46 protein-coding genes and 1 pseudogene (2 of these 47 cut by a window edge) are annotated in these 57671 nt (G+C 66.3%); 17 read left to right on the forward strand and 30 right to left on the reverse strand.

What is annotated here, in order from left to right:
• A protein-coding gene (locus EDF69_RS08885; protein WP_239555395.1) for a TonB-dependent receptor crosses the window boundary here: on the forward strand, positions 1–2541 show its 3' portion. The gene continues 678 nt to the left of window position 1, outside the view; 2541 of the gene's 3219 nt are visible here — the last part of the coding sequence; its start codon lies off the left edge, out of view; its stop codon occupies positions 2539–2541.
• Between the two features lie 127 nt (positions 2542–2668).
• Here EDF69_RS08885 and EDF69_RS08890 read toward each other — a convergent pair whose 3' ends face one another.
• From EDF69_RS08890 to EDF69_RS08905, 4 genes are all read right to left on the reverse strand, one after another.
• A complete protein-coding gene (locus tag EDF69_RS08890) occupies positions 2669–3775 on the reverse strand; it encodes a Gfo/Idh/MocA family protein (protein ID WP_132883596.1) in 1107 nt (368 codons plus the stop codon).
• A 217-nt stretch (positions 3776–3992) separates the two neighbouring features.
• The gene (gene xylA / locus EDF69_RS08895; protein ID WP_132883595.1) at positions 3993–5303 is read right to left on the reverse strand and encodes a xylose isomerase; all 1311 of its coding nucleotides are present in this window, start codon (positions 5301–5303) and stop codon (positions 3993–3995) included.
• Positions 5300–6742, reverse strand: a complete 1443-nt coding sequence (xylB, locus tag EDF69_RS08900; protein ID WP_132883594.1) for a xylulokinase — start codon at positions 6740–6742, stop codon at positions 5300–5302. Before xylB ends, xylA begins: the two co-directional genes overlap by 4 nt.
• Positions 6743–6749: 7 nt before the next feature.
• A complete protein-coding gene (locus EDF69_RS08905) occupies positions 6750–7856 on the reverse strand; it encodes a glycoside hydrolase family 43 protein (protein WP_132883593.1) in 1107 nt (368 codons plus the stop codon).
• 188 nt (positions 7857–8044) lie between these two features.
• On the opposite strand from EDF69_RS08905, the gene EDF69_RS08910 reads away from it, so the two are divergent.
• Together EDF69_RS08910 and EDF69_RS08915 are read left to right on the forward strand one after the other, a co-directional pair.
• On the forward strand, positions 8045–9130 hold the full coding sequence (locus tag EDF69_RS08910; RefSeq protein WP_132883592.1) for a LacI family DNA-binding transcriptional regulator: 1086 nt from the start codon (positions 8045–8047) through the stop codon (positions 9128–9130).
• A gap of 132 nt (positions 9131–9262) precedes the next feature.
• On the forward strand, positions 9263–10699 hold the full coding sequence (locus tag EDF69_RS08915) for a sugar porter family MFS transporter (protein WP_125961915.1): 1437 nt from the start codon (positions 9263–9265) through the stop codon (positions 10697–10699).
• An 86-nt stretch (positions 10700–10785) separates the two neighbouring features.
• On the opposite strand, the gene EDF69_RS08920 is transcribed toward EDF69_RS08915, so the two are convergent.
• The 4 genes from EDF69_RS08920 to EDF69_RS08935 form a co-directional block, all read right to left on the reverse strand.
• Positions 10786–12432, reverse strand: a complete 1647-nt coding sequence (locus EDF69_RS08920; RefSeq protein ID WP_132883591.1) for a glycoside hydrolase family 43 protein — start codon at positions 12430–12432, stop codon at positions 10786–10788.
• 40 nt (positions 12433–12472) lie between these two features.
• On the reverse strand, positions 12473–15028 hold the full coding sequence (locus tag EDF69_RS08925; protein WP_132883590.1) for a glycoside hydrolase family 9 protein: 2556 nt from the start codon (positions 15026–15028) through the stop codon (positions 12473–12475).
• 174 nt (positions 15029–15202) lie between these two features.
• Positions 15203–16045 (reverse strand): FadR/GntR family transcriptional regulator, encoded by an 843-nt coding sequence (locus EDF69_RS08930; protein ID WP_239555399.1) that lies wholly within the window; start codon positions 16043–16045, stop codon positions 15203–15205.
• 213 nt (positions 16046–16258) lie between these two features.
• The gene (locus EDF69_RS08935; protein WP_132883589.1) at positions 16259–17296 is read right to left on the reverse strand and encodes a LacI family DNA-binding transcriptional regulator; all 1038 of its coding nucleotides are present in this window, start codon (positions 17294–17296) and stop codon (positions 16259–16261) included.
• A 188-nt stretch (positions 17297–17484) separates the two neighbouring features.
• On the opposite strand from EDF69_RS08935, the gene EDF69_RS08940 reads away from it, so the two are divergent.
• Together EDF69_RS08940 and EDF69_RS08945 are read left to right on the forward strand one after the other, a co-directional pair.
• Positions 17485–18726, forward strand: coding sequence for an MFS transporter (locus tag EDF69_RS08940; protein WP_339538101.1), 1242 nt, complete (start codon positions 17485–17487; stop codon positions 18724–18726).
• A complete protein-coding gene (locus tag EDF69_RS08945; protein WP_132883588.1) occupies positions 18723–20381 on the forward strand; it encodes a glycoside hydrolase family 43 protein in 1659 nt (552 codons plus the stop codon). Before EDF69_RS08940 ends, EDF69_RS08945 begins: the two co-directional genes overlap by 4 nt.
• 58 nt (positions 20382–20439) lie before the next feature.
• On the opposite strand, the gene EDF69_RS08950 is transcribed toward EDF69_RS08945, so the two are convergent.
• From EDF69_RS08950 to EDF69_RS08965, 4 genes are all read right to left on the reverse strand, one after another.
• A complete protein-coding gene (locus EDF69_RS08950) occupies positions 20440–21063 on the reverse strand; it encodes a retropepsin-like aspartic protease family protein (RefSeq protein WP_132883587.1) in 624 nt (207 codons plus the stop codon).
• A 71-nt stretch (positions 21064–21134) separates the two neighbouring features.
• Positions 21135–22391, reverse strand: a complete 1257-nt coding sequence (locus EDF69_RS08955) for a M24 family metallopeptidase (RefSeq protein ID WP_132883586.1) — start codon at positions 22389–22391, stop codon at positions 21135–21137.
• Between the two features lie 62 nt (positions 22392–22453).
• Positions 22454–23422 carry an SDR family oxidoreductase gene (locus EDF69_RS08960; RefSeq protein WP_132883585.1) on the reverse strand — a complete coding sequence of 323 codons (969 nt, stop codon included), beginning with the start codon at positions 23420–23422 and terminating at the stop codon, positions 22454–22456.
• Positions 23419–23835 (reverse strand): cupin domain-containing protein, encoded by a 417-nt coding sequence (locus tag EDF69_RS08965; protein WP_129341289.1) that lies wholly within the window; start codon positions 23833–23835, stop codon positions 23419–23421. Before EDF69_RS08965 ends, EDF69_RS08960 begins: the two co-directional genes overlap by 4 nt.
• Before the next feature lie 125 nt (positions 23836–23960).
• Between EDF69_RS08965 and EDF69_RS08970 the strand changes: the two genes are divergently transcribed.
• The 3 genes from EDF69_RS08970 (at position 23961) to EDF69_RS08980 (ending at position 27865) form a co-directional block, all read left to right on the forward strand.
• Positions 23961–25610, forward strand: coding sequence for an MFS transporter (locus tag EDF69_RS08970; RefSeq protein ID WP_132883584.1), 1650 nt, complete (start codon positions 23961–23963; stop codon positions 25608–25610).
• 124 nt (positions 25611–25734) lie between these two features.
• Positions 25735–27018 (forward strand): catalase family protein, encoded by a 1284-nt coding sequence (locus tag EDF69_RS08975; protein ID WP_204991347.1) that lies wholly within the window; start codon positions 25735–25737, stop codon positions 27016–27018.
• Between the two features lie 4 nt (positions 27019–27022).
• The gene (locus EDF69_RS08980; RefSeq protein WP_132883583.1) at positions 27023–27865 is read left to right on the forward strand and encodes an MBL fold metallo-hydrolase; all 843 of its coding nucleotides are present in this window, start codon (positions 27023–27025) and stop codon (positions 27863–27865) included.
• 39 nt (positions 27866–27904) lie between these two features.
• Here the strand turns inward: EDF69_RS08980 and EDF69_RS08985 are convergent, their stop codons facing one another.
• From EDF69_RS08985 to EDF69_RS19630, 4 genes and pseudogenes are all read right to left on the reverse strand, one after another.
• The gene (locus EDF69_RS08985; protein ID WP_132883582.1) at positions 27905–28888 is read right to left on the reverse strand and encodes an aldo/keto reductase; all 984 of its coding nucleotides are present in this window, start codon (positions 28886–28888) and stop codon (positions 27905–27907) included.
• Positions 28889–29129: 241 nt separating this feature from the next.
• Positions 29130–30557 carry a DUF1254 domain-containing protein gene (locus EDF69_RS08990; protein WP_132883581.1) on the reverse strand — a complete coding sequence of 476 codons (1428 nt, stop codon included), beginning with the start codon at positions 30555–30557 and terminating at the stop codon, positions 29130–29132.
• Positions 30554–31333, reverse strand: a complete 780-nt coding sequence (locus EDF69_RS19885; RefSeq protein ID WP_339538753.1) for a DUF1214 domain-containing protein — start codon at positions 31331–31333, stop codon at positions 30554–30556. Before EDF69_RS19885 ends, EDF69_RS08990 begins: the two co-directional genes overlap by 4 nt.
• 54 nt (positions 31334–31387) lie before the next feature.
• Positions 31388–31912, reverse strand: a pseudogene (locus EDF69_RS19630) (DUF1254 domain-containing protein); the annotation flags it as partial.
• A gap of 1048 nt (positions 31913–32960) precedes the next feature.
• On the opposite strand from EDF69_RS19630, the gene EDF69_RS09005 reads away from it, so the two are divergent.
• The 6 genes from EDF69_RS09005 (at position 32961) to EDF69_RS09030 (ending at position 39087) form a co-directional block, all read left to right on the forward strand.
• The gene (locus EDF69_RS09005) at positions 32961–34562 is read left to right on the forward strand and encodes an SIR2 family protein (protein WP_204991350.1); all 1602 of its coding nucleotides are present in this window, start codon (positions 32961–32963) and stop codon (positions 34560–34562) included.
• On the forward strand, positions 34559–35977 hold the full coding sequence (locus EDF69_RS09010; protein ID WP_132883579.1) for an argonaute/piwi family protein: 1419 nt from the start codon (positions 34559–34561) through the stop codon (positions 35975–35977). Before EDF69_RS09005 ends, EDF69_RS09010 begins: the two co-directional genes overlap by 4 nt.
• Before the next feature lie 242 nt (positions 35978–36219).
• Entirely contained in the window at positions 36220–36762 is a 543-nt protein-coding gene (locus EDF69_RS09015) for a helix-turn-helix domain-containing protein (RefSeq protein WP_132883619.1), read from the forward strand.
• Positions 36763–37374, forward strand: coding sequence for a DUF3800 domain-containing protein (locus tag EDF69_RS09020; RefSeq protein WP_132883578.1), 612 nt, complete (start codon positions 36763–36765; stop codon positions 37372–37374).
• A gap of 417 nt (positions 37375–37791) precedes the next feature.
• Positions 37792–37974 carry a hypothetical protein gene (locus EDF69_RS09025; protein ID WP_132883577.1) on the forward strand — a complete coding sequence of 61 codons (183 nt, stop codon included), beginning with the start codon at positions 37792–37794 and terminating at the stop codon, positions 37972–37974.
• A gap of 36 nt (positions 37975–38010) precedes the next feature.
• Positions 38011–39087, forward strand: a complete 1077-nt coding sequence (locus EDF69_RS09030) for a hypothetical protein (protein WP_132883576.1) — start codon at positions 38011–38013, stop codon at positions 39085–39087.
• A gap of 161 nt (positions 39088–39248) precedes the next feature.
• On the opposite strand, the gene EDF69_RS09035 is transcribed toward EDF69_RS09030, so the two are convergent.
• From EDF69_RS09035 to EDF69_RS09060, 6 genes are read right to left on the reverse strand one after another with little or no spacing between them, the layout of a single operon-like run.
• Entirely contained in the window at positions 39249–39866 is a 618-nt protein-coding gene (locus EDF69_RS09035; protein WP_132883575.1) for a hypothetical protein, read from the reverse strand.
• A 30-nt stretch (positions 39867–39896) separates the two neighbouring features.
• Positions 39897–40424, reverse strand: coding sequence for a hypothetical protein (locus EDF69_RS09040; RefSeq protein ID WP_132883574.1), 528 nt, complete (start codon positions 40422–40424; stop codon positions 39897–39899).
• A 57-nt stretch (positions 40425–40481) separates the two neighbouring features.
• Complete coding sequence (locus tag EDF69_RS09045; RefSeq protein ID WP_132883573.1) at positions 40482–40985, reverse strand: hypothetical protein; 504 nt, start codon at positions 40983–40985, stop codon at positions 40482–40484.
• 11 nt (positions 40986–40996) lie between these two features.
• Positions 40997–41392, reverse strand: coding sequence for a hypothetical protein (locus tag EDF69_RS09050; protein ID WP_132883572.1), 396 nt, complete (start codon positions 41390–41392; stop codon positions 40997–40999).
• Positions 41389–42015, reverse strand: coding sequence for a hypothetical protein (locus EDF69_RS09055; RefSeq protein ID WP_132883571.1), 627 nt, complete (start codon positions 42013–42015; stop codon positions 41389–41391). Before EDF69_RS09055 ends, EDF69_RS09050 begins: the two co-directional genes overlap by 4 nt.
• Entirely contained in the window at positions 42015–42527 is a 513-nt protein-coding gene (locus tag EDF69_RS09060; RefSeq protein ID WP_132883570.1) for a hypothetical protein, read from the reverse strand. Before EDF69_RS09060 ends, EDF69_RS09055 begins: the two co-directional genes overlap by 1 nt.
• A gap of 526 nt (positions 42528–43053) precedes the next feature.
• On the opposite strand from EDF69_RS09060, the gene EDF69_RS09065 reads away from it, so the two are divergent.
• On the forward strand, positions 43054–43917 hold the full coding sequence (locus EDF69_RS09065; protein WP_132883569.1) for a hypothetical protein: 864 nt from the start codon (positions 43054–43056) through the stop codon (positions 43915–43917).
• Between the two features lie 426 nt (positions 43918–44343).
• Here the strand turns inward: EDF69_RS09065 and EDF69_RS09070 are convergent, their stop codons facing one another.
• The 3 genes from EDF69_RS09070 to EDF69_RS09080 form a co-directional block, all read right to left on the reverse strand.
• The gene (locus EDF69_RS09070) at positions 44344–45144 is read right to left on the reverse strand and encodes a hypothetical protein (protein ID WP_132883568.1); all 801 of its coding nucleotides are present in this window, start codon (positions 45142–45144) and stop codon (positions 44344–44346) included.
• 70 nt (positions 45145–45214) lie between these two features.
• Positions 45215–45550 carry a hypothetical protein gene (locus tag EDF69_RS09075; RefSeq protein WP_132883567.1) on the reverse strand — a complete coding sequence of 112 codons (336 nt, stop codon included), beginning with the start codon at positions 45548–45550 and terminating at the stop codon, positions 45215–45217.
• Positions 45550–48954, reverse strand: coding sequence for a TM0106 family RecB-like putative nuclease (locus tag EDF69_RS09080; protein WP_132883566.1), 3405 nt, complete (start codon positions 48952–48954; stop codon positions 45550–45552). Before EDF69_RS09080 ends, EDF69_RS09075 begins: the two co-directional genes overlap by 1 nt.
• Positions 48955–49054: 100 nt before the next feature.
• Between EDF69_RS09080 and EDF69_RS09085 the strand changes: the two genes are divergently transcribed.
• Positions 49055–50050 carry a helix-turn-helix transcriptional regulator gene (locus EDF69_RS09085; RefSeq protein WP_132883565.1) on the forward strand — a complete coding sequence of 332 codons (996 nt, stop codon included), beginning with the start codon at positions 49055–49057 and terminating at the stop codon, positions 50048–50050.
• A 43-nt stretch (positions 50051–50093) separates the two neighbouring features.
• Here the strand turns inward: EDF69_RS09085 and EDF69_RS09090 are convergent, their stop codons facing one another.
• From EDF69_RS09090 to EDF69_RS09110, 5 genes are all read right to left on the reverse strand, one after another.
• Entirely contained in the window at positions 50094–50357 is a 264-nt protein-coding gene (locus tag EDF69_RS09090) for a DUF3892 domain-containing protein (protein ID WP_132883564.1), read from the reverse strand.
• A 2-nt stretch (positions 50358–50359) separates the two neighbouring features.
• Positions 50360–50575, reverse strand: coding sequence for a hypothetical protein (locus EDF69_RS09095; protein WP_132883563.1), 216 nt, complete (start codon positions 50573–50575; stop codon positions 50360–50362).
• Between the two features lie 379 nt (positions 50576–50954).
• Positions 50955–53156, reverse strand: coding sequence for a DEAD/DEAH box helicase (locus EDF69_RS09100; protein WP_132883562.1), 2202 nt, complete (start codon positions 53154–53156; stop codon positions 50955–50957).
• The gene (locus tag EDF69_RS09105; RefSeq protein ID WP_425336616.1) at positions 53137–54384 is read right to left on the reverse strand and encodes an ATP-binding protein; all 1248 of its coding nucleotides are present in this window, start codon (positions 54382–54384) and stop codon (positions 53137–53139) included. The genes EDF69_RS09100 and EDF69_RS09105 overlap by 20 nt, the downstream gene beginning before the upstream one ends.
• Positions 54385–54416: 32 nt before the next feature.
• The gene (locus EDF69_RS09110) at positions 54417–56891 is read right to left on the reverse strand and encodes a tellurite resistance TerB family protein (RefSeq protein WP_165890027.1); all 2475 of its coding nucleotides are present in this window, start codon (positions 56889–56891) and stop codon (positions 54417–54419) included.
• Positions 56892–57093: 202 nt separating this feature from the next.
• Here EDF69_RS09110 and zorA point away from each other — a divergent pair, with 202 nt between their 5' ends.
• A protein-coding gene (gene zorA, locus EDF69_RS09115) for an anti-phage ZorAB system protein ZorA (RefSeq protein ID WP_132883559.1) crosses the window boundary here: on the forward strand, positions 57094–57671 show its start. Its footprint extends 1396 nt past the window's final position; the window shows 578 of its 1974 coding nt (coding positions 1–578); it begins with the start codon at positions 57094–57096; its stop codon lies beyond the right edge, outside the window.

Genomic DNA, 57671 nt, shown 5'->3' on the forward strand with positions numbered 1-57671 from the left:
CAGGGTTCGAAGGTGAGCTCGGCCGACAAGTGGGGCTATCGTGGGCACGTCCTGGCGAGCGCCACGTTCGGCGACTTCGGCATCCTTGTCGGCGGCGCGGCGGTCAAGAACCGCTTCCGGGTCGACGGCTTCGAGACGATCGGCTGGACCAACCCGAACCTGACCGCCGCGCAGAGCAGCAGCCCGACCCGCAACAACACCGGCGGCGGCAACTGGACCATCCCCGGCACCGTCCCCGTCAACGCCGGCAACGGCCTGACCCCCGGCACGGTGATCGACCAGGCGTTTCTCCTCGCCAACAACCCGGGCGCCACGATCGAGCAACTCGACAACGGCCTGCTGCCGCGTCTTGGCCGCCCGCGTACCGAGATCGGGGAACGCACTCGCTACAATGGCCTGGTGTCCGTGGAATGGCGGCCGAGCGATGCGCTGCACTTCTATGTCGATGGCATGTACGCCAAGCGGGACACCGACTTCCAGCGTTCGGCAATGAACTGGGCGGTCCGCAACGGCGCCGCCATCCCGCTGAATACCACCTACGACAAGAGCGATTGCTCCGACGGCTGCACCGTCACTGGCGGCACCTTCGCGAACTCGCAGTTCTTCCTGGAGTACCGCCCGTACAAGGATCGCCAAGACTATTGGGGCGTCAATCCCGGCATGGAATTCGTGATCAACGATTTCATCAAGGGTGACCTGCAGGCGAACTACACGAAGAGCACCTTCCGTCGCGAAAGCCCGACGGTGCTCGTCATCACGCAGCCCAGCAGCGGCGTGACCGTGAACTACACCAACGACGGTGGCATTCCGGACATTTCGACCAACATCGACCTGAACGATCCGACCAACTTCGGCTGGGCTGGTGGCGGTCGCCTGAACCTGAACGGCGAAGAACGCGAGACCGAGACCAAGGGCGTCCGCGGCAGCCTGTTGTTCGGCGATGAGAGCCGGTTCAGCGTCCGGGTCGGTGCCGCCTATGACGACACCAGCCGGCGGATCACGCCGTTCGACAACACCAATCCGTGGCAAGCCGCGGTCTGCGGCAACAATCCCAACGTCGTTCTTCCTGGACCGAACCGGCAGCCGGTCTGCGATGGCGCGAACCTGCCCGGTACGGTGGCTCCTCCGGGCTACCCGACCTATCCGGGCTACGGCACCGGCTTCTCGGCCGGAGCGCCGCCGCTCAGCTATGGCGGTTCGCTCGTCCCGACTGCGGCAGTGCCGGGCTTCCTCATGCCCACCGGTGCCGGCTTCGTCACGGTGGACTGGAACAAGTTCAAGAATGCCACGGGCTATGAGGAGTTGCTTGCAGGCGCGACCGAAACCGGCTCGGGCAGCAGCGGCGCCAATGGCGGCCTGATCCGCGAAAAGGTGACCGGCACGTTCGTCGAGATGAACGGCGTGTTCGATGTGCGCGACGGCGACACGCTGCGCCTGAACGGCGGCCTCCGCTACGTCCGCACCGACCAGCGGGTCGGCGGCCGGACCACCATTCCGAACCCGCTGAACGTTCGCGGCGGCGTCACCTGCCCGGGAACGAGCCCGACGTTCGAACTCGACGGCTCCTGCTATCCGACGATCGTGAACTTTGCACGGACGCAGCGCCTCTATTCGAATTTCCTCCCGTCGGCCAGCATCGCCTACAGCTTCGGCGACAAGGCGGTGGCGCGTGCGTCGATCTCGCGGACGATGACGCGTCCGGATCCCAACCAGCTGCTGCCGGGCGCAAGCTTCACCTCGCCGTCGGCGGACGTGGGTACGCTCGGAAACAACGAGCTGGATCCGTACATCTCCGACAACATCGATCTCGGCTTCGAATATTACACGGGCGGCGAGGGCGTGATCGCGTTTGCGGCATTCCGCAAGTCGATCACCGGCTTCACGGTCAACGGCCTCACCACCGTGCCGTTCTCGACGCTGGCACCGTTCGGGATCACCTTCGCCTCACTCACGGCCGCGCAGCAGCAGGCCCTGATCGATCGCGCCGGCCCGGCAGGTATCCGGCCCGAAGAGGTTCCGATCCAGATCCAGCAGCAGGTGAACGCGGACGGCAAGCTCAAGGTCAACGGGCTCGAGTTCCAGGTCACCCAGCCGCTCGACTTCGTCACGCGCCTGGTTGGCGTCGAAGGCTTCGGCGTGCAGGGCAACCTGACGCTGATCGATCAGCGCGGTGAGGGGACCGTGCCGCCGGTCGCCCTAGGCGTGTCGCCGACCACCTACACGCTGACCGGCTATTATGAAGGGAACGGCCTGTCGGCGCGCCTGACGTATACCTACAACGAAGGCTCGGTGAACTCGGGCTTGAACCAGAACGGCATCCCGGAGGCCGCGATCATCGGTCGCAACTACGGTCAGCTCGATTTCTCGGGCAACATCGATCTCGGCAAGATCCTGGGCAACGATTATCTGCCAACGATCGTGGTCAACGTGATCAACATCAACAAGGAAGCGCAGAGCTCGTACTTCCAGTTCCCGAATGCGACGTTCAACGAATATAACCCGGGCCGCACCGTCCTGGTGGGTGTGCGCGGACGTTTCTAAACGCCGGTACCAGACTTAAAATGCACAACGCCGCCCCTCGAGGCGGCGTTGTCGTTTCCGGGGTTCCCGCTCCGGCGGACGCGCCGGTGGTCCGCCGATCTTCTATTCGCGCGCTGCCCTCCGCAGGTCAGCCGCGCCGGTCGAGGCGGATGGTCCGTCCTTCGCGGGCGGAGCGATAAATGGCCTCGACGATGCGCATGTCGCGCAGGCCTTCTTCGCCCGAGACGATCGGCTCACGGCCGGTGCGGACGCACTGGGCCAGATGGTCGAGCTGGCCGGCGAACTGCGTCTTGCCCGGACCCGGCGGCGGCGTCACCTCGCGCTCGCGTCCATCCTTGCCCAACCACATGCGCTGGCCGTCGTAGCGGGTCGCCGGCTCCAGCTCGATCCGGCCCTTGTCGCCCATCAGCAGGATGTGGTTCTGGTTGGCGCTGTACATGGACTGGCAGCTGCCGATCGCGCCCGAGGGGAACTCAAGCGTCCAGTCGAGGATGTCCTCGACCTCGGTGAACCGCGGGTCCTTGCGGTCGGTCGACTCCCGCGCGGTCACCGCCACGGGTTCCTCGCCGGTCATGTAGCGCGCGGCCTGCAGGCTGTAGATCCCCATGTCCATCAGCGAGCCGCCGCCCGCCATCGCCTTTTTCAGCCGCCACGCCGATGGATCGCCTTGGACGAAGCCGTGTTCGGACCGGACGTAGCGGATCTTTCCTGCTTCACCGGCGCGCGCCAGCCGCATGGCCTCCAGGTTGAACGGTTCGAAGTGGGAGCGATAGCCGATCATCAGCTTGCGGTTGGCGGCCTTGCAGGCCGCGATCATCGCCTCGCACTCTGCGACGGAGACGGCCATCGGCTTCTCGCACATCACGTGCTTGCCCGCCTGGGCGGCGCGGATCGTATATTCGGCGTGCATCGAATTAGGCAGGCAGACATACACGACGTCGACGTCCGGATTGTCGCGGATCTTGTCGAAGTTGGCGTAGGAGTAGATGGAGCGCGGGGACAGGCCGTGTTCGGCGGCCACCTTCTTTGCCTTGGCGGCGTCGCCGCTCACCACCGCTGCCAGGCGGCTGTGCTCGCAATTGGCGAATTGCGGGATGATGACGTTCAGGCCGTAGTAGCCGAGCCCTACGATCGCATAGCCCAAGGGGCGGTTCGGGCGCTCGGCCGCGAAGGCGCGGGGACTGAGGGCGAGTGTGGCGGCCGATAGGATGAGATCACGTCGTGCAACTTCCATAGCAGGCTCCCTGGCGTTCGGGTCGATCGATCGGGAAGGCGCACGCACAAGCGCAAAGCTAGGCGACTATCGGATGTTGCGGTGTGGCGCGTCCTCGGATGGGGCTTCGGGGCGAAGCTAGCAGCATCGGCGCCGCGGGGAAGGGGCATGCGCCCCAACCCGCGGTGGCCGATTGGCTCATCCGGGCGAGCGCACGCTCGCCCGGAGAAAGGCCTTGTCAGATGAAGCGGTTGATGAGGTTCTCGATCCGCTCCTGGCGGCCCGAGCGCGGCTGCGGGTCGATCGACTGATCGACCGCCAGGTCCGCGATTCCGGCCAGATCGAGGTCGGCGATCTTCTCGCCGAACGGGCCAGTCCAGCCGGCGTAGCGTTCCGCCTTGATCGCATCCAGGCGACCGTCCTCGATCAGGGCTGCGGCATTCAACAGGCCCTTGGCCACCACGTCGATCCCGCCGATGTGCCCATAGAAGAGATCGGCCGCGTCCATCGACTGGCGGCGGACCTTGGCGTCGAAGTTGAAGCCGCCGGTGGTGAAGCCCCCGGCGCGCAGGATCTCCAGCATCGCGAGCGTCATTTCCTCGACGGAGTTCGGGAATTGATCCGTGTCCCAGCCGTTCTGCGGGTCACCGCGGTTGGCGTCGATCGAGCCGAAGATCCCGAGCGCCCCCGCGGTCGCGATCTCGTGCTCGAAGGTGTGGCCGGACAGCGTGGCGTGGTTCGCCTCGATGTTGACGCGGACCTCGTTCTCCAGGCCATAGCGCTTCAGGAAGCCGTACACGGTCGCTGTGTCGAAGTCGTACTGGTGCTTGGTCGGCTCGTGCGGCTTCGGCTCGATCAGGATCGTGCCGGTGAAGCCGATCTTGTGCTTGTGCTCGACCACCAGGTTCAGGAAGCGGCCAAGGTTGTCGAGTTCCCGCTTCAGGTCGGTGTTGAGCAGCGTCTCATAGCCCTCGCGGCCGCCCCACAGCACATAGTTGGTGCCGCCGAGGCGATGGGTCGCCTCCAGCGCGTCGCGGACCTGCATCGCGCCGAACGCGAACACTTCCGGATCCGGGTTGGTCGCGCCCCCGGCGGCATATCGCGGGTGGCTGAACAGGTTGGCGGTGCCCCACAGCAGCTTGCGGCCGGAGGACGCCTGCAGCTTTTCCAGGTGATCGACGGCTTCGGCGAAATAGCGACGGTGCTCGGCGACGTTGGCGGCGTCCGCCATCACGTCGACGTCGTGGAAGCAGTAGAAGGGCACGTCCAGCTTCTGGAAGAAGTCGAACGCCACTTCGCGCTTCTGCGCCGCTGCGTTGCTGTCGTTGGCACCACGATGCCAGGGGCGGTTGAAGGTGCCGCCACCGAACACGTCGCTGCCGGGCCAGCAGAAGGTATGCCAGAAGCATGCGGCGAAGCGCAGATGCTCCTCCATCGTCTTGCCGAGCACGACGCGATTCTTGTCGTAGAAGCGATAGGCGAGTTCGTTCTCGCTATCGGGACCCTCGTAGCGGATCTGGGGAATGTCGGCGAAGAACTCGGCCATCACAGGTTCCTTATGCGGGGATAGGCGTCGCGGAAGGTGGCGCGCTTGGGGGCCAGGCGCTCGACGAGCGCTGGATCGGGTTCGATGACGTGGGCGACGGGCGGTGCCTGGCACACGTCTGCGGCGGTGCCGCCATCGACGGCAAGCTGGGCGAGACGGGCGGCACCCAAGGCGGGCCCGACTTCGCCGCCCTGCAGGTAGACAAGCGTCACGTCCATCGCCGCCGCAAGCGTCTCGCCCCAGTAGCGGGAACGGGCGCCACCCCCGATCACCGACAGGCGATCGATGGTGGTTCCGGCTTCGCGCAGGACGCGCACGCCGTCGGCTAGTGCGAAGCCGACGCCTTCCAGCACCGCCTGCGCTAGCCGTTCCGGGCTGGTGTCATGGTCGAGCCGCAGGAACGCACCGCGCACCTGCGCATCATTGTGCGGCGTCCGCTCACCGGAGAGGTAGGGGAGGAAGATCTCCGGCCCGGACGCCGGCCCGGCGCGTTCGGCGCGGGCAAACAGGTCGGCGGCACCGGCGGCGCCGGTCAGGCGAGCCACCCAATCGATGCAGGCCGCAGCCGACAGGTGGACCGCCATCTGGTGCCACATGGCCGGCAGGCAGTGGCAGAAGGCGTGGACTGCGCCGGCGACATTCGGCCGAAACTGGTCCGTCGCCACGAAGATGACGCCCGAAGTGCCGAGCGAGAGCAGGGCGTCCCCGTCGCGCACCGCGCCGACACCCGCAGCACCGGCGGCATTGTCGCCGCCGCCACCGGCGACCGGCACCTCGGTCATGCCCCACAGCGCCGCAATGTCGGGCAGCAGCCGGCCGGCAATGTCGCTACCCTCCACCAGCTGCGGCATCTGCGCCTCGGTGAGGCCCGTGGCCGCGAGCAGCGTGTCGCTCCAGCGCCGGCCGGCCACGTCGAGCCACAGGGTGCCCGCCGAATCCGACATGTCGGAAACCTTCTCACCGGTCATCTTCAGCCGGACATAGTCCTTGGGCAGCAGCACGGTGGCGATGCGGTCGAAGACCGCGGGCTCGTGGTGGCGGAGCCACTGGAGCTTGGGTGCCGTGAACCCCGGCATCGCAAGGTTGCCGGCGATCGCGTGCAGCTCCGGGACCGTTGCCTCGAGCTCCGCGCATTCCGCAAAGGAGCGGCCATCGTTCCAGAGGATCGCCGGCCGCAGCGGCGTGTCGTCCGCGCCCAAGACCGTCGCGCCGTGCATCTGGCCGGCGAGCCCGATGCCCCGCACGGCCCGCCGCACCGCCGGATCGATCGCCTGCACCGCCGCCGTGGTGGCATGCCACCAGGCGTCCGGATCCTGCTCCGACCAGAGCAGCTGGGGCCGTTGCACGCTGAGCGCGGCGGTACCCTGGCCAACGACTGCGCCGTGTTCGTCCAGCACCACCGCCTTGACGCCGGAGGTGCCGATATCGATGCCGAGGAACATGGGCCGATCAGTCCTTGAACGGATCGATCAGCTGGATCGTGCCGTCCGTGTTGAAGGTCAGTTCGGTCACCTTGGCCGAGCGCAGGTGGTTCTTATCGGATAGCTGGGTGTCGTGGTAGAACAACCACCAGCGGCCCTGGAACTCCACGATCGAGTGATGCGACGTCCAGCCCTGCACCGGCTTCAGGATGTGCCCCGTGTAGCGGAACGGCCCATAGGGCGAGTCCCCGATCGCATAGTTCAGGAAGTGCGTGTCACCCGTGGAGTAGGTGAAGTAGTATTTGCCGCCGCGCTTGAACGTCCACGCCGCCTCGAAGAAGCGCCGGTCGTGGTCGCCGCCCAGGACCGGCTTACCCGCCTCGTCCGTGATGATCACGTCGCGCGTGGCTTCGGCGAACTGCTTCATGTCCGCGGACATCCGCGCGATCTTGGGCGCGATCGCGGGCTTGTCGTCCTGCTTCAGGTCGGTGTCGCCGCCGTTCGGATCATAGCGGCCGTTGGTCCAGCGCTGGAGCTGGCCGCCCCAGATGCCGCCGAAATACATGTAGCTCGCGCCGTCCGTGTCGGTGAACACTGCCGGGTCGATCGAGTAGCTGCCGCGGATCGGCTCCTTCTCGGCCTTGAAAGGCCCGGTCGGCGACTTGGACGTGGCGACCCCGATGCGGAAGACCCCCTGTTTGTCGCGGGCCGGCATGTAGAGATAATAGGTGCCGTTCTTGTACGCAGCGTCCGGCGCCCAGGTCTGCTTGGAGGCCCAGGGAATGTCCTTCACGTCGATCGCGACCGGATGGACCGTCACCGGGCCGCCGACCCGATCCATGCTCAGCACATGATAGTCGTGCATGGCATATTGGTTGCCGAGGTCGTCGTCCGGGATCCCCGCATCGACGTCATGGCTGGGATAGACGTAGAGCTTGCCGTTGAAGACGTGCGCTGAGGGATCGGCGAAGAACTTGTCGGTCACCAGAGGCTGCGCCACGTACCGGCGCCCCTCCGGGCTGCGTGCTTCGGCGTGCGTCGCATGCTGAGCCGCCGTGTGGGTCTGCGCGCCGGCCAGCGTTGCCGTAGCGGCAATGGCGGCGGTCGCCAGACAGAGTTGTAGGCGCAGGCGCATTCAGGCTCTCCTTCCTCTTTTCGGACCTTCTTGCGAGGCCTCGGGCCGCTGACGCAACCTAGATAGCGCTACCATATTGCGGGATTTCGGCGCCTGCAAGGAGATTGCACACGCGCGTCGCTCTTGCCCATCCTGCCGCTTGCGTTCATGCCTGCGCGGTCTCGAACCTGGAATGCGCCAACCGCCCCATGGACCCGATCTCCGCCGCACCGACACGTTCTTCCCGCCGCGCGGGTTCGGCCCCCACCATCAGCGACGTCGCCAGGCGAGCCGGAGTGTCTCCGATGACGGTGTCGCGCGTCATCAACGGCGAGGCGAACGTCCGGCCGGCGACACGCGATGCCGTCAATGCAGCCATCTCGGAACTCAACTATGCGCCCAATCGGGCCGCCCGCAGCCTGGCCGGGGCAGGTCAGGTCCGGATCGGCCTGCTGTACAGTAACCCGAGCGCCGGCTTCCTGAGCGAGTTCCTGCTGGGTAGCCTGGACCAGGCGAGCCGCAGCGACGTCCAGATCGTCGTGGAGCGGTGCGAACTCGGCGAACATGAACTCGAGGTCGCCCAGCATCTGGTGCGCGGCGGCATCGACGGCATCATCCTGCCGCCTCCCTTGTGCGAGGCGCCGGCGTTGCTCTCGCTGCTTCGATCGGCGCGGATCCCGACGGTCGCCGTCGCCACCGGTCTGCCGGCAGAAAACCAGCTGGCGATCCGCATCGACGATCGCGAAGCCGCGGCGATGATGACCCGGCACATCATGGACCTGGGGCATCGCCGCATCGGGTTCATCGCGGGCAACCCCAACCTGTCCGCCAGTGCGCAGCGGCTCGAAGGTTTCCGGGAAGCGCTGGCCGCTGCCGGTATGGCCGAGGATCCGGCGCTGATCGTGGACGGCCTGTTCACCTACCGCTCCGGGCTGGATGCGGCCGAGCAGTTGCTGGACCTGCCGGAGCCGCCCACCGCAATTTTTTCCTCGAACGACGACATGGCGGCAGCGACGGTTGCGATCGCGCATCGCCGCGGCCTCGACGTGCCTGGTGACCTTACCGTCTGCGGCTTCGACGACACCACCTTGGCGACCGCGATCTGGCCGGAATTGACGACCATCCACCAGCCGATCGCCAACATGGCCCGCGCCGCGGTGGAGCTGCTTGTCGCCACTCTGCGCCAGCAGAAGCGGCTGGATGGCGCCGCAGAGCAGCAGGTTCTCGATTACACGCTGATCCGCCGTCAATCGGACGCGCCGCCGCGTCGCCGGCCACGCGCGCTCGGCGCTTGACGGCGGCCGGCAACTTGATAGCGATAACAGGTTAAGGCGGACGGGCAGTTGACCACCTCGCGCGTGGGCAGCCGCGGGGAGCAAGAAGCCGCACAAACGATCAATCCGGCGTGGGCCGGGCGAGGAGAGACGATGACTGACAGCTTTAGGGGACCGGGGCAGGGGGGGGCAGGCATCGCCACCAACCACGGCTTCATCGCCGCGATCGTGGCGGTGGCGACGATCGGCGGCTTCATGTTCGGCTATGATTCGGGCGTGATCAACGGCACGCAAAAGGGGCTGGAGTCGGCATTCGACCTCGGCCGCCTGGGCATCGGCGTCAATGTCGGCGCCATCCTTGTGGGCTCCGCCATCGGCGCCTTTGGCGCGGGACGGCTGGCCGACGCGATCGGTCGCCGCAACGTGATGATGCTGTCGGCGGTGCTGTTCCTGGTGAGCGCCGTGCTTGCCGGCGCGGCCAATGGTTCGCTGGTCTTCATCCTCGCCCGCATCGTCGGCGGCCTGGGCGTCGGCGCCGCGAGCGTCATCTCACCGGTCTATATCTCGGAAGTCACCCCGGCATCGATCCGTGGGCGGCTATCGAGCGTGCAGCAGGTGATGATCATCACCGGCCTTACCGGCGCGTTCGTCGCCAACTTCGTGCTGGCGCGCTATGCCGGTGGCTCGACGTCCGAGTTCTGGCTGGGCTTCCCGGCCTGGCGCTGGATGTTCTGGCTGCAGGCCATCCCGGCCGCCATCTATCTGCTGGCGCTGCTTGTCATCCCGGAAAGCCCGCGCTTCCTGGTTGCCAAGGGACGTGATGCGGACGCGCATGCGGTGCTCACCCGCCTGTTCGGCAGTGCGGAGGCCGACCGCAAGGTCGTCGAAATCCGCAACTCCCTCGCGGCCGACCATCACAAGCCCAAGCTGTCGGACCTCCGTGACAAGGCAACCGGCAAGATCCGTCCCATCCTGTGGGCCGGTATTGGCCTCGCGATCTTCCAGCAGCTCGTCGGCATCAACGTCGTCTTCTACTATGGCGCGGTGCTGTGGGAGGCGGTTGGCTTCACCGAGGACAACGCGCTCCAGATCAACATCCTGTCGGGCGTGCTGTCGATCGCAGCCTGCCTGTTCACGATCGCGACCGTCGATCGCATCGGTCGCAAGCCGCTGCTGCTCGTCGGGTCGGCCGGCATGGCCGTCACCCTGGCCGTGGTGGCCTATGCCTTTTCGACCGCAGTCACCGATGCGTCCGGCGCGGTTTCGCTGCCGGGCCACAACGGCATGATCGCGCTGGTCGCGGCCAACCTCTACGTGATCTTCTTCAACGCCAGCTGGGGCCCGGTCATGTGGGTGATGCTGGGTGAGATGTTCCCGAACCAGATCCGCGGTTCCGGCCTCGCGGTCTCGGGCTTCGCGCAGTGGATCGCCAATGCGGCGATCTCGGTGAGCTTCCCGGCGCTTGCCGTCTCGCCGGGCCTGGCCGTCACCTACTTTGGCTATGCGTTCTTCGCGGCCGTGTCGTTCTTCTTCGTGAAGGCGATGGTGAACGAGACCCGTGGCCGCGAGCTGGAGGACATGGCGGGCTAAGCCCTCCTGCTCGTCACCAACACAGAAAAAGGCGGGAGTACCACACCGGTACTCCCGCCTTTCTCATTTCTGGCGCCTGGGGAGGCTTACTTCCTCCAGGCGTAGGGACCGATCAGCGTTCCGACGAAGCCCGTCGCGACCTTGGTGCTCAGGAACCGCGCGTCCACATCCGCGGCCAGCGTCTTCCTGCCGGCCGTGCCCTCATAGTCGAACGCCATGGTCCCTCCATCGGCCCGGATCGTCAGCATCACGGGGTTTCCGAGCGATATTGGAGCCGAGGCGACCAGCCGCTCCTGGCCCTGGTCGGCCGTGTAGAGCGCCACGACCGGCTTGCCCCCGATCCGCGTCACGCCGAAGAACAGGTAGTTCCGGTCGCTCTGCATCGCCGCAAGGCCACCGCGCTCCCCGTCCGCCCCTGGATCGAAGCGCACCGTGGTGGTCACCGTGGCGACATGATGCTGTTGCCGCCGGCCAAGGAAGGCGGGCACGCCCGAGAGGTCCCCGATGGGCGTGCCGCGCTCGAGCACCAGGTCACCGGCCTTGAGGTGGTAGAAGGGGCGCTTGGGCGTGCGTACGCCGATCCATTGCATCGCCAGCTTGTCGCCCTCGAACTCGTCGACATAGCCGAAGTCGCCGGTCGTCGGCACCGGGCCGGGCGCCTGGGCCGGCAGCTTGGGCACCCTGCTTGCGAAGGGGATGGCCTCGCCCTTGGGCAGGATGATCGGCCAGCCGTCTTTCCAGGTGACAGGCAGAAGGAAGGTTTCGCGCCCGATGTTGTAGAAGTCGCCTTCATAGGGGCGCACGGCGAGGAAGGTCGCGAACCACTCTCCGTTCTGCGTCTTGACCAGCTTGGCGTGCCCCGCAGACGTGATCGGATTTGGACGTGCCGGATCGAGATCCCGCTGGGTCAGGATCGGGTTGTCCGCATAGGGTACGAAGGGGCCGCGCAGGTTCTTCGAACGCAACACCACCTGGGAATGGTTGACGCTGGTCCCGCCCTCGGCAGCGGTCAGATAATACCAGCCGTCCTTCTTCAGAATGTGCGGTCCCTCGATCCACACCGGCTTCTTGGAGATGTCGACACCGCCGTTCACCAGCTGCGTACTTTCGCTCACCATCTTGCCGGCGCGCCAGTCATATTCCTGGATCCAGATCGCGCGATGACCGTCGTAGCGCGGCGGTTCGGCGGGTGCTCGGTTGTTGACGATATAGGCGCGGTCGCCTTCCCAGAAGATCGAAGGATCGATCCCCTCGAACGGCAGCCAGATCGGCTTCGACCAGGGGCCGGCCGGATCCTTCGCCGTGATGACGAAGTTGCCGCCGCATTCCACGCAGGTGTTCGCGATGTAAAAGGTGCCGTCGTGGTACGAGATGTCGGGGGCGAACACCGCCTGCGAGGTCCGCATGCCGGTGAAGTCGAGCTGCTCCGGCCGATCGATCGCGTTGCCGATCTGCGTCCAGTTCACCAGGTCTTTCGAGCGGAAGATCGGCAGCCCCGGATAGTGCGCGAAGGAGGAGAGGACGAGATAATAGTCGTCGCCGACCCGCGTGACCGACGGATCGGGATAATAGCCGGAGAGGATCGGGTTGCGGTGCTGCCCCGCACGGACGGTCACCCGTTCCTGCGTATGGCCGTCGTAGGTGAAGCGGCTGAACCGAGCCGGCTCCGTCGCCAGCGCGGGAGAGCCGGCGGCGAGACCCGCCAGCGCCAGGGCAAGCGTGCGAAAATGCATGTCGATCCTCTCCGTAATCCTGTTCGGGACGAACTTGCTCTTATTGCTTGCTCGGTGCCGCTTTGGCCGCAGCGCTTTGGGTGGCGAGCTCGTGCGCAGCATGCGCCAGCTCGATCCACATCGCCCCTTCCGGGATCACATATTCGTTCTCGCCCCAGAAGAAGGGCCAGTCCTCATGGTTCTCGGGGAAGTCGGGCTTGATGATCAGAACGCCCGGAACCACGCCACCCGCAATGAAGGAGAAGTCGGCGCGGTTGTTGCCATAGGCGACTTCCTTGGAGACGGTGCCGACGCCGGAAACGAACGAAATGTCGGAGCCGGGGTGATGGCCGAGCAGGAACTCGATCCCGCGGAACACCGGATCGGCCGGCATGATCTCCGGGAACGCCTTGTGCAGCACATAGGCGTTGAGTGCCGACCCCAGAACGGCGCCGCTGCCCGCCCAGCCACCGGTGGTGATCGGCACGCCGAACGGATTGGCTGCTGCCCCCGTGCGGGTGGCCTCGGCATAGGTCCGCACTGCCGGGATCATGCCGTCGCGATAGCTCGCGGGCATGAAGGGCAGAGCCGCGACGGCGTCGCGCAGGTTCGACGCAAAGGTCTTCTCGATTGCCGGCCATGCCGCTTGGACGGCCGCGACATAGCGCTGGTCTTTGGTTGCGCGCAGCAATTCCACCGCGGCCGAGAAGCGCTCCGCCTCCAGCGGCCCACCGGTGGTGTTGCCATATTGGTAGAGATCGGGAGCATGCGACTGGTCCTCCGCCCAGGTGCGGGTCGCGATCGCCAGCGCCTTCCTCGAAAGCTCCGGATCGACTTCGGCCAGCGCCCGCGATGCTGCTGCCAGCCCGGCGATCGAGCCATAGTTGAGCGCCGATGCTTTGGTGGTGAACGCCCAGCGATCGTCCGGCGTGCCGCTGCGCCCCTTCCGCTCCTCGCCCAGCTTCAGGCTCGGGTCGTAGATCAGCCCGTCGGTCTTGGTCGATGCGTCGCCGAGGTGGGTATATTGGGCGACGTCGGGTTCGACGATGCCATGGATGGCGTGGCCGACCGCGTCGAACTGCGCGACCAGTTGCAGCGTACCGTGGCGGATCTGCTGGAGCAGGTCCGGGGTGCCGTCGGGGACATGCATCTCCGTGCGGCGGCGGCTCCAATCGACCGCGGTCGTGTCGCGCGTCGGCCGCCAGCGTTCCCAGCTGTCCACCAAGGAGCGGATCACCTGATATTGCGACTGGGTTCGGATGTCGAAGTCGCCCGCGTCGAACCAGCCGCCGACCGCCAGGCCGGGAATGTGCTCGCCCGGCTTGAAGCGGGTGTCGGTGGTCGGCCCCTGCGCATAGAGGTCGATGTGCTCATGGCTGACCGGCGCCTGGCGAGCGTCGTCCCGATGCGCCTCGCCGTGCCAGACGCGATAGCCCTCGTTGACGAACATATGGTCCATCGCGACGGGGAAGTAGACGTCCATCGTCGGGTGCCAGGCGCCCGCATAGGCATCCGCGGCGATCCGAAACGGGGCGGTGCGGGTGTCGCCATATTCCAGCACATAGAGGCCCGGCTGGCGCACGCCGCTGAAATCCAATTGCAGGTAGCTGTAGCGCAGATAGTCACCCCAGCGCTTTGCCGGCGAGACGCTGACGGGCGTCATGCGGCCATCTTCGCCGACGCGCAGCAGCCGCGCGGGCAGGGTGCGGCGGTCGTTGCGGTCGAGCTCGATCGTGGCGACCTTGCGCGCGTCGGGGGTGTAGCCGAGCTGCGAGTGGGCGATGACGGGAGGGCGGAGCCAGCCGGGCACGCTGTTCGGCTGGATCGTCCATTCGACCACGGTTCCCGTGCGGCCCGCCGGCAGCAGCGAGCGGAACACGAACCAGCCATTCTGCGCCTGGTTGCGGCCGTCGAACAGCTGCACCTCGACATTCGACTGGATCGACACGCGTCGGGCGGGGTCCTCCGGCGCAAGCACGAAGCGGTTGCCGCGCGCCATCGCCGTCGGTTCGGCGCCCGGACCTTCGGCGCGTCCGCTCGCCGCGTTGCGCTCGGACGTCCGGATCATGGCGTCGGCGGGGTAGAGCGGGAAGCCGCCGGTGCGGCCGTCGACCATATAGCTGTGGTGAAAATAGGCGGACGGCAGGAATTCCAGGTTGAAGCCTGCCTTGCCCGCGAGTGCCGCCGGCACCGGCTGGTCGAGGATCACCGACACCGCGACCGCCGCGCCGCGGTTTTCGGAGCGGATCCGGTAGTGCCATTGATGCTCCGGATACTCCAGTGTCACCGTGATCGCACCCGTCGCGGCGTCCACCTGTCGGTCCACCAGGCGTCCGATCGCGTCCCATTGGCCGGGAGTGGAGGACAGGCGGACATCACCGTTGGTGGCGATCCGTTTGCCCTGCTGGATGATCTCGACACCGCTGATCTTGGAGTCGGCGAACAGGCCGTCGTACCAATTGGAGAAGACCAGCACGTTGACCGCCGGCGCCTCGTAATAGCCGGCCCCACCCAGCTTCAGCTCGGGCGATGCCGTCGGCTGCAGGGTTTGAGCTTCTACGGGCGCAGCGCTTGCGAGCAGTGCTGCCAGCAGACAGAACACAGGTCTTCCCGCCATGACCATCCTCTCCTGATTGTCCCGGCACTCTTTGGCGCCTGTGCTCGACTATAGCGCTAACAACATCTTCTGCTAGCTGCATCTTGTCTTGAGAGTTGCAGAACGTCGAGGAGAGTAGCTCCTGTCGATAGCGCTATCAGAAGGGTTGAAGGGGAAGCGAATTACACCGGCGGTCTAGGCCGGATCGGCGCGCTCATCCTCCGCGCGGGGCGGCATCGCGATGCGGGTGTCGGTCAACGCCAGCTCGACCAGCAGCCGCATCGCGGCACTCGCGCCCGCCACGTCCTTCGCGACAATGGCATCATAGACGCGGGCATGATCGGGGATCGGGTCGCGGATCAAAGCGCGGGTGCGTTGCTTGAACTGCGTGGTCCAGGCGACGGCGGCGCCGATCGAGGATCCTAGAACCACCATCGCATCGTTGCCGGTCGCGTGCAGCAGCGCATCGTGGAAATCGCGATCTGCCGCCACGCCGGCTGGCGTCGCAAGCGAGTGCCGGCGCATGCCCTTCAGAGCGTCCCCCATGCGCTGCAGGTCCGCTCGGGTGCGCCGCTCGGCCGCAAACGCGGCGGCGGCAGGTTCGATCACCAGCCTCAGTTCGAAGAGGCTGCGCACCAGCCGCGCGTCCGGTTCTCCCGTGAACGCCCATGCGAGCACGTCCGGGTCGAGCAGGTTCCATCGCTCGCGCGGAAGGACATGGGTGCCGGTTTTGACACGGCTCTCTACCAGCCCCTTGGCGGTCAAGACCTGAACTGCCTCCCGATACGCGCCGCGGGAGACGTCCAGGGCCTCGGCCGCCGCGATCTCGCCGGTCAGCACGTCTCCCGGCTTGTACTGTCCCGAAAGGATCGCGACGCCCAGCTTGTGGGCGACGGCACCGCGAAGGCGCCGGCCAGGCCTGCGCGTGGACTCCCGGGATTTAGTGGTGGCCGGGGACGTGTCGGCAACTGCTTGCGGAAGATCTCTGCCTTCCGAGATCGCGGCTGCCCGCTGTACCATGTCGCTGCCGTCGCTCATCGGCTGCCCGGACGGAGGGGCGCAACGCGGACGGACGCTCGCCGCTGGATTGGAAGCTCGGGCGGGCAACTAAGGGCGCAGCTTTCCCGCCACGCCGGCAAAGCCGCATAGGTCGACAGCCGCATTCCGTTCTCCCAAATCTTCTGTTCTTGCGGCAAACCTGTCACGCAGGCGGCCAACCGGCAACCCGCCATCCGTCGCAGCAGGCGCCCTTCAGCTCCGCGCGGGCGGCGCGGTCGACTGGCGCTCGACCAGGACATGCTGGAGCACGCGGGAGCGTTCCTCCCCCGCCGGCGCAATGGTGCCGGCGCGCATTTCCCGGATCAGGAGCTGCAGCGCTTCGGCCGCGAGTTCCAGCACCGGCTGGCGGATCGTCGTGAGCGGGGGCCAGAGCGTCACCGCCGCCGTGGTGTCATCGAAGCCGGTGACGGTAAGGTCGGCCGGCACGTCCAGGTGCCGGCGATGCGCGACGGAAACGACGGCCGCGGCCATGTCGTCGTTGCTCGCGAAAATGGCGGTGGGCGGGGTGGGCGCATCCAGCAACTGCTCGCCCGCGACCAGGCCGGATGCATAGCTGAAATCGCCCTGGGCGATCTGAGCCTCGGCCGTCCCGGCTTCCCGCACCGCCTCCTGGAACCCGCTCAACCGCTCCGCACTCGCGGACTGGTCCGGATTGCCGAGGATGAAGCCGAGGCGGCGATGCCCCAGCTCGATCAGGTGGCGGGTCATGTCATAGGCAGCCCGGCGATTGTCGATGCCCACCGAAATGGCATCGGGTGCAGTCCCTCCGACGACCGCGACGGGCAGGTTCGCCGCGCGAAGCACCTGCCGTACGAGCGGCATCTCGCCCAGCGGCGGCGCCAGCAGGATCCCGCCGACGCCGGAGGCGATCAGCCCTTCGATCGCCTCCGGCGTCGGCGCTTTGCCGTCTTTGCCCTTGAGAAGGATCAGCTGCGCGGCGCGGGCCGACGCCTCCTCGAAGACGCCGCCGAGGAAATCGCTCATGAAGGCGGCGCTTGGATTGGAGTAGATGACGCCGATCCGGAGCTCGCGCGACGTCACCAGGCTCCGCGCCATCATGTTCGGCTTGTAGTTGAGCGCGCGAATGGCCTCGTTCACGCGTTCCCGGGTCTGATCGCGAACCCCGGAGTCGGCGTTGATGACGCGGGAGACGGTCATGGGCGACACGCCGGCCTGCTTGGCTACGTCGATGATGGTGACGCCACGCGTCCGTCGGGCGGTTTGTGCCAAGCTCTTCTCTGCGTTGCTGCCGGCGGACTTCGCCTGCGACCGTCGACCAGAGGACGTGCATCCCTGCAGGCGGCTTCGTCAATGCCGTCGCGCGCGTCTCTCTGCCGCGCAGCCCTTTACACCGCGACTTGCCTTCGCTCCGCCGGCCGGGCTACGAAGATGGTAACGTTACCGGGAGGGGCCGCACGGTGAGACGATTTCCGTATGTTCGGTGGACCATCATCGGGCTCTTCGTAGGCGCGATGGTTATCAACTATCTCACCCGCAGCATCCTGGGCGTCGCCGCACCCGCGATCATGGCCGAGCAGCATATCTCGTCCGCCCAATATTCGTGGATCACGGGCGCGTTCCAGCTCGGCATCATGTTTCAGCCGGTTGCGGGCTATCTGCTCGACCTGATCGGCCTGAAGGTCGGCTTCACCCTGTTCGTCGCGGTGTGGTCGCTGATCACCATGGGGCACGGCTTGGCGACCGGCTGGATGGGCTTTGCCGGCTTGCGCGGCGCATTGGGGCTGGTCGAGGGCTCTGCCCAGCCGGCCGGCATGAAGCTGGTCGCCGAGTGGTTTCCTGCGCGGGAGCGCGGCGTTGCCGGAGGGATCTACCAGATCGGGGCGTCCTTCGGCGCGGTGTTCGCGCCGCCGCTCGTCGCCTGGGCGGTGCTCAACCACAGTTGGCGTGCGGCGTTCTTTGTGGCCGGCGGGCTTGGGCTCCTGTGGGTGATCGCTTGGCTGCTCTGGTACGCGCCGCCCGGGCGACATCGCGCCCTGTCCGAGAGGGAGCGGACGCTCATCGTGGAAGGCCAGGAGGCAGCGCTTGCCAAGCGGCGCCGTCGCCCGCCGCTTCGGGAACTGCTTGGCCAGCGCAACCTCTGGGCGATCGCAGGCGCGCGCTTCCTGGCCGATCCGGTCTGGGGCATGCTGTCGCTGTGGATGCCGCTGTACCTCGTCCAGGCGCGTCACTTCGATCTCACCCAGATCGCGATGTTCGCCTGGCTGCCCTTTCTCGCGGCGGACCTCGGCTGCCTGTTCGGCCCTGCCGTGGTGGCTTGGCTCCAGCGGCGCGGTGTCTCTCTGGTGGATGCGCGTCGCGGCGCGTTCACGGTTGGTGCGGTGCTGATGATGGGCATGATGTTCGTTGGCACGGTGACCAGCCCCGTCGCGGCGGTCGCGCTCCTCTGCCTCGGCGGCTTCGCGCATCAGACGCTGTCGGTGACGGTGATCACCATGTCGTCCGACCTGTTTCCGCAGGACCAGGTGGCGACCGCCACCGGCGTGTCCGGGACTGCTGCCAACCTGGGCGTCCTGATCTTCACCCTCGTGCTGGGCTCGATGGTCGACCAGGTTGGCTATCAACCCTTCTTCATCCTCCTCGGCCTGCTCGACCTCCTCGGCGCTGCGCTGCTTTGGACGCTGGTTCGGAAAACCGCATGACCATCCGCAATCCCATCCTGCGGGGCTTCAACCCCGATCCGTCGATCGTCCGCGTGGAGGACGATTATTACATCGCCACCTCCACTTTCGAATGGTTCCCAGGCGTCCAGATCCACCACTCGCGTGATCTCGCCAACTGGCGTCTCGTCGCCCGTCCGCTTCGTCGCCCCAGCCAGCTCGACATGCGCGGCAATCCGGACTCCTGCGGGGTGTGGGCGCCGGACCTCAGCTACGCCGATGGTCGGTTCCACCTGATCTTCACCGATGTGAAGCGCTATGGGCGAACGACGGTGGACGGTGCGCGGGGGGCGTCGCTGCGCGACTTCCACAATTACTGGGTCTGGTGCGATCGGATCGATGGCGACTGGTCCGATCCCGTCCACCTCAACAGCAGCGGCTTCGATCCGGCGCTGTTTCACGACGACGACGGACGCAGCTGGCTGCTCAACATGCTGTGGGATCATCGGCCGGGCCGGCGCCGCTTCGCCGGCATCGTCGCGCAGGAGATGGATCTCCGCAGCGGCTGCCTGCTCGGGGAGCGCCGCGTGATCTTCGAGGGAACCTCGCTCGGCTTCACCGAGGGGCCGCACCTCTACAAGCGGGACGGCTGGTACCATCTCCTGGTCGCGGAAGGGGGGACCGAGCGGAACCATGCCGTCGTCATGGCCCGCTCGCGTTCGCTGTTCGGACCTTACGAGGTGCATCCCGACGGCCCCGTGCTCACGGCCCGCGGCCGGCCCGAGGCGCCTCTCCAGCGGGCCGGGCACGGCGACCTCGTCGAGACGCCCTCGGGCGAGACATGGATGACCTACCTCTGCGGCCGCCCCTTGCCGGCAAGCGACCGCTGCGTCCTAGGGCGGGAAAGCGCCACCCAGCCGATGCGCTGGGGCGCCGACGGATGGCTGCGCACGGTGGACGGGACGGGGGTACCGGTGGCGGAAGTAGCAGGGCCGGCGCACGCGGCTATCGGCCCGGTGCAAGAGGAGACCGAGTTCACCGGCTCGGCCCTGCCGGAGTCGTTTCAATGGCTCCGGACGCCCTATCCCGAGCAGCTGTTCAGCCTCGGTGCGCGTCCGGGATACCTGCGCCTCTACGGGCGCGAGACGATCGGCAGCCACTTCACCCAGTCGCTGGTCGCGCGGCGACAACAGGCGTTCCGCTACCATGCGCAGACCTGCGTCGAGTTCGAGCCCGAGCATTTCCAGCAGGGGGCCGGCCTGGTCTGCTATTACAACAGCACCAAATTCTACTTCCTCCACCTGACCGCCGACGATGGCGGCGAGCGCCAGGTCCAGGTACTGGCCGTCACGCCGCAGGGGGAGGGGAGCAGCCTCCTCACGCCGCCGATCCCGATGGGTCCAGGCGCCGTCGAGCTTCGCGTGGAGGTGGACCATGAGGCGCTGCGCTTCGGCTATCGCCTGGCAGGTGCCTTGGAGTGGTGCTGGCTACCAGAGACGTTCGACGCGAGCCTGTTGTCGGACGAGGCGACGCTGCCCGGCCTGCCGAACTTCACCGGCACCTTCGTCGGCATGGCGTGCCAGGACATGGCCGGCACCGGCCTTCCGGCCGACTTCCGCTACTTCCACTATGTCGAGCAGCCGGCGGCCGACCCGCTGCGGGAGCAGGCATCGGCACGCGCAGAGGTTCTGGGCTAGGCGCGCCGGATGCGGCGGAGTGGCTGCGCAGCGCGAGCTAGTGCAGCCGTGCCCCTCCTCAGGGTTTGCGCGTGGGCCTTACCTTGGTCTTCGGGACGAGGATCAGCGTGCGGCCCTCGACGCGCCACGAGGCGAGATCGGAGAGGAAGTTCATCCCCAGCACGTTCATGTCGCCGAGCGCCGGCGAGATCGCGACCTTGAGGTCGCGCGCCGTGATCGATCCCAGCTCGAGCCGCTTCACCGATCCGGTGCGCGCCTGGGCCAGGCCGTTCGCGGTCTGAAGCACCACTGGAACCAGACTGGAGCCGGAGCCTATGGCGGCCGCCTTTGCCGTGTCCTCGGAGATCGCGGTGATCGTCGCACCGCTGTCGACCAGCATCCGGCGCTCCACCCCGTTGATCGTCGCGCGTGCCCAGAAATGCCCGTCCGGCGACATCCGGATGCGAACCTCTCCGCCGGACACCTCCTGGCCGTTCACGCCGAGGCGCTCGGCGATGCGCGCCAAAGAAGGTTCGTAGGGCGCCTGCTGGAACAGGATGAACAGGCACAGCGCGAGCAAGCCGACCGAGAAAGCGAAGCGCACGATCGGCCCGATGAAGGGGATGCGCTGGATGAATGCGAGCGCCAGCGCCGCAAGCACCGCGTAAATCGCGATCTGCTGCCACTCGGTGCTGATGGTCATTCGGTGTAGCCCTTCATCCAGTCACGAACCCGAAGCCCGGGGTTTCGATCCGCAGCGTCTGTTCGGGACGATCAGAGCGGACTGTCGATGGACGCGGGCGGCTTGCTGAACCAGTGAGGCCCCGCCGGGGTCATGTAGAAACAATCCTCCAGCCGGACGCCGAACTTGCCGGGCAAGTAGAGGCCTGGCTCATTGGAGAAGCACATGCCGGCCGCGAGCGGGGTAGTCTCTCCGTGCACGAGGTTGACCGGTTCATGCCCGTCCATGCCGATGCCGTGGCCGGTGCGGTGGGAAAGGCCGGGCAGGCGGTAGCGCGGGCCATAGCCCTGCGCCTCGTAGAAGGTGCGCACGGCATTGTCGATGGTGCCGGCCGCGACGCCGATGCGCGCTGCCTGCAACGCCACCTGCTGTCCCTTCGCGACCGTTTCCCACACCCGGCGAACCTCAGGGCGGACGCTTCGGTAGGAGAAGGTGCGCGATACGTCGGATTCGTAGCCATGCACCGAGCAGCCGCAGTCCATCAGCAGCACTTCGCCCGGCGCGATCCGGTGCACCTGTCGACTGCCGTGCGGATAGGCGGAGGCCTCGCCCACCAGCGCCATCGAGAACGCCGGCTCGCCGCCGAGCTTGCGGGTTGCGGCGCTCATCAGCGCAGACACGTCACGGCCGGTCATGCCGGCCTCGACCCGCGCCCAGGTCCAGCGATAGGCGGCAAGCGTGACGTCGGTCGCCATCTGCATCAGCGCGATCTCGGCGGGGGACTTGATCATGCGCAGGCCGCTAACGATCGGGTCGGCCGACACGAGCCGCATGCCCGGCAGTCGCGTGCCGAGCCCGTCTGCCACGAAGAAGCGGGCGGTCTCCTCGATCCCCAGCCGCCCCTTGGCCAGGCCGCGCTCCTTCAGCCAGCCGGCGATCAGTGCCAGCGGGCTTTCATCCTCCTGCCAGACGCGTACCTCCGCCGCGACGTCGAGTGTCTCGCGGACCGAAGGTTCTTCGAAAAACGGGGTGACCACCAGCGCCTCGCCTTCGCGCGGAAGGACGGCCGCGGTCACGCGCTCGCTCCGGCCCCACTGAACGCCCGTGAAATAGGTCAGCGACGCGCCCGGCTCGACCACCACGGCGGCGATGTCGTGGCGGCGCATCAGTGCCTGCGCGCGCCCGATCCGCGCCAGCCGCTCGGCCGCATCGATCGGCTTCGCGGCCGTCGTGACGTCGCGGAGTTCCGACAGGTCCGGCTCCGCGGCGCGCAGGATCGCGCTGGAAGCTAGGACCGGAACGGTGAGGGCTGCGCCGACGAAGCTGCGGCGGGATAGGAGGGCGTGCATACCGGCTGGATAGGGTGCATTGCAGCGCCCCTGCAATGCACCCGCGCCGGGTCAGCGTCGATTTAGCGCCTCCGCCGCCACAGCCATGCGCCGATCGCCGCCACGCCGAGCGCGGTTGCTCCGGCCGCGGCCGCTGCGGCACGCCGCTGCTCGGGATTTCGCTGGCCGCCATCGATGCCGCTGGGCTCGCTGGGCGGATCGAACAGCGTGCCGCTGCCGTCCTCGCCGCGCTCGGCCTTGCGAGACCAGCGCTCCATGAAGCCGTTCATCATCGCCGCGCTCAGGTTCGGCACTGCGAACTGGCCGAGTTTCAGGGCAAGTGCGGGCGCGCCCAGCACGGTGGTGTTGCGGGGGTGCCGTGCAAGCCGGACCACCGCTTTTGCGACGGTCTCCGGTGCCAGTGACCCGGGCGGCATCGCAAGTCGGGCGCCCGTATAGTTGCCCGCGTGCCCGATCGCGGGCGTGTCGACGAACGTCGGATATACGTCGCAGATGTGGATCCGCGGGTTCTTCGAAAGCTCGCCGCGCAGCGCCTGGCTGAAGCCCCGCAACCCGAACTTGCTCGCCGAATAGGCGGCCGCGAACGGCGTCGCAAAGAAGCCGCCGATCGAGATCATGTTGACCCAGGTGCCGCGATCCTGCGCCAGGAAGATCGGCAGGACCGCGTGCGCCTCGTTCATGTGGCTGAGCAGGTTCGCCTCGATCACCCTCTGGTGGTCGGCGAGGGGAACGTCCTGGAACTTGCCGAGCACGCCCACGCCCACGCAGCTGAACCAGAGGTCTATGCCGCCCAGCCGCTCCCGCGCTTCCGCTGCGAAGTCCGCGACTGCGCGCGCGTCGGTCACGTCGACGGGAACGGCATCGGCCGTGCCGCCCGCGCCGCGGCAGCGCAGGGCGATGTCGTCCAACCCGGCTGTGCCCCGCGCGCCGAGCACCAGCCGAGCGCCCTGGCGTGCGAAGGCGACCGCAGTCGCGGCGCCGATGCCGCTCGATGCCCCGGTGATGACGACGCGAAGGGGCGCGCGGCTCATCGGCCGACCGCCTCCTTCACCTTCTCGGCCGCCTTGGCGAGCAGGCCCTTCTCCGCCTCCTCCGCCTCTTCCTTGGTCTTGAAGGCGGCGCCTTCGGGTTCGGCCGGCGGCGCATAGACCGAGAAGAGCTTCAGGTCGCCCGAGCCCTTGTTGATGATGTTGTGCTCCGATCCCTTGGGGACCACCACCATGTGGTTCTTGCCGGCCTTGGTCGAGTGACCATCGACGACGACCTGGGCCTCGCCCGAAACGATGAAGGTCGTCTGGTCGGCGGGATGAGTCTCGGTCCCGATCTCCTCGCCCGCCGGGATGCTCATCAGCACGATCTGCACCTTGCGGTCGCGATACACCTCCTTCTGCCAGAAGCTGTTCTTGGTCGCGAGGTCCACCATGTCCTTGTTGAAGATCGCCATTGGCCTGCTCCTGTGAAGTTGTGTTCGGGAAAGGGGACGAACGAAGGCCCGGACCGTTCCCGTGAACTGCGGATCGCGCGGCGCGATGGGGCGTTCGGGCTGCGCAGGGATGTTCGGGAGACCCGATGGTAACGCTCTTTCCCCAAGCGCATGTCAGCGACGCCGAGCGCGAGCACGGCCTCCGCCTGCTGGTGCGCGAAGCGGCGTTGTCCGGCGGTACCGCCGCGCTCACCACCGGCGTCATCCTCACCGCCTTCGCGCTGCACCTGGGTGCTTCGAACACGATGGTCGGGGTGCTCGCGAGTGCGCCGTTCCTCGCGCAGCTCCTGCAGCTTCCAGCCATCCTGCTGGTGGAGCGCCTGCGCACGCGCAAGCGGATCGCGGTCGTTACCAGCCTGATCGGCCGCGCGATGTTGGCGGTGATGGCGGTCACCGCCTTTTTCAGCGGAACGGTGCCGCTGTTGCTGTTCCTCGCCGCGCAGCTGGTCGTATGCGGGCTGGGTGCGATCGGGACCTGTGCCTGGAACGCCTGGCTCCGCGACCTGGCGCCGGAGGACCGGCTGGGGCGGGTGTTCGCGAAGCGTACGGCGTGGCTCACCGCCATCAGCCTCATCCTCGGCCTCGCCGCGGCGCTCGCGCTGCATCTGACGCCTGCCGGATCGCTGTCGCGCAACCTGGTCTTCGCCGGCATGTTCACGATCGGCTGCGTGACCGGGCTGATCAGCGCGCGCGTGGTCGCGGCCATGCCGGAGCCGGAAATGCCCGTCACCGACGGGCCGGTCCGTCTCAAGCGCCTGCTTACCCAGCCGTTCCGCGACCGGAACTTCGCCCGGCTGCTGGGCTTCGTCGCCAGCTGGCAGTTCGCGATCAACCTCGCCACGCCCTTCTTCACCGTCTTCATCGTTCGCCAGCTCCGCTTCGAAGTCAGCTTCGTGATGGTGCTGAGCGTGGTGAGCCAGGTGGCGAACCTGCTGGCGCTGCGATCCTGGGGCGTGCTCAGCGACCGCTTCGCCAACAAGTTGGTGATGGCCGTATGTGCGCCGGCCTATATCTTCGCCATCGTCGCCATGATCGGCGCGTCGCAGTTCGAGAACCGGACGCTGGTCGCCGCGTGGCTGGTGGCGCTGCACATGCTGATGGGTGCCGCCATCGCCGGCGTGACGCTCACTTCGACCAACATCGCGCTCAAGCTGTCCCCAAAGGGGAGCGCCACCGCCTATGTAGCGGCAAATGCGATGGTGACGGCAGTTGCTGCCGGCCTCGCGCCCATCCTCGGCGGCCTGCTCGCGGACTTCTTTGCCCGGCGGGAGCTCGAGCTGCTGCTCCGCTGGAGCGGCCCGAGCGGGACGCTGAGCCTGCCGCTCATCCTCACCAACTGGGACTTCTACTTCCTGATCGCGGGCCTGCTGGGCCTCTACGCGATCCACCGGCTCTCGCTGGTGGCGGAACATGGCGAGATCGAACGGCGCGAGATGGTGAACCAGCTGCTGTCGGAAACCCGGCGTGGCATCCGCAACATCTCCAGCGTTGCCGGACTGCGCGCGGCCACCGATCTGCCGGCGTCGCTGCTGCGCGACGCGCGACTGCGGCGGCGGCTCCGCCGCGCCCGGGCGAGGCGCGACGAGGCGCGCGCCGCCCGGCGAAGCGTCCCGCGCGGGGCGACGGAGGCAGTCGCCGGAGCCCGCAGAGTAATCCAGGTTACTTCAAGCCGGCCTGAACCGGTTTTTTGGTCCTTCGCGGGAACAGCGCCTTGCCTTCGGGGCTTGAGAGGCTGAACCGAGCGCCGGCAGGACGCCGCCTCGAACCTCACGGGAGAGGGAAGCGAATGGCAAACGTGCAGGACGCTCGGAGACCTTGGCGCGAACCCCTCAGCTCGCGCTCTCCCCTTGCCGCGGCGGGGTGCTGACCGCGATGGCCTATGTCCGCTACACGCCCGAGGTCGAAGCGATCCCGCCCGACGAGGACGAGACGATCGACGCGATCATCGCGGCGATGGGGAAGGGCGGGGAGGTAACCTGCCGCCGCTACGGCCGCTACGTCCGCGTCTCCCACGCGAAATCCCACGCACTGTTGCGGGGCGAGCTGCATGTACGCGACGATCTGCCCCCGGAGCTTGCCCAGGGCCTGTTCGCGAAACCGGGGCGCTATTCCGTGGTGGTGCGCATGGCGCAGGTGCCTGGCGAACTGCTGGACGATCGCCGTGTCTCCACGCCGCGCGGGCTTGCGATCAAGGTCCTGGGCGTCGGGGGCGAGAAGCTGGCAGGACATGATGCCGACACGCAGGACTTCGTGCTCGACACCGGCACCGTCTTCAACGCGCCCACCGCCCGCGCCTTTCTCGCCGCCATCAGCGCCACCGAAACCGCGACTGCGCTGCCGCAGGCGGTCAAGGCCGCCGTCTCGACTGCCGCCCGAGTGACCAATCGGGCGCTGAACGCGGTGGGGCTCAACAGCGCCAACCTCGACTTCTACGGCCATCCACGGCTTCACCCGCTCGCGGAGCCCTACTTCAGCCAATGTGCGCTCCGGTACGGTGACTTTGTCGCCAAGCTCGGCTTCTTCCCCGACGGCGACACGATGGCGGCGGTGCGGGCGAGGGGCATCGACTTCCACGATCCCGATGCGCTTCGGACGGCGATGATCGCCTGGTTCACCGAGAATGCGGCAGAGTTCGACGTCCGGGTGCAGCTGTGCACCGATCTGGAGCGGATGCCGGTGGAGGACGCCAGCGTCGACTGGCCGCAGGAAGAAAGCCCCTATCGTTCCGTCGCCCGTCTCGTGCTGCCGCCGCAGCCCGCCTGGAACGCGGTGCGCCATACCTTTGTCGACGAGCAACTGCTGTTCTGTCCGTCCCACAGCCTGGCCGCGCATCGGCCGCTCGGCAGCATCATGCGCGCGCGGTTGCGTGCCTATGAAGTGCTGGGCAACCGGCGCCGCGCCACCAACGGCTGTCCACTAGAGGAGCCCAAGGATCTGATGGCCATGCCCCAGGAAATCCCGAGCGCCGCGGCGCTCGCGACTTCGGCCCGCAAGGGCGCACCTGTCCCCTCATCCGCCGGGGTTCTGGTGGTCGGCGCCTTGGCGGCGCTGGTCGGTGCGGCTTGGTTCCGCAGCCGCAAGGATGAGGCAGCGCTTCGCGAGCGGACCGCCGAACGTCTTCGTACTCCAACCGGGGTGAACTGAACCCATGCGCATCCATCACCTCAACTGCGGCACCTGCTGTCCGGTCGGCGGACGGCTCTTCGACGGCAAGAGCGACAGCCCCTTCGGCCATCTCGTCTGCCACTGCCTGCTGATCGAGACGGACGCAGGCCTGGTCCTGGTCGACACCGGCTTCGGGACGCGCGACATCGCCCATCCGCTGCGGCGCCTGTCGCCGTTCTTCCTGACCCTCAACAACATCCAATTGCGTCGCGAGGAGACGGCCGTGGCCCAGGTACGCCGGCTGGGATTCGACCCCGCCGACGTTCGCCACATCCTCGTCACCCATCTCGATTTCGATCATGCCGGCGGCCTCGAAGACTTCCCCAACGCTGCCGTCCATGTGACGGCGCGCGAGAAGGAAGTTGCGGACGAGCGGGCAGGGGGCGCCTTTGTCGGCACCCGCCGCTATCGCCCACAGCAGTGGGACGAGATGCAGGACTGGCGTCTCTATCCACTGGGTGGAGGCGAGCGCTGGTTCGGCTTCGATGCCGTGCGGGACCTCCAGGGCCTGCCGCCCGAAATCCTGCTCGTCCCTCTCGCCGGCCACACCTGGGGGCATGCCGGGGTGGCGATCCGCGAGGATAGCGGCCGCTGGCTGCTCCACGCGGCCGACGCCTACTTCTACCGGGGCGAGGTCGGATCGGAGCGCTATTCCTGCACGCCGGCGCTGCGTGGCTACCAGCGGATGATGGAGGTGGATCGCGCCGCGCGCCTGCACAACCAGCAGCGCCTGCGCCGCCTGTCGCTGGATCACGGGGACGAGGTCCGCATCTTCTGCGCCCACGACCCTGTCGAGTTCGAGCTGCTCGCCTCCGGGCAGCGCTAATCCGAACCGCGGCGCCCTGGTCGGGGCGCCGCGTCGCGCCTAGTTGCTCGCCATCGGCACGGGGGCATCGGCGGGGATCAGCGCTTCCTCGCGCAGTTCCTCCCAGACGGCTGCCGGCACGGTCGCCGCCATCAGCCGCGCGTTTTCGCGAACCTTGTCCGGCCGCTTGGCTCCCGGGATGATCGCTGCCACGACGGGATGCGCGGCGCAGAACTGGAGCGCGGCAGAGCGGATGTCGGCGCCATGCCGCTCGCAGATGGCCGCAATCCGGTCCCGCTTCGCGATCATGTCGGCCGGCGCTTCCTGATATTCGAAGTTCCGCCCGCCGGCGAGCAGGCCGCTGTTGTAGGGGCCGCCCACCACCACATGCACGCCGCGTTCGGCACACAGTGGGAAGAGGCGATCGAGCGCCGGCTGGTTGAGCAGGCTGTAACGGCCGGCGAGCAGGAACACGTCGGGATCGGCCTGCTCGATTGCCCGCACGCAGGGCTCGGTGCGGTTCACCCCCAGGCCCCAGCCCTTGATCACGCCCTGGTCGCGCAGTTCGGCGAGCGCCCGGAACGCGCCCGTTCGGGCGATCTCGAACTGCTCTTCCCACGCGTCTCCCAGGTGGTCGGCAGCAAGGTCGTGCACGAACGCGATGTCGATCTGTGCGAGGCCCAGCCGCTGGTAGCTGTCCTCGATCGATCGCATGACCCCGTCATAGGAATAGTCGAGCTCGACCCGGAACGGCAGGCTCTCCTTGAACGGCGGGTTTTCGGGGTAGCTGGCGTCCGGCTGCAGCAGTCGCCCGACTTTGGTCGAAAGCACGAACTGCTCGCGGGGATAGCGGCGGAGGACCGTGCCGAACCGATGTTCGGAGAGCCCGCTGCCGTAGTGGGGCGCGGTGTCGAAATAGCGGACACCGCTATCCCAGGCGGCGACCAGTGCCGCCTCGGCCGTCGCCTCGTCCACGACGTCGAACATGTTGCCGAGCGGAGCGCCGCCGAAGCCGAGCGGGCCGGGGGGAGCGAAATGGGGCATGCGGATCCTCGGAAAAAGCTGAAAGGGGCACCGTCAAAGCGCGACGATCGGCAGGACGTTCCCGCAACGGTGCGGCCCCGCCGTCCGGATCCGCGCGACCAGATGCCGGTAGGCGTCGCGCTGATCTGGCGCGACGCCATGCCATTCTGCCGCCCTGCGCACCAGACGCAGCGGCAATCCGGTGGAAGACTCCACCTTCCGAACGCCCGCGTGGCTTCCGCCAGCCTGGCGTTCGGCCGGCTCAATCCAGCATTTCAATGTCCGGCAGATGCCAGCTGGCGTCAAAATACGGCGCCAAGGGTGCGTAGAGCCTGAAGTAGGTGAACCAGGCCCGGCCGGCGACGGTCGGCAGCCAGTTGGCCTCCGGCGCATCGGTGGGCGGCTCCGGCCCGAACACCAGGTCGACCGAACCGTCCGGGTTGGTAACCAGCTCGCTCCGGGAGCCGATCTCCGCCTTGTCGTACGGGGTGTCGATGAAGCAGCGGGTCTCGATGTCGTAGACCGCGACCGACCACCATTGCGCCGCCGGCACGTCGGCAGGGACGTGGAGCCGGTAGCGCCTGCCGCCGTCGAACCACTGGCCCTGCGCGTCACGATAGGCGGAAAGATAGGCTTGGCCCTGGCCCGGCGTGTGGGTGGTCATCCCTTCCGACAAACCCACCGCTTCGTAGAACCAGGACGCGCGCTCATCGAGCTGGGAATAATGCTCGCTCTGCTGGCTCATGGCGACATTGACCGCCCGATCCCAATGACCGCCATAGGCGGCCGTGTCGAAGCGCTTGTCGAAGGAGTTGGCGATCGCCATCAACTGGCCGATCCGCGCGCCTTCCTCCAGCGCCCGTGCCTGCCCGGCATCGGGGCGGAACGGCTTGCCCTTTTCGATGCCCAGCGGCTTCAGCATCGCCATGAACAGCCGATCCTCCTCCTTCACCGGCTCGATCTGAAGGATCTCGTTCAACCGTTCCCAATACGCCATGCCGACCGGCTGCGTGCCGCTCCACGGCCGGCCATCGGGATGGACGATGCGGGTCTTGCGCGGGTGGCCGACCTCGCTTGCCGGATAGACCTGATAGGCGTTCAGGATGCGTTCGGCCTCGGCCGGATCGGTGGTGAGGATGCGGAAGGCGTGGAAGACGTTGAACGTGTCCGAGCGTACCTCGTAATCCGCGCCGGCCTCGGGCGGGGCCTCCTGGCCCGGGCCCAGGATCACATAGCGGCCGCCCTTACCCAGGTCTGGTCCGGTCAGGCCGCAATCGCTCATCGACCGCTCCCAGAAATCACCGACGCCCCCCGCGGTCTCTCCCGCAGGAAAGTCGATGATGAGCGGGCCCGTCCGCTGCGTATTGGCGAAGCCGATCACATAGGGCGTTGTCGCATTGGCGGTGATCAGGCCCAGCTTGTCGCGCACCGACACATATTGGACGATGTCGCCGTCCTGCGCCCCGAACACGGTTTCGTGCTGGTTCTGCCACTGGGCGTAGGAGACGATCGGCAGCGCCCAGAGGTAGCATTGGCACGCACGCTGGAAATCGCGCTCCGCATAGAGCAAGTCGATCGTCGCCTGGTCCGGAAGCCCCTGCCGGTCGGGGGCGAGTGCTCCGATGCGACTGTTCTGCGCGCTATAGTGCTCCCCCGTGGCGGACGCAGACTGAAGAGCGGTGTTGGTCATGGCAGCTGATCCTTGACGAGGTCCGGGAGCACCCATTGCTTCTCGAAGAAGGGCTTTTCAGGTCCGTAGAGGCGGAACAGCACCTCGAAACCGCGGCCAGGAACGGTGGGTATCCAGTTGGCCTCTCTGCCCGCCGGCACATGGGGGCTGAACCACAGGTCCACCGAACCGTCGGGCTCCGCGACGATGCCGGGGCTGGTGGAGGCCCGGCTGGCGCGCGCCACGTTCCGGATCAGCGCGTGTGTCTCGCGGTCGTAGGCGGTGGCGGACCAGTACAGCGTCACCGGCGCATTGGCCGGCACACGCAGGCGATAGGTCTCCGATCCGTCCAATGCGTCACCTGCGGCGTCGCGGATCGCCATGAGATAATATTGGCCGGCACCGAGGTGCTTGGCGCTGAAATACGCCAGCGAGTAGCTCACCGCCCGACCGTCGATGGGGTAGGCCTCGGTGGAAGCGAAGAAGTTCGGCATGCCTTCGACGACTTCCGGCACTGCGGGCAATGCCCAGCGTGTGCCGGGCGCAAACGGCGGATCGAACACCGCCTCGTACCGCATGTCGAGATAGGCATGCGCCTCCTGCGCGGCGGCGTCGAACGTCTCCTCCAGGGCTCGCCCCGGATCGAAGGGTTCGCCCTTGCAGATCCCGAGCGTGCGTAGCGGATCGATCATCGCCTTGTCCCGCGTGAGCCAGGGCTCCTTCTCGACAATCCGGGCGAGCGAACGGAAGAAGTCGCGGTCATAGGGGATGGTGGAGTCGTAGAGGACTCCGGCCATGTCGAGATGGCGGGTCTCCGGCGGGCTGGCAGCCTGCGCCAGCGGATAGACCCGGATGCGCTTGCCATAGGCGACCGCCTGGGCAACGTCCGCCTCGCTGCCGCTTTTTACGTTCGAGCGCAGAATGGCATAGCTCTGGAAGGTGTCCGAAGGCACCGCGAAATAGCCGTCCGGCGCCGTGCCGACGTAACCGGGCGGGAGGATCAGATATTTGCCTCCAGCACCCTTGTCTGCACCGGCGAGGCCGACGTCCTCGAGTGCGTTCTGCTAGCAATCGTCGATGCTGCCGGTGATCGAGCCGCCTTCGGCCGCGGGGATCTCGACCACGACGGGCCCGTCCTTCGTATCGAAGAACGGATTGAAGTAGATGGTGTCCGGGTTTGGCGTCAGCGTCTGGTTCTGACCGTCGAGCAGGTGCGACCAGAACGGCACCTGGTTGGGGAGCCCGCCCGCCTTCAGGAACGCCTGGAGCATCAGGTCGAAATTGACGGCGGGCATGCCCCAGATGACCGCCTCGACCGCTCGTCGATACATCGCCCGCTGGAGGAGTTCGTCCGCAGAAAACTCAGGGCTTCGCATAGACTGTCCTCGCGTTGACCAGAGGCAGTCTAGCCGATGCGTTGCAAGGGCTGATCGGGAAAGACCCGGACAATAGCCGGGGCGGTCACGGAGCAAGCCGGCGTCGTCCTGTCGGCGGCCGTTGGGGGCTCCACCCGTTCGGCGCTTCGTGCGTCCGCGATGCTGCGCAGCGTCTGGAAGAGCGCGGGTTCTCCTGATCGGTGCGCGCTGAGATGGCGTGGCCGCGTGGAACTACCGGACCACGAGGAAATCCGCCTGCAGCGATGGAAGCGTCGTACCGGAGGCATCACGGGCCTCTGCCGGTCAGCCTCGGCGCTGGCATCCTCGGCGATCCTGTCGCCGATCTGGAGCCTTGTCGCCACCAGCAAAACTGGTGACCCCTACGGGAGGGGTGACTGACTTAAAAAATCAAAGTTTTTCAAACGATTTCTGAAGCGCACTTCCGCCGGCTGTACCTGTTCGCTGTACCAGCTTCACCGTCTAACTTAGGTGTGGAGGCACGGCTCGTAAAGCGGGATGGCCGAAAAGACCCACTAGCCGACATTCAGAGCGCCTTCCCGCTCCCCAACTCCAGCCGCTCGTTCATCATGCCGCTTTAGGCTTGCGGCGTTCCGCAGAGCAGCTCGGTATGGTTGAGTTTGGCCGATTGTGGCTGGTTTACGGACAGCGCCGATTGCCCGATATCAACAATTATCGGACAGACTCGAATTGGCGCGGGAGAGAGGCGAGACGCAGGTGCTCATGGCTGCCTTATATGCGACCGCCCCAGCCTACTGCCCAGAGCTGATGGACACCTCGCGCCGCTGACGAGAACCGGCAGACGGTGTGGGGCGGCTGTGTCCGACCCGTTCCAGCCGGTCTCCCTCCGCTGCCCGCCTACGCTTTACAGCCGGTCTGAGTTGGCTAGCGTAGCCCTGAGGGGATTGGCTTGGTACCTGAAATAGATAGTGATGACTTCGCACGACGCTTCGCGCTGCGACCTGGTCAGCTCATGTGGTTCTTGGGCGCGGGTGCGTCTGTTTCCGCAGGCGTGCCCACCGCCTGGGATATGACCTGGCAATTCAAGCAGATCCTCTATGCGGCCCAAAGGCGGGTGCCGCTTTCGACCATTGCCGACACCGGCAATCCGAGCGTGCGCGCGTTGCTCGACGCCCATGTCAGCGGATCGGGCAGCCTACCGCCTCCCGGCGCTCCGGACGAGTATGCGGCGCTCTTCGAAGCGGCCTACCCGGCCGAGAAGGACCGTAGGACGTTCATCGATGGCATGATCGGCGGTGCAAAGCCCGCTTATGGCCACCTGGCGCTCGCGGCCCTGCTGAAGGCAGGTCATGCTCATCTGATCTGGACCACGAACTTCGATCACCTTGTCGCGGATGCCTGTGCGCAGGCCTATGGCACCACCAAGTCTCTCAGCGTTGTGGCCCTCGACGCACCTAACCTAGCAGCCGAGCAGATTGCAGCGCAGCAATGGCCTATCGAGGTCAAGCTGCACGGAGATTTCAGGTCACGCCGGCTCAAGAACACGCCCGACGAGCTCCGGCAGCAGGATGCACAACTCAGAGAGGTCTTCGTCGACTCCTGCCGTCGGTACGGTCTGATCATCGGCGGCTATAGCGGACGCGATGCGTCCATCATGGACGCCCTCGAGGCCACACTCGAGCGCCCCGGCGCCTTTCCCGGCGGGTTGTTCTGGCTTCATCGCGGCGAGGACTCACCATTCGATCGCGTCAGCCAGCTGCTCGAACGCGCCCACACGGCTGGCGTCGACTGCGGGCTCGTCCGGATTGAGAATTTGGATGAAGCGCTACGCGATCTGGTGCGCCTGTTGCCTGACCTCGACACGACAGCGCTCGACAGCTTGGGTCAGAAGCAACGCTGGTGGACGGCCGCGCCGGCGCTGACCGGCAAACACAATTGGCCTCTGGTCCGATTGAACGGGATCGAGGTCGAGTCCATACCGACCAACGCCCGCCGCGTCGTTTGTGGGATCGGCGGGGCAGCAGATGTTCGGGATGCGATACTCGCGGCAAAGGCAGATCTGATTGCTACCCGCACCAGCGGAGGCGTCATCGGGTTCGGCTCGGACCAGGAGTTCCGCTGCGTCTTCGAACCTTACGATATCACGAACTTCGACCTGTCCGTGTTTGAGGATCGGCGACTGCGCTACGATTCCGGGGAACGAGGCTTGTTGCGAGAAGCGCTGGTTCGTGGGCTGTGCAATGCACATGGGCTTGATGCCCAGCGGCGACGCAACATCCATATCCTGGCCCCGCACGATCCGGATGATGAACATTGGGCTCCGCTTCGCAGCCTAGTGGGACCGGTCCGGGGTCAGATTGACGGTGGCAAGGTACGATGGCGCGAGGGGCTAGCGGTCCGTCTGGATTGGGCGGACGATCGCTTGTGGCTCTTGGTTGATCCCCGCATCGATACGGACGACGATGGCTCTGCGGCGAGCCGGGCCAAGGCAGCCGACTTCGCGCGTGAGCGAACCGCTCGCCGCTATAACCGCGACGCGGACAAGCTCATCGACTTCTGGACAGGCCTGTTTGCCGGAGAGAACGTCCGGGCTCTGGGGATCGGAGACGGGATCGACGCTTCCTTCACTGTGGGACGACGAACTGCGTTCTCGTACAGGGTGACGCCATGAGCAGCGAAGTCTCGCCCCATGTCTGGTACCCAGAACCGGAGCTCCTGTTCCATCCTGAGCGCACCGGCGACCGCGACATTCACCCGCTCCGCGGCCTCAAGCGTTTTGGCCCCTATTCCGCCTCGCAAGTACCCAGTCCTATCCGGGTCGCCACTATCGCACCAAGCGGAGAGTCCAACCGCCTGTTCGGCTTCATGCAAGAATTGCATCGGACCTTCTCGCCTCGCGAACGAACCGATTATCTTCCCGAATGGCCAGGTTTCTCGGCGGTGTTCAACACGCGGGTGACCGCCGCGCCGGCGAAGTGCCGGGTTGAGCTTGAGCCGGCACTGGACGCCGATCTGGCCGCGAGCCAAGCGCCCCATACCCTGCTAGCCGACCGCCTTATCCAAGCCGTTCGCTCCTTGGAGGCGTTCCGCACCGAGTTCGACGTTCTGTTCGTCTACCTGCCCGATCGCTGGGCGGCCGCCTTCTTCGGGCAGGACGATGACTTCGATCTGCACGACTACCTGAAAGCCTTCGCCGCGGTCCGCGGAATGCCGATCCAGATCGTGCGTGAAGGGCGCGCGCTCTCCTATCCATGTCGAGCGAGCGTGATGTGGCGGATCGGCCTTGCCATCTATGCCAAGGCTGGCGGCATTCCTTGGAAATTGGCCGACACCAAAGCGGAAACGGCCTTCATCGGCATCTCCTATGCCGTTCGTAACGACGACAGCGGCAGCCCACGGTTCGTGACCTGCTGCAGCCAGGTTTTCGACGAGGACGGGGCTGGACTGGAGTTCATTGCGTTCGACACCAACGAGATCCAGGTGCAACGCGAGAACCCGTTTCTGTCGCGTGCCGAGATGTTTCGAGTGATTACGCGGTCCCTCGAGCTGTACAGGCGGCGGCATGGGGGGCGCTCACCGCGGCGCGTGATGATCCACAAGACGACCGAGTTCAAAGATGACGAGGTCGCCGGTTGCTTTGAGGCGCTACCGGTCTGCGAAGCGGTTGATCTCATCCAGCTCGTCGATGAGGTCGGGTGGCGGGGTGTCTGGTGGGAGCAGGACCCCAACAACCCGCGCCGCAATGAGGCTGCTGCCTACCCGGTGAAGCGGGGAACGCTGCTACAGCTCGGCCCACGCGACGCACTGCTCTGGATACACGGCGCGGTAGACGGCTTGGGCAAGCGTCCGCACCTGCAGGGAGGGCGAGGCACCCCCAAGCCGATCCGCCTCGTCCGCCATGCCGGACACGGCTCGTGGGATGACACAGCCATGGCGGCGCTGGCGCTCTCCAAGATGAATTGGAACAATGACGGGCTCTACGATCCTCTGCCCGTGACCATGAGCTATGCCAAGGTGCTGGCTCGGGTACTCAAAAGGATGCCTCGATTGGGCAGTAGCCCGTTTCAGTTCCGGTTTTTCATGTGAACTGGCCATCAGGCCTAGCGCTTCCCCCGAAAGCCCAACGGAGGCATTCTGCGCTCGAGCGACCGGTCACTTATGCCCGGTACCCCTGATACTCGGTTAATCCGCTTCCCAGCTTATCCGGATTACCTGCGTCCTTATTAAGATAGGACGCCCATGTCTCGTCCGACTGGACGTGCATGACTAGATCCTACCAGTCAACGCTGTCCCGTCGCTCACCCTTGCTCACGAGGGTAGTGCGGCTCATGTGGGGTCTAAGGAGATCTGACGTGAGTGACAATACCCAAACAGCAGCGCCTGACGCCTCGGCCAAGCCGAAGAAGGGAAACGGCGGGTCAGCGAACAAATGGGGCGCCAAGGTGATCGCCTTGGGTTTCTGTATCCTGCCTTCCCTGCTGCTGCGCGCGCAACGCCGTCTCGGGCTCAATCCGACGCAATTGGCTGTGCTGATCCAGCTGGCGGACTTCTGGTGGGATGCCGGCCGCAAGCCGTTCCCGAAGAAGGCGGACCTTGCTCAGCGTCTCGGCCTGAGCGAACGGCAGGTGCAGCGGTACATCGCGGAATTGGAAGAGGCGGGGTTCGTGCGCCGTATCGAGCGGCGTGCTTCGCACCGTGGCAAGATTTCGAACGAGTATGACCTTCAGGGTTTGGTCGACAAGCTGGCCGAGATCGAACCCGACTTCCGGGAGGCAGCCGAGGATGCGCGGGCGAAGCGCGGTGCAGCGGCCCGGCCAGGTCTGCGCCGGCGGGGCAAGCCGGTCGCTACTGCCGCTTCAGAAGAGGCTTAAGTGGCCGTTCGCCTCAACAAGAAGGTCCTGTGCTTCATCGACGAATATGGGACGGCTGGGACCGCGCCGTTTCATCTCGGCGCGGTGTTCGTGCTGGCGAGCGAGGCTGGCCGGCTGGACAAGGGATTCAGCGATCTCCTCGAGGCGAACGCCAACGAGATCCACGCGGTGAACCTTACCGATGCCTATTTGCAAGGTCTGCTTGGTCGGCTGCGTGCTGGATCACACCTCGACCGAGTGGTCATGGTCAACCAGAAGTTTCCCGTTCAGGAAGGCGATCCGCCGGTTCTCTACGCTCAGGCGGTAGTGGAGACAGTGAAGATCGGCCTTAAGCGGTTTCGGCCGGTTCTGGGGAGGGACAGCGTCTCGAACGTGGACGTCATCACTGACGTAAACCAGCATAACAACTATCCGAGCTTCGCAGGTGAGCTCGAGCGAGCACGGCGAGACGATGGTCGTTTTCGGGGCGTCAATCGTGTCGTCCGATTGGACTCTGCGGCGTCTCGTCTGCTGCAGCTTGCTGACGTTGTCGCTTATGCCCGCAAGTGGATCGTTGCGGAGGAGTTCAATGCTCGAGGGCTGGGTGAGCGCTTCGGCATCGAGCTTCTCTGAAAAAAAGAGAGCCGCCCCGAAGGGCGGCTCAGAAAACTTGGCAGAGAGTGGTGGCCGGCAACCAAGACTTTTGGACCCTGGGTAGCCACGGCGCTCGCCCAACGCACGGCCGGGACAAGTCGCCTTACAGGTCTCCCTGCAACCCCCATGTACGCGGCTTGGAAGTCAGATACAAGGGGACGTCCGGACATCTCTGACCAGTACGTCGAGGGCAGCGTACCCTACCCTATAGGACGTTAATGTCTGGTAGCGCAAACGAGTGCCAGAGGATCATCGCGCAACGACGACCCCCGCCCTCTCTCCTGAACGAACGGCAGCTTACCGCGGCTCGCCCGAAAGCGGCCATTCCGCTTTCCACCCACATTGTTCGCAGCAATGTCTCTTGAAGGAACAGGGCGTGAACGCTATAGTTCGCGGGTGACCGCCATCCTGTCCGCTCTAATTGGCCGCGATGCCGGCGTGGAAGCGGAGATATTCCGGCTGCTGCGTGCGCTCGCGGATGAGCAGAGCTCCGATGATTGGCCCGCGGTCGAGCACATTGCGGTCGCCGCGCTTCGTCGTTTTCTGACGCGCCCACCAGCGGGATGGCAGGCTTCCTAATATCCTCTCCAGAAAAACAAACCTCTGGAGACGATCATGATAAACAAGAACACGGACTTCGCCTTGCTGCGGGTCGAAGCGATAGGTGACGTGTCAGCCGAGATGCGAGAGTTTCTCGCTCAGAGCGCAGAAAACTATATCGACAAGCGCCTGGGCGGCTGCGAGCGATTGCCAGCCTCCATTATCAAGAAGCTGGAACAATATTACACCAGTCCCTCCTTCGCGGGAGTGATGATTCAATTCCTCAATCGACATGTCGCGCTGGAGCGCTATTTGGTGGTAGAGCCGAGCGCAGGCGATGCGACGATTTCCAGATTGCTACCGGTGGGGAGCATCTCTTTCGATGTCTGGCCTCGAGCCGAACAGGTCATCAAGGCAGACTTTCTTGCGCTTGCGATCGATCACAGCGGCCCTGTCGCCGTAATTGGAAATCCGCCGTTCAGCGCCGCTGTGTCGTTCTTCAATCACGCGGCGTCGCAAGCCGAGGTGATCGCGATGATCCTGCCCAGGACATTCAGGAAGGATTCGGTGCTCAGCAGGCTCGATCGTAGATTTCACCTAGTGGGGGAGATTGACGTGCCCGCCGACGCCTTCTTGCGCGCAGGTGAGCCCTACGATGTTCCAGCAGTGTTTCAGATATGGGAGAAGCGCGACACCTTACGTCCGATCGCCCCGAGGCGCACGACCCATCCCGATTTCAGGTTCGGGACGTCTGTGGGCGCAGACTTTGCGATTCAGCGGGTAGGGGCCAACGCGGGACGTGTCCATCGCGAGTTCGGCCGAAGCGGTGAGGCGCACCTGTTCGTCACGGTGACCGCTGTACGCTCCGCCAAGCACGTCGAGGCGATCATGAAGGGGCTTCCGCTCGCCAGCGTCGCGAGAAACACCGCCGGCAATCCGAGTATCGCCGCGTCCGAGATCGTGGCGCTTTACAGCGACGCGGTCAGTTCACGTTGGTGTCGGCAAGTCACGACCGCTTCGTCTGCTTACACTCTGGCATGCCGGTATCGGCCTACGAAGCGGAAAATGATCACCCAGCCAGCGGTATACGGCGCGGTCCAGCGCATGCGCACCATCAGCGACGGTGGGCGATGTGCCAGGATGAGCAGCTGAAGGACACAGTTGGGCGCTGGTGACCAGCAGCTTGTGAGTCCAGGCGCCGCCGGCTCGATCTTGGGTTAGCTGACCCACGATAGAGGTGACTAGCAGCAATCCAGCGCTGATCCTGAAGACGAGCGGCGCCTGCCGCAACGACATACCGAGCCGCGTTGTCCTCATGCCGCGATCTTCGGCATCGCTGGCCGGTTGGCCCGGCACCAGTTTTCCCAAGCGACCCGCCCGGCAGCGTTGCTGCGCGGAGAGCACCACTGGTGGCGCAGGCTGTGCCAAAGCTGCTCGCTGCGCGGCGTCGGGATGCCGTACATGCAGTTCAGCCCGGACTGCTCATGCTTCCTGGCCTTGGTGCGCCGCTCGCGCGCGGCGAGGAGATATCGACCCATGAGGTATTCGGCCGGCGCCTCGAAAAGGCTGTCGAGCATCTGGTAGCGGGTACGCTCAGCGATGATCTGCGCCGCGCGCTCGATCTCGTCCCTGTCCTTGTCGCTGGCGTGCTCGCGTGCGAGCTGCTCGAGGTCGGCGAGGAAACGGTCGCGATCGACGATCACGATGCGGTACCCCGTTTCGAGGTCTGCCGCGATCTGGCGGAGCGCGGCCCCGTAGCTCTTCGCACCGCGTGCGGTCAGCTTCACCATCGGGCGCAGCTCGAGCTGGAAGCGCCCGTCTGCGTGATGGTGGACGACGAGCGAGTCGTCGATCGCGGTCAGATGGTAGCGATACTCGCGAGCGGTATACATCGGGTGGATAACGACGAGCCTGGCGGGGTGGGTGTCCATGATGTGTTCCTCTGAATGTGGGGAGCCGGCTCAGCGGCCGAGATTGCGGGGAAGCGGCGTGGCGTAGGGCGTGCCGCCGAAGACGAGCTGCTGAAGCAGCGCCTGCCCGCTCGCGATGCCGAGCATGCGATCGGCCTTGTTGCGGTATGGGAGCCGCGGCGCGGGACTGATCCCGGCGGCGTCGATCGCGATCGCCACGCCGGCGTCATCGGCCGAGACGAGGAACGCGCCTCGCTTGGGCACCGTCCACAGCCGCAGCGCCGGGTAATGCACCGCGTCACCTTCGCCGGGGAGGACCGCGTCGATCTCGAATGTATGCCCCGACAGCATCTTGTCGGTCCAGGTGGCAAGGACGCTGACGCCCTCCTTCAGCGCAAATGCCCTGAGCGCAAAGGGATCGATGGCGCGGGTCTCGTCGCCGGCGACGATGACGAGGTTGCCGGGGAGCACCAGCGCTCGCGATACGATCCCGAAATATCTTTCCACGCCGTCGTTTCTGATGAAGCTGGCGAGCGCGTTGATGGCGCGCTCGCGCGCCGAACGGGGGTCCTTGAGCATGTGGGTGACCTTCTCTTGCTCCCCACGTCGCGGGGCCTTTCATCGATCCTCACAGGATCACCCTCCCACCACCTCCCGCATCCAGGCCGCGGCGCGGTCGAGCCCGGCCTGGCGTTCGCTCGCGAGCACCCATGGCACGGTCGCCACGTGATGCAGCGCATCGACGAGATGAAAGGCGAAGGGCGTTGCGCCATCGACGTCGGGCACGAGCCACAGCTCACTGGTGTCGGCGAGCCACGGCAGCAGCGGCTGCGTCCACACCGTCTCGCTCCGCGCCCACGTCGCCATGGCGAACATGGGCGTGCCCTCGCCCGCAGACGACACGATGAGCGCGTCGCTGCGCGCCTCGCGCACGACGGGCTCCACCTGTCGCGTCGCGAATGGCAGCGCGGCGCTGGTGGGCACCAGCAGCAGCTGCGCCGCGTCGACGTACAGGAACTGCGCGAAGCTGGTAGTCGGCAGCGGGCCGCGATCGAAGCGCCAGCCGACCCTGGCCGCCACGGCCAGCGCCAGCTGAAGCGCGCGGGCTTCCGCCGCGACGCGCTTGTCGTTCGGTATCATCGATTTGCCTTTCAGGAGTAAGTGTCGGCCACCCGCCACATCTTCACCTTGGGAAGCGGCAGGGTGCCTGCGACGCAGCGCGGCTGCCGCAGACCCGCCACGTCGATCGGCCGGCGCAGCGCCTCGCCGATCGACACGCCGCCGAGCTCGGCGACCGGGCGCTCAATCGCGGCCGCGATCGCGCGGCTGTCGTGCCCGCACCGCAGCTCCAGCCGGATCAGGACGTTGAGGAGGAATGCGCTGCGCTCGGCAAGGCCCTCGCCGGAGCTGACGATCTCGCCCGCTGCCACCAGGCGCTCGGCCTCATCGGCATTGATCCCCAGCGACGAGCAGGCCAGCCCCGCATCGAGCCGATGCGTGTGGAGAAGGCGGCCGATCTCGGCCACCTCCCACTCTCCGCCGCTCATAGCGACGCCAGCAGCGCGTCGAAGCGCGCGCGCACCATCGGCCAAACCCGGTCGCCGTTCAGCGCGGCGACGTGGCCGCCCCAGCCGATCCCCGTCAGCGTGCGAACGCCGAGAAGGATGTGGCAGTGCGGGGTCGCGGTGTTGGCGACGAGCCCCGGCACGTGCTGGACCACCAGCGCGGGGACCGAGAATTCATCGACGAGTTCGGTCGTCAGCGTGTGCGCCAACCGCCAGGCACGGTGCAGCCGCGCCGGCGTCCATGTCAGCGTGACGTAGGTGAGCAGCGCCTTGGCGCCTGCCACGTACGCGGCGTCGATGTCGGTGAACAGCACCTTAGGGCACGTGAACCGGTTGTCGGCATCGCGCGGCAGGATGACCTCATGTCGGTATGCGTTGGACCGCCACGGCTGGTCGGCCGCATCGACGTCGATCAGCAGCTTGGCGGCGGCGAACTCGGCGGCGCTGTTGGCGCGCTCACGGTGCAGAGGCCGCAGCGTGCCCGTCATGCACCGGGGCGCCGCGGCCATGTCGGCGGGATCACCGTTAAGGATCAGCCAGGTGTGGGGATTGCTCGCACTGAGCGGCGTATCGGCGTTGATCACGACCGGCTTTGACGCACCCATCAGCGCACCTCCACCGGCTGGAGGATGCGCGCCATGTCGCAAGCGGCGCGCCTGACCCCACGCTCGCGCTCGGTGAGCGTCGAGAAGGGCGGCACCATCTCGAGGCAGAAGCCGGTGGGCGTGATCGACACCGAGGGACCGGCTCGCTCCGGCACCAGCCACAGGCCGCTCGCGTCGCGGTACAGCGCGAAGTTACGCTCGACCCAGACGGCACACGGCAGCGAGCCGAGCGCGAAGTCGGCAGCGATCACACCTCGCCCAGCGTCGCCGAGGCGCAGCAGCACGACGTCAAGACGGTGCTCGCCGGCGATCGCCTCCAGGCTGCCGGCGAACATCGGCGGGGCGGCGGTGGTCACCGCGATGAGCGCGTCGCGCTCGGGCACGTGCAGGGCGGGCGTCGGCAGGCCGCGCACCGGCACATAATCGTAGGTGTCGCTGGCGCCGAGCGCCTCCAGCAGCAGGCCGGTCGCGGTGCTCGAAGGGCTGCAGCCCAGCGGGGTAGTCATATCCATGATGTTCAGGGACTTTCGCTTGCGTGGCCGCCCGTCATCGCGGCGAGCGGCAAGCCCCTTCAGATTTTACTTCACCATCGGGGCTCGATTGAGCCCGCACCTTCGGACCTTCACCTCATCGGTGCCCAAGGCAGCGCCGCCTTCCGGAACCGTCGAAGCCGGTGGAGGACCTGACGCGGCCACGCGGCACAAACCGTGTCAAATCGCTGATCGATGCGACCGGCGGGGTAGGGGGCCTCGACCCCGATCCCCTCGCGCGCACGCGCGCGTGAGAGCAAGGTAAAAGTGGGTCCCCCAGTTTTACGGTATTGCGCCCAACTTTTTAAGCATGTCAAAAACGCCGGTTTGACATGTCGCAGAAAGCGATTTCCTCATCATAGAACATGAATTTGACATGCCGTTGACGTGTTAGCACGCCGCCAAGAGATGCGTGTCAGATACGGAGATCACATGGGGGTGGTTGACGTTTTCACTGACTTGGTTCCTCATCATAGTGCGCAACGGTAGGGCGCTATGGAGAACGATCGTGTCGCTAGAAGACGAAGCAGTCAGTGATCCGTCTGGATTGCCGGACGGCGAGGCCGGCGGTCAAGACGAGATCAATGAGCGGATCGCCGTTGTTTTCGCAACAGGCGGTAGCAGTGCTCTCGTATTCAATCTGAACATCCTGTCGGTGCTACGCACTGAGGAGGATCGCTCAGCGTACCTCAATGCAGTTGCGATGGCCATGACGCCTGATCGGATCGACCCGAAGTTGTGGGAGCGGTGGCTGGGCGGGGGGCCAGGGCCTTACGAACGGTCAGCGCCTAAGCGACCGACGACCCACGGACAATCCATATCGCGTGACCTGCAGCGGCAGTCTCAAACGGTTACCCGTGCGGACTACGACGTCACGAAGGCCAAGGAGTCCCTCCAGCGGGCGCAAGAGCGGGTCGACTTGGCTGAAGCTGCGTTGGTCAAGGCAAAGGCGGACGATCAAGCCACTCTACAATCAGCGGTGTACAAGGCGCTACGCTCAGAGATGGAGCCCATGTTCGCCATGGGTCCGGCGTGGGCAATCATGCGCGCGCTGAGCGGCGCTGTGCCGTCGGATGAAATGGCAGACGAACTACGCTTCGAGCGCAATGAGCAGAAAAGATCGGAGTTAGAAGCTCGTGTTCGTAAGGAGCGTCGAGCAGAAACCGCGCAGATCATGTCGGTGCTGTACGCGTGGGTCGGCGACTACGCGTTCGAGCGCTCTCTGCGAGATGCTATCCTCGACGTCGTTAAAAATTACGAGAAGCTCGCCGCACCGCGAAGCAGCCAGGACATGCAGAGCTTCAAGCGTGCGGGGGTCGTTCCCGGTGAGGCAGCGTGGGACCGAGGCGAAGTGCTCGATGGCTTCTCTTGAGCGTCACACCTGATCGATGTTTGCGACGCTGTCTGGAAAAGTCAGGGGCCGATAAGTTCCGCTACAGCGAAGTGTGGCGGCGGCGAGTACGAAGTAGGGGAGTAAGTTCCCCTTTTGAGGGGGTTACGGCCTGTCCGCTTTCGGGCGCTGAGATGGATTAAACGGCCCTTCGTTCATCCGTCGCCGGAGGGCGGCAAAGCGCCTCGATCGCCCATGGCCGGTTCTGGAGGATCAAAGCGGCCTTAGAGCATCGCCTCGCCCCTAAGATAATCTCGGATCGCGAGATCAACTCCAAAGGTCGGTAGCATCCGTAGTCTCGACGCGGAGCGGCACCCGAACGTTGCGCGATTCTCGTCTGGCAGGTCCGAGCAAGCTGGACTGAGCCGATGAACCATTGTGCCGCGGTTCATCGGCTCGGTGCGTCAATCAGGCCTCAACCTTCCTCGTACGGTTGGTCATTCGCTTGGTGTACGCCTTTTCCTCTTCCAAGTCCGGGAACGTCAGCCCGTCAAGCCCGTCGACGATCGGTCTTAGCTGATCGATGGTCCGGAGATCCTCCAGCAGTTGCGCACGGCTGTAGGTGTCCGGATCGATGATGGCGCCGTCGAAACGCCTTAGGGTCATGGGCGCACCCTGAAAGTGGTAGGTGGTGAGTTCCTGCAGCTTAGCGTGGCGAGTTGAGTATCGGTCGAGCGGCCGATCAAAGTCTTCGCAGCGGCCCGGAAGTGCACGATGCGTGATGTTCGTGCAGTTCACCGTCGGGATAAGCCAGCAATAGACCAGGCGCTTGCGGGCCTGCTCGACATCACCGTCCTCGATCGCCATCAGCACGAGCGACTTGACTTGGGCGACCGGGAAGCCGTGCTCGACGTCCTTCAGTTCGATCGGCTGACCTGCACGTTCCTCGGTGAAGAACTGCGGGCACTTCTTTCTCGTCCACGGAAGCAGGTACTGATCGCGCATGAGGTCCCCGACCGCCTCGCGCCGTCGCCGCTGGGCGACGCGTGCGAATGTCGGCACCTTCTGAACGAGCAGATCGAGGAAGCGGATGTCGGCGTCGAGCTTGGCAGGCAGATAGAGGCCGGCCCAGTCTGCTACCTTCACTCCATGCCACCCGCGTTCCAGCTGTTCGGACCAGACAGCTCGGACGTCTACCGGCGTGTTGTCGGTATCGGCCCGTTCGGGACCGTCGTTGCTGTACTGCGGTGCGTCTTCATCATCGAACATCGTCTGCAGGTCTCCAGTTCTACTTCATGACTGTGGTCCGCAAGCGGCTAATGTTTCATTATCGGTATGATCACAGCCATCTCTTCTCGCCCGACTTCATCACCTCCCACCCGGTGGCGAGAAGCGCGATGTCCGCTGCGGCGAACACCGTCGCTGTCCTCGTCCAGCCGTACGACAGCAGGATCACTGGCCAGCCGATCGCCAGCATATTCATCATGATGCCGATTAGACGGGTGGCGGGGTGCCACCACCTGGCGGGCCGCTGATACTGCTCGTGCACAATCACGGCGCCATCGCCGCTGCCTGACCAGACCTCGCGCACCACTAGCCGGGCATTCAGCGGCAGATCGGTGCGAATATCTTCAAGGCGCGGGCGCTGACTGTAGCCCGGGTCGCATCCCGTCATCAGGCGGCACGACGTTCGTCGATGGCGGCGGCCGACCGGTCCCGCTGCTCGTTGGCGAACTGCTTGGCCCAGCACAGGCCATCCACCAGCTCCATCTGTTCGATAGTGGAGCAGGGAATCTCGAGCAGGCGCGGGCTGGCGTAGATCACCGCCAGGCACTTGGCCCGACTGATCGCGACATTCAGCCGGTTGCGGCTATACAGGAATTCAATGTTCCTCGGCAGGTCGTCGCCCGAGGAGGTCGCCATCGAGACGAGCACGACCGGCGCCTCCTGGCCCTGGAACTTGTCCACGGTCCCGACCCGCGCGGCATCGGGGAGCACGCGCTTCAGCAGCTCGACCTGCATGTTGTACGGCGACACCACGAGGATATCGTCGGTACCGATTACGTGTTGATCGCCATGCCGATCGGTCCATCGTCCGCCCAGGACGGCCCGGTAGGTGAGGGCGAGCCGGTCGGCCTCCTGCTGCGACCGCTGCGTGCATCCGGCATGCTCAACGTCCACGAAGCGCAGGCCAGCGGGCGCGAGCGCATCCGGATCCCGCGTGCAGTCGACTTCCAGGCGCTGGCTGGCGGTGGTCGCTTCCGCTTCCAGCCGCCCCTCGTACACCGCATCGGAGATGAAGCGGCACAGGTCCGGGTGCATGCGCCGGGTGACGGGCAGGAACACGCCCTGCTCGGCGGGAACGGTAGCATGGCCTTCGAGAAGGTAGTCGAGCGCGGACATGCCGCTGCTGCCCGGGTGCGTGCCCTTGATCGGCTGGGAAAGCTGCATCTGGTCGCCCACAAGCACGACGTTGCGTCCGGCGACGCCCATGGCGACGATGTTGGCAAGGCTGACCTGGCCGGCCTCGTCAATGAAGAGGTAGTCGAAGGCCTCGTCCATCTCCTCGCGTGCGAACAGCCATGCCGTGCCCGCTACGAGCTGATGGTGGGACTGAACCCCGCTGCCGTTCCCGCCGATCACGTCCTCGATCCAGCCGCGCGTGCCGAGCGCCTGATCCTCGCGGCTCGACTTCTTCATGCCCCGGCAGCTCAGCCCCTGCGCCGTGGCCATCGCCTCGACGTCGGCGAGCAGGTTGTTGATGGCCTTGTGCGAATTGGACGCGATGCCGATCCGCTTGCCGGCGGCGAGCAGGGCCACGATCGCCTGGGACGACGTATAGGTCTTGCCTGCGCCCGGTGGGCCCTGGATCAGGAGGTAGCTGTCGTCGAGCGCAAGCAGGGCTTCGATGGCGCCGGCGGTTGCGTCGGTACCATCGGCCACGATCGCCTGGCCCGGCGTGCGGCCGGAGAGGCTGGGGCGGTCACGGCGGAGAACGGAGGTGATCGCACCGTACCGATCTCCGCCTGCGGCGACATGCTCGGCATAGCGGTGGATGGCGGCGCGCAGGACGGCGTCACCGATCGGGCCGGTAGGGATGAGCGCCGCCCCGGGGTCCAGCGGCGAGCGGCTGGGGCCGAGCTTCAACTCTATGACGCGCGCCTCCTCGTCCAGCGAGACGATGTCACCGGCCGGTTCGAGCGTTCCGGAGCGGAGGGGAGAGTCCCCGACCTTCAGCTTGAAATCCTGCGCCGAGAAGGTGAAGGTATGGACGGTCGAGCGCTTCTCCTTTCGGGGCGCGATCGTCGGGTGAGGCATGAGCTCGGCGAGACTCTCGGCGTCGTTCAGCAGCGCCTCGCGGTCCATGTCCTGACGCGCGAACATCGCCCACCAGGACGGCTTCGCCTCGCGGCGGTGGAACTCGAGCAGGTCGACCAGCAGCCGGCGCCATGGCACATCTTCGGCTTCGATCAGCGCCTCGGCCATGCGGCGTGTCCGCTCCTCCGCTTCGGTCCGCGCCGCCGTCTTGGCCGGATCCGGAGCCGCGACCTCGCGGCCTTCGAACCAGGGGGTACCGGCGGGCCGGAGCGACAGCAGCCAGTCGCGGCACATGCGGGTCGAGCGGCAGTCGATCTCGTTGTAGTCGGCGATCTCGCGCAGCAGCTGCTCGTCGCCGAGGCGGCGCCAGCGCTCGTAAATGATGATGCTGTCGCCGGCGTTCTTGACCTCGCCCTGGCGGCCGCCCGGCAGGTAAAAGGCTTCCATGTTCTTGATCGAGTAGCGCGGCTCCGACGTCCGGATGGACTCGGCGACGACGCGATAGAGATCGACGAACTTCTCGCCGCGCAGAAGGTCGTCGACCTCCGCCTCGCGCGTGCCGTGATACATCGCGAGCTTCTTGAGCGCGGTTTGCTCGTACGCCGCATAGTGGTAGATGTGCGCCGCAGGAAATCGGGCGAGCCGGTCGACCATGAAGTCGACGGTCTGTTCGAACGCGAGCTTCTCGCTCTCGCGATCATGTGCCCAGAAGTCGTGGAATCGGTCCTCGCCGTCACCGTCGAAGGCGACCAAGCCGAAAAGATACTCGAGCCCGCCATCGAACAGTGGATCGCCCTCCATGTCGAAGAACATGTCGCCGTGATCGGGCCGCGGCAGCCGCGCGAAGCCGCGGCCGGGCTGGACCGGGAGGGTCTCAACCTTCCGTTCCCCTGTCCGTCGCTGATGGGCCTGAAGGCGCGCCTGGTTCGAGAGCCGCACCACGGTATCGGGCTGCATTCCGTCGATGCGGGTTCCCGCCGGCAGCAGGCCGAGCGTTTCGATGTCGTCGATGCCGGCGCCGCGCAGGGCGGCGATCTGGCCGCGCCCCATTCCCGCGACGATGGAGAGGTGATCGGCGGCCTCCCATTCGGCCTCGCAGCGATCTGACCAGCGGCAGAAGGTGCAGTGTCCGCACGGGTCGCCGGCCGACGTCGCCGGCGGCGCGTCAACATACGCTTCGAACCGGCGGCGCGCGAAGCCGAAATAGTGCAGCACCGACGAGGTGCGCAGCGAGGTGATCTCGCCCGAACCGAGCACCACGTGCATCTGCGGGGGAATCACGCCCTGCACCTCGGCGAGCATCTCGGCATAGACACACAGCTGCAGCACATGCTTGGCCTTGGCCGACCGCGCCAGCTTCGTGTCGGCGACATCGTAGGCGTAAGCTCCCAGCGACGAGTGGACGTCGTCGCGCCGAAGGAGAAAGTCGGAGTAGCCGTGCCAGCGGCCGACCAGGAACGCGCCCTGGTAGACGACGTCATGACCTTCCTGCATCGCGCGCCGGGTCGCTTCGGCGCGTGCCTCGAGCGTTCCGGTGGAGGCGATCTCGACTACGGAGCGGCCCTCGTCCTGCAGGCGGCGCAGGTACGCGCGTTCGTGCAGGATGCCTTTCTCCTGCAGCAGGACGGCGTTCTCGTCCTCGGCAGCGAAGGTCGTCGGCGAGGCGAGATTCCGCACGTCCAGTACGGTGGCGTGGCCGCAGCCCATGAAGTTGACGAGGTCGCTCGCCGAGAAGATCGTCCGTCCGCCGTAGTTCCGCATCTTTCCCCCGATCTGCGGATCGCCATCCGCTGGACTGCATCATGCATGTCCATCATGATGTCGCCACAGGACAGATCCTGTCGCACGGGGAGGGTTGAGGATGTCCTATCGCAACGCGATCGATCTTCTGACCGTCGCGTCGCGAGCGGCAAGTGCACGGGGGATCGGCCTGGAAGAGATCGCCGATGTCCTCGAGCGTGACTACCGAACGGCGCAGCGTGTCGTCGTGGCTCTTCGCGAACGCTTCCCTGAACTGGACAGCTACCGTGACGAGGAGTCGGGGAAGATGCGCTGGCGTCTTCCCTACAAGGCCATCGCGCCGCTTCTCGCCCCCACCGCCGAGGAGCTCGCCGCCCTGACCCTGGCCGAGGAGATGCTGACGAACGGCGCGGGCGCGGACCAGGTGCAGGCGCTGAGATCGCTGCATGCCAAGATCCTGGCGCTCATCCCCAGCGAGCGGAGCCGCCGTATCGAGGCCGACGAGGACGCGCTCCTGCTCGCGCTGGGTCATGCGGCCCGGCCCGGACCACGGCCCGTGGGGCGCGAGGGGATCGACCATGCCATCTCCACGGCGCTGAAGGGGACCTCGCGATTGCGGATTCGCTACTGCGGCTGGAAGGACAAGATCGCCCGCGAGCGGATCGTCGCGCCGCACGGGCTGCTGCTGGGAGCCCGCCGATACTTGGTGGCCGTCGATCTGGAGAAGGTGGGCAGCGGTATCCAGCACTTTCGCGTGGAGGCGATCGAGGAGGCCACCGTCCTGCCCGAGTCATTCGTGCGCAAGGCGGGCTTCGACCTTGACGACCACGCGCAGCGCTGCTTCGGATCGTTCCAGCAGGAGGACGGGATCCACGACGTCGCGTGGCGCTTCGCCCCGCGCGCCGCACTGCGAGCGACTGGCTTCCTGTTCCATCCCGCCCAGACCGTCGAGCGCGAGAAGGACGGTTCGCTGGTGGTCAGGTTCCGCGCGGCAGGCCTGCTCGAGATGTGCTGGCATCTTTACATGTGGGGCGACGCGGTCGAGGTGCTGTCGCCGCCGGAGCTCGCACGGATGGTGGAGGACCATCGCCGTGACGACTTCGCCTCCATGCCGTAGCGTCATGGGGGTCGGGGCGAGCCCCGACCCCGCGCCCCGGACATCAGCAGTCCGGAAGGTCGTCGAGGTTGTTCTTCGACGTGGTGTCCCGGTCGGTCCGCAGGTACTTGCCCATGGGCCCGCTCACGACCCGAATCTTCGTTTCCGGCGAGCCGGCCCAGTTAACCCAGTATTCGTGCAGGCCGCTCTCGATGTCGCTGATCGCGTCTGCCTTGGTGCGGGGCGACCAGTACTCGCCCGAGTTGCAGAGCTTGGTGATGTCGCCCTGCATGTTCTTGCCGGTCGCCCGGACATAGCGCTTCGCCATTCTTACTTCTCCATGACGGTGGTGTGCGGACTCGCCTTGCCGTGTGCGGTGGTGACGTACCGCCCTGAAATGGCGCTGCGGGAGTGACCGCCGGACGTGCCGCTCGTGCCCGGACTTTCGCGGACGGTGGTGTGAGGGCTTGCCTTGCCGTGGCTGGCGGTGACGTACCGCCCGCTGATCGCGCTGCGGTAGCTGCCGCCGCTTCGACCCTTGCTCATAAGATCACGCTCCATTGCTTCGCGGCAGTGATTCGCCGCGAGAAGGAAGATGATGGAGTTGCCGGACAGATCCTGTCGTCTTGACCTTGTAGACGCCCCGCGTCGGGTGCCGTTGTTTGGTACGGCGCCCGTCTCCCGAGTTCCTGGGTCAGCGAACCGGCAGATTGGCCACTAATGTGGTCAGCTCTGAATGATCACGTGTGATATCGCCTACGAACACGCCACATCTCTCATGAACTTACGGCCGCTTTTGGTGAGATGAAGGGCAGCTCCGAGCGTTGCATTGTGGTCTCTCAATAAAACCAACTAGCCTGTGGTAATTCGCCACTGGTAGTCCAGCTCCTAACCAACTCTGGCCGCCGTTTCCGATTTGCGCGGATTACCAGACGAGATCGCTGATCGTGGCGATCGCCTGCTCGCGAGAGGACTTGGCTCGCTCCGCCCAGAGCCGGCGGAGCAGGTCTTCGTCCACGAACTGGTCGTACTTGGCGCCGCGGAGGTTCTTCACGACGCTCGCAAGGGCCTCAGTGGAGGGTATCTCGGTTATCGAGCTGAGCAGTCTGCGCAGCTCATCCGGTGAGCAGTCGGCGATCTCAAGGGCGACGTCGTCTGCCTGGCATTCCAGCCCGGCGGACCGAAGCAGGACCACCAAGATGTCATTGACTGCCGTGCCCGCCCAGGTCGCGAGCACCGTGTCACGACCCGCCGCGATCGCGCAGCTCCGGTCCAATCCGAGCCGTCTGTAGGCCGCACGACCCTCCTCCAAAAAGGCGCGTGCGGCGGGGTCGAGATAGGAGGGCACGTCCTCTGACCCGAGCACGTGCCGCATTTCCTGCGAAAGTCGAGGGTGCACGGGCTCGCCCGTCGGCGGGTCAAATTTCGGCAGCTTGCCCGCCCGGTGCGGCGCAACCACGAGCACCTTCGCCCTGTCGTCCACCGATTCGACGCGCCAGCGCCGTCCCGCAAAGCCGACCAGCGCCCCGATCGCGAGAACATTCGTGATGGGCACGGTGCCCAGCGTCCTGCCGCCGGTGACGAGACGCCACTCGTCGTCGGTTTCGAAGACGGCGTAAAAGTCGTGCGCGGCGGTGACGCGCTCACCCTCCGGACCGAGCATCAGCAGGCCGCCGGAAGTCTGCTCGAGCAGGCCGACATCCTTCCGACCGGCACCGCGCAGCAGGGCCGCATACTCGGACGTGCCCATCGCCAGATAGCTATCCTTGTCGCAGATGGCCCTGTGCGCCGCGACCGGGCGGATCGCGCCGTCCGCCGCGATCGTCGACAGCGTCTGGTGCAGCACCACGGTGGCGAGCGACGGGTCGTCGCCCGCGGGTTCGACGAAGCCTTCGATGAGCAGGCGAACCGCCGCCACCGCGCGCACCGTACCGATCCTGAGCTGGTCGAGCGGATCGGCGTCCGCCGCGACGTGGCGCTCGCGCACGTAGATGCGCAGCACGGCAGGATCCCCGCGACGACCGCTCCGACCGAGCCGCTGCCTGAGTGCCGCCAGCGACTTCGGCGCGCCGACCTGCGCGACCGACTTGACGTTGCCGAGATCGATGCCGAGTTCGAGCGTGGTGGTCGCGACCGCCGTGGTGGGAAGGTCGCCCGCCTTCAAGCGCAGCTCAAGCTCCTCGCGCAGCTCCTTCGCGAGGCTGCCATGATGCGGGAAGAACTCCTCGGGCAGGCCCTTGGCCACGCATCGCTGACGAAGGCGATCGGCTAGCGCCTCCACCGTCCTGCGCGATCCTGCGAAAGCCAAGTTGTTCGAACCCCTCAAGTGCTCGAACATGTGGTCGGCGATGCGGCTGAGCGCGTCGTCCCCGTCATCGGCGATCTCGTCGACGCCGCTTGCTTCGGGCGGTTCCTCGTAGCCGCGCACCTGCAGCTTGAGCCCAGAGCCGCCGTCCCGCGAGCGGAGCACTACCGGCATCTTGGGGTGCGCGGGGTTCAGCCAGCGACGGCCCGCATCATCGTCGCCCAACGTGGCCGACAATCCGATGCGCCGCGGCCGCTTCTCGCAAAGCCGGTCGACACGTCTGAGAAGAGAGGAGAGGTGGAGACCGCGTGGTCCCTTCAGGAACGCGTGCAGCTCGTCGACGACGATGGATTGGAGGCCTCGGAAGAGCCTGGCCGCGTCCGCCTGCCGACGAAGCAGCAGCGCTTCGATCGACTCCGGCGTGATCAGGGCGACACCCGCAGGGCGACGCAGCAGCTTGGCCTTGGCCGCTGCCGGCGCGTCGCCGTGCCAGCGGGTCACGGGCATCTCAAGCCGCTCGCACAGCGTCTCCAGCCGCCGGTGCTGGTCATTTATGAGCGCCTTGAGGGGGCTCACGTACAGGATGCGCAGGCCCCCGTCGCCAGCCCCTGCCGCTTGGGTAAGAAGCGGCAGGAAGGCGGCCTCGGTCTTGCCCGAAGCCGTTCCCGCCATGACCACGACGTCCGCCTCCGAGCCGAGCACCGTGCGGATCGCCTCGTCCTGGATGGGCCGCAGACCGGTCCATCCCTGGTCGCGGATCCAGCGCCTGATCTCGGGATGCAGACGATCGAAGGAGGACGGTTCAGAGGCGGAGATCGACAAGCTCGTCGTCCGCGTCCGTGTCCTCGGCTTCTTCGGGTTCCGGCGCGATGCCGCCGATCAGCTCGCGCCAGTCCGTGCCCGGGTTCTGCTCCAGGACGGCCAGCAGCTGCACGAACGCCTTGATGGTGTTGCGCGGCGTGCGGAAGTAGGCCTCGCCAATACGGCGATTGCAGTGCTCCATGAAAGCAGTGAGTGCCTCGTCCGGCACAATATGGGCTGCGGGGTCGCCCAGCGCGAACACGGAACGAATGTTCGAGAGCAGCACGAGCAGATCCTCCGGGGAGAGGCTCTGCAGGCGCAGGACCGGCCCGGTCATGTCGATCCGGCCCTCGGTGGCAAAGCTGTTTTCGGCGAGGCGCGACTGCAGGGCCTGGTAGCTGTAGAGCCCCCGACGGCTGTCGAGGAGGAAGTCGGGTGTGCCGCCCAGCACGAAGCCGAGCCCTTCGACGTTGCCTTGAAGGACGTCGTTCAGCATGCGCAGGATCTGCTCGTAGTTCTGGTTCCGAGCCTGGGCGCTCTGCAGCTTGTAGAGGTTCACGAGCTCGTCGAAGACCACGAGAAGGCCGGCGTATCCGGCGATGCGCACGAAGCCGGACAGCAGCTTGAAGGTGTCGTAGACGTCCGCATCGTCGATGATGCTGCGGACCGGCAACGCCTGCCGTGCCTCCGTCTTGGTCGGGAACTCCGCTCGAAGCCAGCGCAGCGCCGCCGCCTTCAACGCGTCGTCGCCGTCCTCGTGGGCGCGCCAATACGCTTTGAGGACGCACGCGAAGTCGTGACCACCCAACATGTCGAGAAGCGGTGCGAGCCGGCGGTCGATCACCCGCTCGACCGGGCTGCCGGCGTCCTCGGCCTCGCGCACGCATTCCGTGACGAAACGCTCGACGACGCTCGGCAGTGCTCCGCCTTCGGGTCGGGTGCGGGTCGCCATGTTGCGCACCGCCTCAGCGTAGAGCCCTCGCGCCTGTCCGCCTGTCGCGTGGATGCGGCGGTCCGGGGCGAGATCGGCGTGGACGGTCACGAGCTTTCGCTCGAGGGCGATGAGCCGGACGAGGTTGAGGAAGAAGGTCTTGCCCGCGCCGTACTCGCCGATGACGAACCGCATGGCGGAGCCCGCGTCCGCGATGCGATCGATGTCGCGCACGAGGGCTTCGACCTCGCGCGAGCGGCCGACCTGGATGTGGCGCAGCCCGACACGGGGCACGACCCCGGCGGACAGCGCCTGCACGATCAGGTCACGGTCCTTGCGACGAATGGCGTTCAAGCTGCGGCTCCAATGGGCATGATCTGGTCCAGGATCTCGGGTGAAACCCTGACGATGTCGTCATCGTCAAGGACGGGCTCGCCGAACCGGTCGAATCCCCATTCGTTGATCGTCTCGATTGCGCCTTCCGGCATGAGCCTGAGCGCGGCCGCCGCGCCGTCGAACGCGCCACGATCGAGCGGGCCGGACAGGATACGCGTCAGGAGCTCGGAGTGCGGGCCATCCAGACCATCGAAGCCATTGGTCGCACCGGGAGTGGGCCTGGGTGCCGCGGCGGCCGGTGCCGAAGCCTCGGGCTCCTCGTCGACGAAGATGGTGGCGAGCAGCGCGGAAACGCGTGACGTCTCGCCCCGAATGCGCGCGAGCCTCGCGGCATCGATCGCGACGGAGGACGAGACCGGCTCCGACGGTATGGAGATCAGCTCCTCGGGGCGTCCGGGCTCCACCAAGACCGGTCCCACGTCCTCCGCGCCGCGATGAAGCGCCGCGTAGAGAGCGGAGGCGGGAAGGTTCAGCGTGGCGTGCAGCGTCTCGAGGAACTTCACCTCACCCGGCTGCACCATGCCATCGGCGAGCACCGCCTCTACGGCGGCGGACGCGATCGAGGCGCGGGCTGCGGTGGGTGCATCCGCCAGGCGCTTCATCGCAGCGCGCACCTTCGGTGGATCCGCCGCCAGGGCGCGACCGGACGCGACCAGGCGGGCGATCTCGTGCTCCGCGAGATCGGGCGTTGAACGGAGGCGCCGTTCGACCGCTTCGAGTTCAGCCGCGACGACCTCGCCGTCTGACGCGGCGGCGAGCACGGCGATCTCCATGGCCGTTCGCGCGTCGGCATAGGCCTGCCGCTCGTGCTCGACCGCTCCACCGCCAGGGGCAGGGAAGACGGCTATCGGCGTGTCAGCCCGCGTCGTCGGCGCCGGACCGTAACGCCGGTCAGGCTCGCAGCCGTGCTGCAACGCATCGAGCGCCATGCCAATCTGGCGAACCACCGCCGTCGGCAGCTTGTCGACTGTCTCGTCCACGTCGAGGTCGAGCAGTCGCGCGAGCTCGACAGCCGCTATGACGCCGCGGGTCTCGCCGCCGACCAGCTTCTCCAGCCGCTCGCGGCAGGAGGCGAGCGCCGGGTTGCGGTCCCGCAGTTCGGCGGGGAGCAGGAGTTCGGCGTGGAGCCTGCCCCTCGCGTCAGGATCGCGTCCGACGAGCCGGCTGTAGACCGAGAGGTCGTCGATGCAGAGGTCGAGCATGGCCCGCAGCGGTCCGAGCGGCGCGGAGATGCCGGACACGTCGGGTAGTTCGTCCACGCTGAGGTCGACGCTGAACTTGCCGCTGGCCGCCCTGTACTCGTGCCGCAGCGTCTTCTTGGGACGTCGCACGGTCAGCCCATCGGGGTGCCGGACCGCAAACCTGGCGTTCCACAGGTCGCGCAGCTCGGCGAAGCATCTCTGGCCAGGGGTGCGGAGGTGGACGTCGGGAAGCGCCAGGACCCACCTGAGCGCGTCGTCGGCGTTGAAGGGCACGCCGTCCCTGAGCCGCCGCCCGAGCCGAATGCGTACGTCGAGTGGAAGCTCCACGTCCCAGTTGCGGGCACCCTCGGCGGTTGGACGGGCATCGTCTTCGTCCTCGTACAGTGCGGCGAGGGCGAGGAGCCGGGAGGCGTAACCTTGGAACGAGTAGTCCTGATGGTGGAGCGCCGTGAGCCTGCGCAGCTCAGAGAAGATCGCGGGCGCATCGGCACGCGCGTCGTCCACTAGGAGGCGCTGCTCCAATCCGTAGAAGAAAACGAACAGGTAGCCACTGGGCACGGGCACGGCGCGGCGCCCGCCCGTCAGCCAACCGAGATAGGTCGCGCGCGCGCGTGGATCTAACTCCCGATACGATGGCCAGTAGCCAAGGGTCGTGCCCGCGGGATCACCGCGCGTGTCGACCTTAAGCGTCGGATCGATGCGCGAGTGGTCGTGCCTCGGTTCGTGACGAAGCGGCGTTCCGAAGTACACCATGTCGGCTTCGAAGCCGACGCCGCCTGCCGAAAGCGCCTCGGGTGATCCGATCCAGCGCGGCACGGCTCGATTGGCGGTAACCGGACGCACGATCTGGGAGGTCGTGGTCGAGACCAAAGGCGCGACCGTGCTCGTAGGCGGCGGTGCAGGCGGCGTGTGTAGGATCGGTGCCTGTATAGGCGGAGCACGGTCCGCTTCGAATTCGAGCGCCTGCTCGAGCGTTGAGAAGGTCCAGCCTGCCACCACGTAGCGGCCGTTGTCATCACGGCGGATGCTGGAGCCGCTCGTGCCGTTCGAACCGGCTGGCGAGGCGGGTGCGGCTTCTGACGAGCGATGTCGCTCGGGCTCCTCCGCCCAAAAGCTCTCGCGGGCCTCGGACGACGTCCCAAGATCAACGTTCGACGCGGCGCCTCCACCAAGAATGTCGCCGAATCGGCGCGCCATACGCGCGATCCAGCCTCCAGATTCGCTCATCTTCCCCCCACGGTCGCCATGCTGTCTCAGTCCGGGCGGCTTTTCCATAGTTTTTCGCATCGCAACGGGGCCTTAAGTTCTGATGCGGACTGCTGTTACTCTTTGAACGGGCGATCGATTTGTTGCAGCATGACAAGCGTCCGGGACGCTCTGTCTGGATTCGGCGCTGGGGACGCGCCGTCGGGGGGGGGAACTGAAGCAGATGACTTTGTCGGACATGCCGGTCGTGCCGGTCCTCGTCGCGATCGTGCTCCTTACGTTCGCCTACGCGTTCGTGCGCCACTTCCACCTTCCCGCGAAGAAGCTGGACGGCTCGCTCGACGATGTGATCCGGAAGCTCGATGCGGCGCGCGCCGCCGGACAGCTGGAACTCGCCTCCTGCTTCGCCGGCGACGAGCGGCTTGCCGCCATCTGGCAGGAGTACGGCGAGACGTTGCACACGCAGCGGGAGATCGATCCGTCGACGGGCGAGTTCGCGGTTCGTGCGGTGCGATCGACGGTGCCCGCCGAGGTCTACTTCTCGCCGCATTCAGTGGTCGACGGCCGGGTCCACGCCGAGTTCTTCAAGCACCTGCCGGGCATCTTCACCGGCGTCGGCATCATCGGCACGTTCTTCGGGCTGCTGAAGGGATTGTGGCTGTTCCGCATCTCCGAGGACGCAGGCGTGGTGCGCAACAGCCTCACCTCCCTCCTGCACGGGGTCAGCGAAGCGTTTGCGGTCTCTGCCTTCGCTATCCTGCTCGCCATGGTCGCCACCGTGCTGGAGAAGTATCGGCTGAA

The sequence above is a fragment of the Sphingomonas sp. JUb134 genome, assembly GCF_004341505.2.
Taxonomy (GTDB): Bacteria; Pseudomonadota; Alphaproteobacteria; order Sphingomonadales; family Sphingomonadaceae; genus Sphingomonas.

Excerpts from the sequence above, each read along its gene's own strand:
- EDF69_RS09035 (WP_132883575.1), bottom strand. The coding sequence starts at position 39,866 with ATGGACACCCACCCCGCCAGGCTCGTCGTTATCCACCCGATGTATACC.
- EDF69_RS08930 (WP_239555399.1), bottom strand. The coding sequence starts at position 16,045 with ATGAGCGACGGCAGCGACATGGTACAGCGGGCAGCCGCGATCTCGGAA.
- EDF69_RS08980 (WP_132883583.1), top strand. The coding sequence starts at position 27,023 with ATGCGCATCCATCACCTCAACTGCGGCACCTGCTGTCCGGTCGGCGGA.
- EDF69_RS09030 (WP_132883576.1), top strand. The coding sequence starts at position 38,011 with ATGATAAACAAGAACACGGACTTCGCCTTGCTGCGGGTCGAAGCGATA.
- EDF69_RS09045 (WP_132883573.1), bottom strand. The coding sequence starts at position 40,985 with ATGATACCGAACGACAAGCGCGTCGCGGCGGAAGCCCGCGCGCTTCAG.
- EDF69_RS08990 (WP_132883581.1), bottom strand. The coding sequence starts at position 30,557 with ATGACCAACACCGCTCTTCAGTCTGCGTCCGCCACGGGGGAGCACTAT.
- EDF69_RS09075 (WP_132883567.1), bottom strand. The coding sequence starts at position 45,550 with ATGACGGGATGCGACCCGGGCTACAGTCAGCGCCCGCGCCTTGAAGAT.
- EDF69_RS09060 (WP_132883570.1), bottom strand. The coding sequence starts at position 42,527 with ATGGATATGACTACCCCGCTGGGCTGCAGCCCTTCGAGCACCGCGACC.
- EDF69_RS09090 (WP_132883564.1), bottom strand. The coding sequence starts at position 50,357 with ATGGCGAAGCGCTATGTCCGGGCGACCGGCAAGAACATGCAGGGCGAC.
- EDF69_RS08985 (WP_132883582.1), bottom strand. The coding sequence starts at position 28,888 with ATGCCCCATTTCGCTCCCCCCGGCCCGCTCGGCTTCGGCGGCGCTCCG.
- EDF69_RS09055 (WP_132883571.1), bottom strand. The coding sequence starts at position 42,015 with ATGGGTGCGTCAAAGCCGGTCGTGATCAACGCCGATACGCCGCTCAGT.
- EDF69_RS09085 (WP_132883565.1), top strand. The coding sequence starts at position 49,055 with ATGTCCTATCGCAACGCGATCGATCTTCTGACCGTCGCGTCGCGAGCG.
- EDF69_RS09110 (WP_165890027.1), bottom strand. The coding sequence starts at position 56,891 with ATGAGCGAATCTGGAGGCTGGATCGCGCGTATGGCGCGCCGATTCGGC.
- xylB (WP_132883594.1), bottom strand. The coding sequence starts at position 6,742 with ATGTTCCTCGGCATCGATATCGGCACCTCCGGCGTCAAGGCGGTGGTG.
- EDF69_RS08955 (WP_132883586.1), bottom strand. The coding sequence starts at position 22,391 with ATGCACGCCCTCCTATCCCGCCGCAGCTTCGTCGGCGCAGCCCTCACC.
- EDF69_RS09005 (WP_204991350.1), top strand. The coding sequence starts at position 32,961 with ATGACCTGGCAATTCAAGCAGATCCTCTATGCGGCCCAAAGGCGGGTG.
- EDF69_RS08970 (WP_132883584.1), top strand. The coding sequence starts at position 23,961 with ATGGTAACGCTCTTTCCCCAAGCGCATGTCAGCGACGCCGAGCGCGAG.
- EDF69_RS08945 (WP_132883588.1), top strand. The coding sequence starts at position 18,723 with ATGACCATCCGCAATCCCATCCTGCGGGGCTTCAACCCCGATCCGTCG.
- EDF69_RS09010 (WP_132883579.1), top strand. The coding sequence starts at position 34,559 with ATGAGCAGCGAAGTCTCGCCCCATGTCTGGTACCCAGAACCGGAGCTC.
- EDF69_RS08915 (WP_125961915.1), top strand. The coding sequence starts at position 9,263 with ATGACTGACAGCTTTAGGGGACCGGGGCAGGGGGGGGCAGGCATCGCC.
- EDF69_RS09080 (WP_132883566.1), bottom strand. The coding sequence starts at position 48,954 with ATGCGGAACTACGGCGGACGGACGATCTTCTCGGCGAGCGACCTCGTC.
- EDF69_RS09040 (WP_132883574.1), bottom strand. The coding sequence starts at position 40,424 with ATGCTCAAGGACCCCCGTTCGGCGCGCGAGCGCGCCATCAACGCGCTC.
- EDF69_RS08905 (WP_132883593.1), bottom strand. The coding sequence starts at position 7,856 with ATGCGCCTGCGCCTACAACTCTGTCTGGCGACCGCCGCCATTGCCGCT.
- EDF69_RS08965 (WP_129341289.1), bottom strand. The coding sequence starts at position 23,835 with ATGGCGATCTTCAACAAGGACATGGTGGACCTCGCGACCAAGAACAGC.
- EDF69_RS08960 (WP_132883585.1), bottom strand. The coding sequence starts at position 23,422 with ATGAGCCGCGCGCCCCTTCGCGTCGTCATCACCGGGGCATCGAGCGGC.
- EDF69_RS08910 (WP_132883592.1), top strand. The coding sequence starts at position 8,045 with ATGGACCCGATCTCCGCCGCACCGACACGTTCTTCCCGCCGCGCGGGT.
- EDF69_RS09070 (WP_132883568.1), bottom strand. The coding sequence starts at position 45,144 with ATGTTCGATGATGAAGACGCACCGCAGTACAGCAACGACGGTCCCGAA.
- EDF69_RS08890 (WP_132883596.1), bottom strand. The coding sequence starts at position 3,775 with ATGGAAGTTGCACGACGTGATCTCATCCTATCGGCCGCCACACTCGCC.
- EDF69_RS08920 (WP_132883591.1), bottom strand. The coding sequence starts at position 12,432 with ATGCATTTTCGCACGCTTGCCCTGGCGCTGGCGGGTCTCGCCGCCGGC.
- EDF69_RS09095 (WP_132883563.1), bottom strand. The coding sequence starts at position 50,575 with ATGAGCAAGGGTCGAAGCGGCGGCAGCTACCGCAGCGCGATCAGCGGG.
- EDF69_RS19885 (WP_339538753.1), bottom strand. The coding sequence starts at position 31,333 with ATGGCCGGAGTCCTCTACGACTCCACCATCCCCTATGACCGCGACTTC.
- EDF69_RS08950 (WP_132883587.1), bottom strand. The coding sequence starts at position 21,063 with ATGACCATCAGCACCGAGTGGCAGCAGATCGCGATTTACGCGGTGCTT.
- EDF69_RS09050 (WP_132883572.1), bottom strand. The coding sequence starts at position 41,392 with ATGAGCGGCGGAGAGTGGGAGGTGGCCGAGATCGGCCGCCTTCTCCAC.
- EDF69_RS08925 (WP_132883590.1), bottom strand. The coding sequence starts at position 15,028 with ATGGCGGGAAGACCTGTGTTCTGTCTGCTGGCAGCACTGCTCGCAAGC.
- EDF69_RS09015 (WP_132883619.1), top strand. The coding sequence starts at position 36,220 with ATGTGGGGTCTAAGGAGATCTGACGTGAGTGACAATACCCAAACAGCA.